Origin of the sequence: uncultured Tenacibaculum sp., from assembly GCF_947499065.1 — a bacterium.
Lineage (GTDB): Bacteria > Bacteroidota > Bacteroidia > Flavobacteriales > Flavobacteriaceae > Polaribacter.
Genome location: NZ_CANMMT010000009.1, coordinates 1 through 57,671 on the forward strand (window position 1 = coordinate 1; position 57,671 = coordinate 57,671).

Annotated in this window: 59 protein-coding genes and 2 tRNA genes (1 of these 61 running past the window's edge); 17 read left to right on the top strand and 44 right to left on the bottom strand. The window is 30.2% G+C overall.

The features are described 5' to 3' along the window. The 3 genes from Q0958_RS15470 to Q0958_RS15480 all read left to right on the top strand — a co-directional run. Positions 1-2,634: gliding motility-associated C-terminal domain-containing protein (locus tag Q0958_RS15470; protein WP_299124639.1), on the top strand; the 2,634-nt coding region annotated here is incomplete at its 5' end. A gap of 10 nt (positions 2,635-2,644) precedes the next feature. Next, a complete protein-coding gene (locus Q0958_RS15475) occupies positions 2,645-3,553 on the top strand; it encodes a type IX secretion system membrane protein PorP/SprF (protein WP_299124640.1) in 909 nt (302 codons plus the stop codon). A gap of 219 nt (positions 3,554-3,772) precedes the next feature. Next, the gene (locus Q0958_RS15480) at positions 3,773-4,309 is read left to right on the top strand and encodes a retropepsin-like aspartic protease (RefSeq protein ID WP_299124642.1); all 537 of its coding nucleotides are present in this window, start codon (positions 3,773-3,775) and stop codon (positions 4,307-4,309) included. A 59-nt stretch (positions 4,310-4,368) separates the two neighbouring features. Here Q0958_RS15480 and Q0958_RS15485 read toward each other — a convergent pair whose 3' ends face one another. The 3 genes from Q0958_RS15485 to Q0958_RS15495 form a co-directional block, all read right to left on the bottom strand. Continuing rightward, a complete protein-coding gene (locus Q0958_RS15485) occupies positions 4,369-5,247 on the bottom strand; it encodes a metalloprotease (RefSeq protein WP_299124643.1) in 879 nt (292 codons plus the stop codon). 290 nt (positions 5,248-5,537) lie between these two features. Next, positions 5,538-5,612 (bottom strand) — tRNA-Pro (locus Q0958_RS15490). A gap of 160 nt (positions 5,613-5,772) precedes the next feature. After that, positions 5,773-6,003, bottom strand: coding sequence for a hypothetical protein (locus Q0958_RS15495; RefSeq protein WP_272150122.1), 231 nt, complete (start codon positions 6,001-6,003; stop codon positions 5,773-5,775). 410 nt (positions 6,004-6,413) lie between these two features. Here Q0958_RS15495 and Q0958_RS15500 point away from each other — a divergent pair, with 410 nt between their 5' ends. Next, positions 6,414-7,022 (top strand): DUF1684 domain-containing protein, encoded by a 609-nt coding sequence (locus tag Q0958_RS15500; RefSeq protein ID WP_299124646.1) that lies wholly within the window; start codon positions 6,414-6,416, stop codon positions 7,020-7,022. A gap of 24 nt (positions 7,023-7,046) precedes the next feature. On the opposite strand, the gene Q0958_RS15505 is transcribed toward Q0958_RS15500, so the two are convergent. The 5 genes from Q0958_RS15505 to Q0958_RS15525 all read right to left on the bottom strand — a co-directional run bounded on the left by Q0958_RS15505 (position 7,047) and on the right by Q0958_RS15525 (position 10,801). After that, a complete protein-coding gene (locus Q0958_RS15505) occupies positions 7,047-7,751 on the bottom strand; it encodes a crotonase/enoyl-CoA hydratase family protein (RefSeq protein ID WP_299124648.1) in 705 nt (234 codons plus the stop codon). 4 nt (positions 7,752-7,755) lie between these two features. Beyond that, a complete protein-coding gene (gene crcB / locus Q0958_RS15510; RefSeq protein ID WP_299124650.1) occupies positions 7,756-8,127 on the bottom strand; it encodes a fluoride efflux transporter CrcB in 372 nt (123 codons plus the stop codon). Positions 8,128-8,191: 64 nt separating this feature from the next. Then, positions 8,192-9,217, bottom strand: coding sequence for a GyrI-like domain-containing protein (locus tag Q0958_RS15515; protein WP_299124651.1), 1,026 nt, complete (start codon positions 9,215-9,217; stop codon positions 8,192-8,194). A 46-nt stretch (positions 9,218-9,263) separates the two neighbouring features. Further along, positions 9,264-10,238 carry a DoxX family protein gene (locus Q0958_RS15520; protein WP_299124653.1) on the bottom strand — a complete coding sequence of 325 codons (975 nt, stop codon included), beginning with the start codon at positions 10,236-10,238 and terminating at the stop codon, positions 9,264-9,266. Positions 10,239-10,255: 17 nt separating this feature from the next. Next, the gene (locus tag Q0958_RS15525; RefSeq protein ID WP_299124655.1) at positions 10,256-10,801 is read right to left on the bottom strand and encodes a DUF1599 domain-containing protein; all 546 of its coding nucleotides are present in this window, start codon (positions 10,799-10,801) and stop codon (positions 10,256-10,258) included. A gap of 80 nt (positions 10,802-10,881) precedes the next feature. Between Q0958_RS15525 and folP the strand changes: the two genes are divergently transcribed. Next, complete coding sequence (gene folP, locus Q0958_RS15530; protein WP_299124908.1) at positions 10,882-11,703, top strand: dihydropteroate synthase; 822 nt, start codon at positions 10,882-10,884, stop codon at positions 11,701-11,703. 34 nt (positions 11,704-11,737) lie between these two features. Further along, entirely contained in the window at positions 11,738-12,520 is a 783-nt protein-coding gene (cdaA, locus tag Q0958_RS15535; protein ID WP_299124657.1) for a diadenylate cyclase CdaA, read from the top strand. A 47-nt stretch (positions 12,521-12,567) separates the two neighbouring features. Here cdaA and Q0958_RS15540 read toward each other — a convergent pair whose 3' ends face one another. The 3 genes from Q0958_RS15540 to truA all read right to left on the bottom strand — a co-directional run bounded on the left by Q0958_RS15540 (position 12,568) and on the right by truA (position 15,594). After that, on the bottom strand, positions 12,568-13,023 hold the full coding sequence (locus Q0958_RS15540) for a hypothetical protein (protein WP_299124659.1): 456 nt from the start codon (positions 13,021-13,023) through the stop codon (positions 12,568-12,570). A gap of 70 nt (positions 13,024-13,093) precedes the next feature. After that, positions 13,094-14,809 carry an ABC transporter ATP-binding protein gene (locus Q0958_RS15545; protein ID WP_299124661.1) on the bottom strand — a complete coding sequence of 572 codons (1,716 nt, stop codon included), beginning with the start codon at positions 14,807-14,809 and terminating at the stop codon, positions 13,094-13,096. A 50-nt stretch (positions 14,810-14,859) separates the two neighbouring features. After that, positions 14,860-15,594 (bottom strand): tRNA pseudouridine(38-40) synthase TruA, encoded by a 735-nt coding sequence (gene truA / locus Q0958_RS15550; protein ID WP_299124663.1) that lies wholly within the window; start codon positions 15,592-15,594, stop codon positions 14,860-14,862. A 154-nt stretch (positions 15,595-15,748) separates the two neighbouring features. Here truA and Q0958_RS15555 point away from each other — a divergent pair, with 154 nt between their 5' ends. Next, positions 15,749-16,246 carry a metallophosphoesterase family protein gene (locus Q0958_RS15555; RefSeq protein ID WP_299124665.1) on the top strand — a complete coding sequence of 166 codons (498 nt, stop codon included), beginning with the start codon at positions 15,749-15,751 and terminating at the stop codon, positions 16,244-16,246. Here the strand turns inward: Q0958_RS15555 and Q0958_RS15560 are convergent. The 4 genes from Q0958_RS15560 to Q0958_RS15575 form a co-directional block, all read right to left on the bottom strand. Further along, positions 16,229-18,037 (bottom strand): ATP-binding protein, encoded by a 1,809-nt coding sequence (locus Q0958_RS15560; RefSeq protein ID WP_299124667.1) that lies wholly within the window; start codon positions 18,035-18,037, stop codon positions 16,229-16,231. The two genes, Q0958_RS15555 and Q0958_RS15560, sit on opposite strands and share 18 nt — an antisense overlap. After that, positions 18,021-18,698 (bottom strand): hypothetical protein, encoded by a 678-nt coding sequence (locus Q0958_RS15565; RefSeq protein WP_299124669.1) that lies wholly within the window; start codon positions 18,696-18,698, stop codon positions 18,021-18,023. The genes Q0958_RS15560 and Q0958_RS15565 overlap by 17 nt, the downstream gene beginning before the upstream one ends. Before the next feature lie 289 nt (positions 18,699-18,987). Beyond that, a complete protein-coding gene (locus Q0958_RS15570; RefSeq protein ID WP_299124671.1) occupies positions 18,988-19,638 on the bottom strand; it encodes a response regulator transcription factor in 651 nt (216 codons plus the stop codon). A gap of 226 nt (positions 19,639-19,864) precedes the next feature. Next, a complete protein-coding gene (locus Q0958_RS15575; protein WP_299124673.1) occupies positions 19,865-20,302 on the bottom strand; it encodes a DUF4293 domain-containing protein in 438 nt (145 codons plus the stop codon). Positions 20,303-20,508: 206 nt separating this feature from the next. Between Q0958_RS15575 and rho the strand changes: the two genes are divergently transcribed. After that, entirely contained in the window at positions 20,509-22,188 is a 1,680-nt protein-coding gene (gene rho, locus Q0958_RS15580) for a transcription termination factor Rho (RefSeq protein WP_299124675.1), read from the top strand. Positions 22,189-22,237: 49 nt separating this feature from the next. On the opposite strand, the gene Q0958_RS15585 is transcribed toward rho, so the two are convergent. From Q0958_RS15585 to Q0958_RS15695, 23 genes are all read right to left on the bottom strand, one after another. Then, positions 22,238-22,786, bottom strand: coding sequence for a 5-formyltetrahydrofolate cyclo-ligase (locus Q0958_RS15585; protein ID WP_299124679.1), 549 nt, complete (start codon positions 22,784-22,786; stop codon positions 22,238-22,240). A 4-nt stretch (positions 22,787-22,790) separates the two neighbouring features. Beyond that, positions 22,791-23,156: an MmcQ/YjbR family DNA-binding protein gene (locus tag Q0958_RS15590; RefSeq protein ID WP_272150138.1), complete on the bottom strand. Its 366-nt coding sequence runs from the start codon at positions 23,154-23,156 to the stop codon at positions 22,791-22,793. A 3-nt stretch (positions 23,157-23,159) separates the two neighbouring features. Next, positions 23,160-23,561, bottom strand: a complete 402-nt coding sequence (locus tag Q0958_RS15595) for a GNAT family N-acetyltransferase (protein WP_299124686.1) — start codon at positions 23,559-23,561, stop codon at positions 23,160-23,162. A 293-nt stretch (positions 23,562-23,854) separates the two neighbouring features. Further along, positions 23,855-24,466, bottom strand: a complete 612-nt coding sequence (locus tag Q0958_RS15600; protein WP_299124689.1) for a DUF4230 domain-containing protein — start codon at positions 24,464-24,466, stop codon at positions 23,855-23,857. 91 nt (positions 24,467-24,557) lie between these two features. Then, positions 24,558-25,016, bottom strand: coding sequence for an Mpo1-like protein (locus tag Q0958_RS15605; RefSeq protein WP_299124692.1), 459 nt, complete (start codon positions 25,014-25,016; stop codon positions 24,558-24,560). 218 nt (positions 25,017-25,234) lie between these two features. Next, on the bottom strand, positions 25,235-25,762 hold the full coding sequence (locus Q0958_RS15610) for a hypothetical protein (protein WP_299124695.1): 528 nt from the start codon (positions 25,760-25,762) through the stop codon (positions 25,235-25,237). Positions 25,763-25,808: 46 nt separating this feature from the next. Further along, complete coding sequence (locus Q0958_RS15615; RefSeq protein ID WP_299124697.1) at positions 25,809-26,486, bottom strand: hypothetical protein; 678 nt, start codon at positions 26,484-26,486, stop codon at positions 25,809-25,811. Between the two features lie 60 nt (positions 26,487-26,546). Further along, positions 26,547-30,014, bottom strand: a complete 3,468-nt coding sequence (locus tag Q0958_RS15620) for an efflux RND transporter permease subunit (RefSeq protein ID WP_299124699.1) — start codon at positions 30,012-30,014, stop codon at positions 26,547-26,549. A gap of 8 nt (positions 30,015-30,022) precedes the next feature. Continuing rightward, entirely contained in the window at positions 30,023-31,177 is a 1,155-nt protein-coding gene (locus tag Q0958_RS15625; protein WP_299124702.1) for an efflux RND transporter periplasmic adaptor subunit, read from the bottom strand. A gap of 4 nt (positions 31,178-31,181) precedes the next feature. Further along, the gene (locus tag Q0958_RS15630; RefSeq protein WP_299124704.1) at positions 31,182-32,516 is read right to left on the bottom strand and encodes a TolC family protein; all 1,335 of its coding nucleotides are present in this window, start codon (positions 32,514-32,516) and stop codon (positions 31,182-31,184) included. Positions 32,517-32,701: 185 nt separating this feature from the next. Continuing rightward, positions 32,702-34,012: a methyltransferase domain-containing protein gene (locus Q0958_RS15635; protein ID WP_299124705.1), complete on the bottom strand. Its 1,311-nt coding sequence runs from the start codon at positions 34,010-34,012 to the stop codon at positions 32,702-32,704. Positions 34,013-34,116: 104 nt separating this feature from the next. After that, positions 34,117-36,444 (bottom strand): TonB-dependent receptor, encoded by a 2,328-nt coding sequence (locus tag Q0958_RS15640; protein ID WP_299124707.1) that lies wholly within the window; start codon positions 36,442-36,444, stop codon positions 34,117-34,119. 42 nt (positions 36,445-36,486) lie between these two features. Next, positions 36,487-37,386 carry a DMT family transporter gene (locus tag Q0958_RS15645; protein ID WP_299124709.1) on the bottom strand — a complete coding sequence of 300 codons (900 nt, stop codon included), beginning with the start codon at positions 37,384-37,386 and terminating at the stop codon, positions 36,487-36,489. 7 nt (positions 37,387-37,393) lie between these two features. Then, positions 37,394-38,686 (bottom strand): amino acid permease, encoded by a 1,293-nt coding sequence (locus Q0958_RS15650; RefSeq protein WP_299124711.1) that lies wholly within the window; start codon positions 38,684-38,686, stop codon positions 37,394-37,396. A gap of 94 nt (positions 38,687-38,780) precedes the next feature. Next, the gene (locus Q0958_RS15655) at positions 38,781-39,668 is read right to left on the bottom strand and encodes an AraC family transcriptional regulator (RefSeq protein ID WP_150900823.1); all 888 of its coding nucleotides are present in this window, start codon (positions 39,666-39,668) and stop codon (positions 38,781-38,783) included. Positions 39,669-39,716: 48 nt separating this feature from the next. Continuing rightward, a complete protein-coding gene (locus Q0958_RS15660) occupies positions 39,717-40,328 on the bottom strand; it encodes a class I SAM-dependent methyltransferase (protein WP_299124714.1) in 612 nt (203 codons plus the stop codon). Between the two features lie 19 nt (positions 40,329-40,347). Next, positions 40,348-41,280, bottom strand: a complete 933-nt coding sequence (locus Q0958_RS15665) for an NAD(P)/FAD-dependent oxidoreductase (protein ID WP_299124716.1) — start codon at positions 41,278-41,280, stop codon at positions 40,348-40,350. Between the two features lie 123 nt (positions 41,281-41,403). Continuing rightward, entirely contained in the window at positions 41,404-42,441 is a 1,038-nt protein-coding gene (locus Q0958_RS15670; RefSeq protein ID WP_299124720.1) for an ArsO family NAD(P)H-dependent flavin-containing monooxygenase, read from the bottom strand. A gap of 30 nt (positions 42,442-42,471) precedes the next feature. Further along, entirely contained in the window at positions 42,472-42,804 is a 333-nt protein-coding gene (locus Q0958_RS15675; protein WP_299124722.1) for a hypothetical protein, read from the bottom strand. Between the two features lie 14 nt (positions 42,805-42,818). Next, positions 42,819-43,181: a hypothetical protein gene (locus Q0958_RS15680; RefSeq protein ID WP_235276024.1), complete on the bottom strand. Its 363-nt coding sequence runs from the start codon at positions 43,179-43,181 to the stop codon at positions 42,819-42,821. 9 nt (positions 43,182-43,190) lie between these two features. Then, a complete protein-coding gene (locus Q0958_RS15685; protein ID WP_299124725.1) occupies positions 43,191-44,165 on the bottom strand; it encodes a permease in 975 nt (324 codons plus the stop codon). A gap of 7 nt (positions 44,166-44,172) precedes the next feature. After that, a complete protein-coding gene (locus Q0958_RS15690; protein WP_299124727.1) occupies positions 44,173-44,412 on the bottom strand; it encodes a thioredoxin family protein in 240 nt (79 codons plus the stop codon). 149 nt (positions 44,413-44,561) lie between these two features. After that, positions 44,562-45,158 carry a sigma-70 family RNA polymerase sigma factor gene (locus Q0958_RS15695; protein WP_299124728.1) on the bottom strand — a complete coding sequence of 199 codons (597 nt, stop codon included), beginning with the start codon at positions 45,156-45,158 and terminating at the stop codon, positions 44,562-44,564. Positions 45,159-45,422: 264 nt separating this feature from the next. Between Q0958_RS15695 and Q0958_RS15700 the strand changes: the two genes are divergently transcribed. The 7 genes from Q0958_RS15700 to Q0958_RS15730 all read left to right on the top strand — a co-directional run bounded on the left by Q0958_RS15700 (position 45,423) and on the right by Q0958_RS15730 (position 50,934). Then, positions 45,423-46,679, top strand: a complete 1,257-nt coding sequence (locus Q0958_RS15700) for an alkaline phosphatase family protein (RefSeq protein WP_299124730.1) — start codon at positions 45,423-45,425, stop codon at positions 46,677-46,679. Between the two features lie 152 nt (positions 46,680-46,831). Beyond that, positions 46,832-47,041 (top strand): hypothetical protein, encoded by a 210-nt coding sequence (locus Q0958_RS15705; protein ID WP_299124731.1) that lies wholly within the window; start codon positions 46,832-46,834, stop codon positions 47,039-47,041. 221 nt (positions 47,042-47,262) lie between these two features. Continuing rightward, positions 47,263-48,684 (top strand): aminotransferase class V-fold PLP-dependent enzyme, encoded by a 1,422-nt coding sequence (locus Q0958_RS15710; RefSeq protein ID WP_299124733.1) that lies wholly within the window; start codon positions 47,263-47,265, stop codon positions 48,682-48,684. 2 nt (positions 48,685-48,686) lie between these two features. After that, the gene (locus Q0958_RS15715; protein ID WP_299124734.1) at positions 48,687-49,532 is read left to right on the top strand and encodes a methylated-DNA--[protein]-cysteine S-methyltransferase; all 846 of its coding nucleotides are present in this window, start codon (positions 48,687-48,689) and stop codon (positions 49,530-49,532) included. Then, positions 49,529-49,774 (top strand): Ada metal-binding domain-containing protein, encoded by a 246-nt coding sequence (locus Q0958_RS15720; protein ID WP_235276017.1) that lies wholly within the window; start codon positions 49,529-49,531, stop codon positions 49,772-49,774. The genes Q0958_RS15715 and Q0958_RS15720 overlap by 4 nt, the downstream gene beginning before the upstream one ends. Further along, entirely contained in the window at positions 49,753-50,322 is a 570-nt protein-coding gene (locus Q0958_RS15725; RefSeq protein WP_235276016.1) for a DNA-3-methyladenine glycosylase I, read from the top strand. Before Q0958_RS15720 ends, Q0958_RS15725 begins: the two co-directional genes overlap by 22 nt. Before the next feature lie 3 nt (positions 50,323-50,325). Next, positions 50,326-50,934: an alpha-ketoglutarate-dependent dioxygenase AlkB gene (locus Q0958_RS15730; protein ID WP_299124753.1), complete on the top strand. Its 609-nt coding sequence runs from the start codon at positions 50,326-50,328 to the stop codon at positions 50,932-50,934. 513 nt (positions 50,935-51,447) lie between these two features. Here Q0958_RS15730 and Q0958_RS15735 read toward each other — a convergent pair. After that, positions 51,448-51,525 (bottom strand) — tRNA-Pro (locus Q0958_RS15735). A gap of 177 nt (positions 51,526-51,702) precedes the next feature. Between Q0958_RS15735 and trxB the strand changes: the two genes are divergently transcribed. Further along, entirely contained in the window at positions 51,703-52,641 is a 939-nt protein-coding gene (gene trxB / locus Q0958_RS15740; protein WP_299124755.1) for a thioredoxin-disulfide reductase, read from the top strand. Between the two features lie 49 nt (positions 52,642-52,690). On the opposite strand, the gene Q0958_RS15745 is transcribed toward trxB, so the two are convergent. Continuing rightward, positions 52,691-54,784, bottom strand: a complete 2,094-nt coding sequence (locus Q0958_RS15745) for a DUF2306 domain-containing protein (RefSeq protein ID WP_299124757.1) — start codon at positions 54,782-54,784, stop codon at positions 52,691-52,693. Positions 54,785-54,930: 146 nt separating this feature from the next. Then, positions 54,931-55,671 (bottom strand): LytTR family DNA-binding domain-containing protein, encoded by a 741-nt coding sequence (locus Q0958_RS15750; protein WP_299124758.1) that lies wholly within the window; start codon positions 55,669-55,671, stop codon positions 54,931-54,933. A 159-nt stretch (positions 55,672-55,830) separates the two neighbouring features. Here Q0958_RS15750 and Q0958_RS15755 point away from each other — a divergent pair, with 159 nt between their 5' ends. Then, a complete protein-coding gene (locus tag Q0958_RS15755) occupies positions 55,831-56,124 on the top strand; it encodes a serine hydrolase domain-containing protein (RefSeq protein ID WP_299124760.1) in 294 nt (97 codons plus the stop codon). Here Q0958_RS15755 and Q0958_RS15760 read toward each other — a convergent pair. From Q0958_RS15760 to Q0958_RS15770, 3 genes are all read right to left on the bottom strand, one after another. Then, positions 56,093-56,455, bottom strand: a complete 363-nt coding sequence (locus tag Q0958_RS15760) for a cupin domain-containing protein (RefSeq protein ID WP_175578748.1) — start codon at positions 56,453-56,455, stop codon at positions 56,093-56,095. The two genes, Q0958_RS15755 and Q0958_RS15760, sit on opposite strands and share 32 nt — an antisense overlap. Before the next feature lie 116 nt (positions 56,456-56,571). Beyond that, positions 56,572-57,420: a type II CAAX endopeptidase family protein gene (locus Q0958_RS15765; RefSeq protein WP_299124764.1), complete on the bottom strand. Its 849-nt coding sequence runs from the start codon at positions 57,418-57,420 to the stop codon at positions 56,572-56,574. Positions 57,421-57,484: 64 nt separating this feature from the next. Then, positions 57,485-57,671, bottom strand: partial view of a helix-turn-helix domain-containing protein gene (locus Q0958_RS15770; RefSeq protein WP_299124767.1) — the final stretch only. Its footprint extends 947 nt past the window's final position; 187 of the gene's 1,134 nt are visible here — the last part of the coding sequence; its start codon lies beyond the right edge, outside the window; the stop codon is at positions 57,485-57,487.

A 57,671-nucleotide genomic window follows, 5' to 3' on the forward strand; every position in this document is an offset into this window, starting at 1 on the left:
GTAGGGACTGGAATATCAGTAACTGCTACCACAGGAAGTTATACCTTAACAGGAACGGATGCAGGAAATTATACAGTTACTCAACCAAGTGGCTTAACAGCAGATATTACAGCCAAAGTATTAACGGTAACAGCTGATGATAAATCTCGAGCAGTGGGAGTTGCTAATCCAGTTTTTACGATTACTTATTCAGGTTTTATAGGAGGAGATAGTGTTGCGGATTTAGGTACAGTTCCGGTAGCAAGTACTACAGCGACAATTGCATCTCCAGTTGGAATGTATCCTATTACGGCGTCAGGAGGAGTAGATAATAATTATTCTTTTAATTATGTTTCAGGTACTTTAAATGTTTTAATAGATACCGATGGCGATGGGGATCCAGATATTACTGATTCAGATGATGATAATGATGGAAACCCAGATGGGACAGATACAAATCCATTAGAAGTAAAAGTAACAGATGATGCTTTAACTGTAGTGGAAGGACAAACTGCTTCGGTAAATGTTTTAATAAATGACGATTTTCAAGCAGGAGCGAATACAAGTATTACTCAAACAGGAGGAACAGCTACAGGAACAGTAAATATAGATTCATTAACAGGAGAAGTAACTTATACACCAGCAGCAGGAGAAGAAGGAGGAACGGTAACTATAGAGCTGCAAGTATGTAATACGGCTGTAACACCACAAGTTTGTGCAACAGAAACAATTACCGTAACAGTACAAACAGATACTGATGGCGATGGAGATCCAGATGTTACTGATCCAGATGATGATAACGATGGCAATCCAGATGGGACAGATACAAATCCATTAGAAGTAAAAGTAACAGATGATACTTTAACTGTAGTGGAAGGACAAACTGCTTCGGTGAATGTTTTAATAAATGATGATTTTCAAGCAGGAGCGAATACAAGTATTACTCAAACAGGAGGAACAGCTACAGGAACAGTAAGTGTAGATCCATTAACAGGAGAAGTAACTTATACACCAGCAGCAGGAGAAGAAGGAGGAACGGTTACTATAGAGTTGCAAGTATGTAATACGGCTGTAACACCACAGGTTTGTGCAACAGAAACAATTACCGTAACAGTACAAACAGATACTGATGGCGATGGAGATCCAGATGTTACCGATCCAGATGACGATAATGATGGAAACCCAGATGGAACAGATACAAATCCATTAGAAGTAAAAGTAACAGATGATGTTTTAGTAGTAGGAGAAGGGCAGACCGCTTCAGTAAATATTTTGACAAATGATGATTTTCAAGCAGGAGCGAATACAAGCATTACTCAAACAGGAGGAACAGCTACAGGAACAGTAAGTATAGATCCATTAACAGGAGAAGTAACTTATACACCAGCTGCTGGAGAGCAAGGAGGAACAGTTACTATAGAATTACAAGTATGTAATACAGCAGTAACACCACAGGTTTGTGCAACAGAAACAATTACCGTAACTGTACAAACAGATACTGATGGCGATGGTGATCCAGATGTTACCGATCCAGATGATGATAACGATGGAAACCCAGATGGAACAGATACAAATCCATTAGAAGTAAAAGTAGAAGATGATGCTCTAACTGTAGTGGAAGGACAAGCTGCTTCGGTGAATGTTTTAACAAATGATGATTTTGAACCAGGAGTAAATACAAGTATTACTCAAACAGGAGGGACAGCTACAGGAACAGTAAGTATAGATCCATTAACAGGAGAAGTAACTTATACACCAGCAGCAGGAGAAGAAGGAGGAACGGTTACTATAGAGTTGCAAGTATGTAATACGGCGGTAACACCACAGGTTTGTGAAACAGAAACAATTACCGTAACTGTACAAACAGATACCGACGGCGATGGTGATCCAGATGTTACTGATCCAGATGATGATGGTGATGGAATTTCAGATGTAGATGAAGGTAATGGAGATAGTGATGGAGATGGAATACCTGATAGTTTAGATACTGATAGTGATGGAGATGGAATACCAGATGCAACAGAAGGGTCAGGAGATACAGATGGAGATGGAACACCTGATTATTTAGATTTAGATTCGGATGGAGATGGAGTTTCTGACAATACTGAAGGTACTGGGGATAGTGACGGTGATGGAGTTTCAGATTATCAAGATTCAGACGATGATGGAGATGGAGTATTAACTGCTGATGAAGATATAAATAACGATGGAGATCCAACAAATGATGATACTGATGGAGATGGAACGCCTGATTACCTAGATACAGATGATGACAACGATGGTATATTAACTATCGATGAGTTTATGAATGACTGTGATAATGATAAAGTGCCAGATCATATTGATTTAACTGACTGTACAATTATACCAGAAGGTTTTTCACCAAACGGAGATGGAGTAAATGATCTTTTTGTAATTCCATTCTTATCAAACTATAGAAACTTTAGTATGGGAGTTTATAATAGATATGGTAGAAAAGTTTACAGATATGATAACAACGGAAGTAGTAATCCGCAATGGTGGAATGGTTATTCAAATGCTAGTTTAACATTTGATAGTAGTAAACCAGTTCCAGTGGGTACATATTACTATGTTATAGAATTGAATGATGGTAGTGGTAAGCAATTTACAGGTTGGGTTTATATTAATAGATAATAGAAAAGAAATGAAAAAAGTTATATTAATAATAATAGTAATATTTAGTGCCTTTTCTGTTAAAGGTCAACAGGATCCACATTATACACAGTATATGTATAATATGAATATTGTAAATCCAGCTTATGCAGGGTCTAAAGATGGTTTGGTTTTGAGTGTTTTGGGTAGATCTCAATGGGCTGGTATCAAAGATGCGCCAAGAACATTTACGTTTAACGCGCAAGCACCTTTAGGTAAAAATGTAGGAATGGGGCTTTCTGTAATTGCAGATAAAATAGGACCTTTGTCTGAGCAGAATGTATATGCGGATTTTTCTTATACAATAAAAGTGAATGAAGCAGCAAAACTAGCTTTTGGTTTAAAAGCTGGAGTTACATTTTTATCAGCGCCATTATCGTTTTTAAATATCGTTAATTCAGGTGATATTGCTTTTCAAAATAATTTAAATGAAACGAATCCTAATTTTGGAGTAGGGCTTTATTATTATACAGATAGATATTATCTAGGATTGTCAGCTCCGAATTTATTAAAAACAATTCATTTTGAAAGAGGAAAAGGTATTGTTTCTAAGGCATTAGAGGAAACACATTATTTCTTTACAGGAGGATATGTTTTTCAAATGAGTGATGATATAAAATTTAAGCCTTCGTTTTTAGCGAAAGCGGCTGTAGGGGCTCCAGTTTCTGTAGAATATTCTGCAAATATATTGTTTTACGATAATATTGAGTTTGGACTGTCATATAGGTATGACGATTCGTTTTCGGCTATTTTTAGTTTAGATATTACTGAGAAATTAAGAATGGGATATGCATACGATCATACTTTTACAAATTTAGGGGATTTTAATTCTGGAAGTCACGAGGTATTAATGACCTTTAGCTTTGGGAAAGAGAAGTCTAAATTTCTAAGATTTTTTTAAAAGTATTTCAGAAAATAGATTGATTTATAAAAGGGTAAGTGATTTTCTATTACTTGCTCTTTTTTTTGTTGAAATAATCGTTTTTTAAGATTATGCTAAAGTCTGGAGCTATATATTTATTCTTATGGAAGAAAATAATAGTTAACCATAATTAACATTAGTTAACTTAATAAGGTTTAAACTAGCTATAAACTTGCATAGAAATTATAATATAACATTATGAAAAAAATAATAAAAATTAATCTACTGTTTGTTGTTGTATTCCTATGTGCTTGTAAGTATAGTACTAAAAAAGAAGAGCCAGTAGAGAATCAGAAGTTTAGTTTAGAGTCTTATTTGATTAAAGATGAATATGTAAAGTTAGAATTAAAAAAAATGTCTTCAGGGCATTTACATATTTATGGACAACTTAATGGGGTTAAAGGAAATTTTATTTTAGATACTGGAGCAGGAGCTACTGTTATTGATAAAAAAAATAAAGAAAAGTTTCATATGCAAGCTGTAAATTCAGGTGATGAAGGTACTGGTGCTGGAGGAACAGGGTTGCAAATGTTAGCTTCAGAAAAAAATAATTTTAGAATAGGAGAATTAGAAATGGATGAATTAGGCTTAACCTTAATGAGTTTGGGTCATGTTAATAAAGCATTTGAAAGTATGGGGTTGGAAGAAATTGATGGTGTAATTGGAGCAGATATTTTGACAAATAAAAAAGCAATAATAGATTATTCTAATCTTATATTGTATTTAAAAAAATAAAAAGAGAGGTTTTAAAACCTCTCTTTATAAAATGGTCAACCCATATTTAATATTATTTTTTAGTTATTTCCTAAGTTAGCGTATTCTTTTTCAGAGATTTTCCCAGTATGAATATCAACTAATTCTTCTATTTTAGTTAACATAAATTTGTGTAATTCTTCATCAATTTTTTCTGGCTTTTCAAGATTGCTAGATTTTAATTTACCAGGAATAACATAAGTATTGTAGTAGTAAAAAAAGTTATAATCTAGGTTTGAATTAGATAAATTACCATTGTTTCCTAATAACCATCCTAATCTTACAGCAGAACGTCTTTGCGAAGCAGAACCGTGAGAAGACCCACTAGCTCCAGCTATAGATTGAGAAAAATTGTATGCAGGAATAACATCAGACCAATTAGAAGTGTAACTTCTTCTTAAGAAATACCCGGCAAAACCATCAGCTTCTAATTCAGTATTAGAAGGTCCGGTTACTGAAGGATATCCTTGTCTAAATTGTATTTGATGAGCTACCTCATGTGCTACAATATATGCTACAGCAGATCTTCCATAATTTAAAGCTCCTCTTAACATTTCTTCACCCCAAATAATATAATTTGCTGGAGGTCCGTAAGATAAAGCATTGAAAGTACCACTTCCTGCTGCAAAATAAAGAGGAACATTAGCTATACCAAAAAGGCTTGATGCTTTATTGTTTTGTTGTTTTAAAAAGTTGGTTTCACTTGTATTGATAAGTGTGTTTGACCAATAAGAGTTTGGTCCAAATTGAGATACTGTTGCACATTTGTGTGCTGTGTTGTGATTATCAAATTCACTTGGTAAAACACCAGCTTCTGGTGAATTAGCGCTTAATGCTATGTCTTTAGCTATTTCTTGATTGTCACAACTTTGCAACGAAACTAAAATAGCCAACGTTGTTAATTTAATGAAATTTTTCATTTATTTTGAAGGGTTTGGGGGTTGACCAAGTTGAAAACGAATGCAATTGTGTATTATTGTATTTTTAATAAAAATATTTAAATAATAAATTTAATTTATTAAAATAGTTAAATTCTTTAATTATCTATGCTTTAATTCTGTTTTGTTGTAGTGAAATATAAAACTCAATATTTGTAAGTGGTTGAGACTATGTCCTTCGTGTTTGTTTTTTTATTCAGTGTATTTTATAGATAATAGTTGGAGGTAAAAGTAAAGAATTTTTCTATTGAATTTTTTAATACACAGTGAAGTCGGGATGAAAGGATTCGAACCTTCGATCTCACGGCCCCCAGCCGTGCACTTTAACCGGACTAAGCTACATCCCGAGTTGTAAGCAAATATATTATTAAAAAAATAAAAAGTTCTAGGGCAGACCTAGAACTTTTATCAAGAATAAATATTATAAAGAATAATAGTTGATTAAAAATTATTATTCTATCTATTTTATAAACGTTATAAATTGTCGTTTATTGTTTCTGTTCAATATTACGCAGTTAAGGGTTTACCTTTTAAACGCTTTTCAATTCGCTGTTTTACAACGGTTAATCTTTTCATTGCATCCATTAAGGCAGTGTCCTTAGTTTCTTTATATACCTCGTTTATCTCTAATATCAAAGCTTTAGCTTCTCTTGAAGCTAATATTCGATCACTAGTAGTGATAAATTTGAACTTTCTGTTTTCAAATTCATCTGCTTTACTTATTAATTCTGAGTTCATAAAATATCTACTAATTTTAATTAAATTATCTTTTTTTAGAATAAGTCTGGTAATTGATTCCGAATAAAAAAGATTTATTTTCTCTATAAATAAATTGGGCGACAAATATATACTAATCTTTCATTTAACCTATAATAAATTCATCAAATTATTTTATTTTTTTATAAATTTTCTTTATAACGTAATTTAGACCAAAATTTCCTAGTTTTTGTTAATCATAGATGTAATCTATTGAGTTAAATATAATAATTTTTATTTGTTATGTCAAGTCTATTTACAGAAAATTAACATAAATACTGGGCTTTTTTGATGATTATTCATTTGTTTATGGTGAATTATTGAGAATAAAGTATTTTTGAAGTCTTAAGATTTTATGTGATAAGTCTTTAATTTTAAACATAACAGATTTAATGAGAAAAGTAATATTAATAATTTTAGTGGTTGTATTTCAGTCATGTAGTAGTAAGAAAAAGAGGAAAATTACAGGGAAGTCTCCTTTTCAAATAGAAATGAATACTGAATTTAAGGATGCTTCTAAATCACCATTGACTAAAAAAGGATTAAGGAACTTTAAAGGGTTGGATTTTTTTCCAATTTCAGAAGCGTATATCGTAAGAGCTAAATTAATTAAGACACCTGATGCTCCAACATTCAACTTTCCTACAACTACTGATAGGGTTGCGGTGTATAAAAAGTATGGTGTAGTTTCTTTTAAAATAAATGGAAAAGATTTTAAATTAGCTATATATCGAGATGAACACCCAGAGCCAAAATATAAGGATAACTTGTTTTTACCATTTTTGGATAATACTAATGGAAAAACTTCTTATGAAGGAGGGCGTTTTATTGATGTTTTAGTCACTGATGAAAATGAGGATGGTACAATAACTATTGATTTTAATAAGGCATATAATCCTTATTGTGCATATAGTGATCGATATTCTTGTCCTATTACACCTAGAGATAATTATTTAGATACTGAGATAAAGGCTGGAGTAATGGCCTATAAAAAACCATAAAAAAAGCCTGCTTAGCAGGCTTTTTTATTTAATTGGAGGATTTAATCCTTCTATGCTATCTTGTTCTATTGCTTGTTGTAATGAATTTAAATAGTTTTTTCTAACCTTTAATTTTGTTTCAGCATGTGCTTTTTTGTTTAAGTTAGAAAACATTTCAGCAATCTTTATAGCTGTAGGCATCAAATGATCTTCAGGTACAATTCTATCCAGAAAACCAGCTGTAACAGCATTTGCAGGAGTGTATATTTCAGAATTACTAATGCTTCTTTCAAAATAGATAGGAGCTAAGCGCGCTTTGGCTATTTCAATACCAGCATGGTGCATTGTCATTCCAATCATAACTTCGTTTAATCCAATTTTAAAATCACCTTCGGTACCTATTCTATAATCAGCAGAAAGAAGTAAAAAAGCTCCTTTTGCAATTGCGTGTCCACTACAAGCGATTATAACTGGAAAAGGAAAAGATAACATTCTAAGTGATAACTTAGAGCCTTTGGTTACTAACTCTAAAGCCGATTCAGGAGAAGCTGTCATGCTTTTTAAGTCATAACCAGCAGAAAAGATACCGGGTTGACCTGTTAAAATAACAACTTTCTTTTCTTGTTCTGCTTGATTGAATGCAATGTTTAAAGCATCAATAACTTCATGTGAAATAGCATTTGCTTTTCCGTTTGTAATAGTAATAATTACATAAGCATCTTTCGATGTATACTGAACAGGGGTACTCATATGTTTATATAAATTTAATTAAATAGATTCCAGCAAAAACAGCTGAAAAACCAAGAATGAAACTTGCAATTGTATAAAAAGCAAAAGAGGTAAAATCTCCCGATTTTAAGAAAATATGATTTTCATAAGCAAAGGTTGAAAAAGTGGTAAAACCACCACAAAAACCAGTGGCTAATAATAAGGTGTGATTTTGAGTTAAGGTTTCATTTTTTGCAGCCAAACCTAGGATGATACCTATAAATAAGCTTCCTAAAACATTTGCAGCAAATGTGCCATAAGGAATACCTGTTGCAGGACTGTTTAAAAGTTTACCTATAAGGTATCTCAAAACACTTCCAGTTCCGCCACCAATAAAAACTAATAATAGTTGTTTCATATATATGCGAAAATAATAAAACCTCACAAATTTTGTGAGGTTTTACGAATATATAGTTTTTGTATTATTCAATTGGATAATAAATATCAGTTTGTATTTCTGTAGGTTTTACAGTACTTGGGTCGTTAACGTACAATTCCCAAATAGGCCATTTTTGAGTAAGATTATTCTCTTTTAAATAATTGTCTATTTTGGTATGTGCATCGTAATCACCTTCTCCGTAATTACCAAATTTAGAAATTACTAGGCTATTACCTGCAGGTAACTTTACAACTTCCATTCCTGTAGCTGGTGCTAATTCTTTGTTTAAAAGTAATCCGATATAAAATTCAGTTTCTCCAGATTTTTCATCGTATTTACTAAATACAGCCCCAGGAGTGTAATCACCAAGTTTTAGTCCATTTTTAGCTGCATACATTCCTGCTTTAGGTAAATCTTGCATGAATAAACGTGTCATTTCTTTATGGTCAATTTTAATCTTATGACGGTACCCGATAAAGATTTTTTCAGGCACCTCTTTTGTAGAAATTTCGCCAATGGTAAACTTTGGAGTTGCTGGAATTGTTTCCAAAAGAACCTTTTCTAAATTATCTAATCCTTTTTCTTCCATTGGTCCAAACATATTGTCCCAACCTCCTGTGAATGCGGCAATCATTTTAAAGAAAAAAGGAGATTTCTCAGCTTTCATACCCCATGTTACCTTTGTGCCATCAGATACTTCTTCAAAATTCCAATAAATATCTCCTGGTTCACTATCCATAAAAGATATTTTTTGGTCAATAGATTTGTTTTCAACTAAAGCAACAGTTTCCATTTTTCCTGGTCCGTCTTTACTTGTCCAGCTATCAGAAGCACCAACACCTACTGTTTTATCACCATAAGTTACTACAATAGTGCTGTCTTCATCATGCCATGGCCCCCATTTTTCCCATGTTTTTAAATCGTTTACGGTATTAAATGCATGTGCAATCGGAGCTTTTATTACTTTGCTTCTACTTACGTCGTAACTTCCAGTATAAGTACTAACGTAAATTAAGCCAATAGCAATTACTGCCACTATAAGTAGCAGTATGTATTTTAAGATTTTCATAATTATTATAGTTTGATTTATTGTAAAGTTACTGATTTTTAAATTGTTATTTTAAAACAACATCGTCAGCATCAGTCCAATTCCACTTTCCTACAATAACTCCATTTTCTACAGTAATAACTCCTGGATTGGCTCTAATTGCAGTTTTTAAAGCAGTTTCATCACAAAAACCAAAAGTATATGGTAAACCAAATTCTTTTTGTGTAGCTGCTAAGTCTTCAATATAAGAAGCTGTTAAAACATAAATTTCATATCCTTTAGCTTTTGCATCAGCTGCTACTTTTGAAATAGCTGGTAATCCTTCTTTTTCAGTTTTCTCGAAGTTGTAAAGCATAATTAACATTGCTTTATCTTTACCAAGCATTTCTTCTAATTTATCACCTTCATCAGTTTCAATCATAAAATCATGAATAGGAGGAACTTCATCGCTTCCATCTTTATATGCCATTCCTTCAGCAATATTAGTTCCTATTGAGTAAGCTCTAAAATCTATAATTGGTAAGTGTTGTAAAACGTGATATACAATCACTAATGAAAAGAAAACTGAAGCGTATGTAGCTAAAGCACCTACTTTTTTAGAAATTAAAGGTGTAATGTATCTTAATCCTATAATTAAAATCACGATAAAAATCATGAATACGACATTTTTATAAAATGTTTCTTTAGGTGTAAGTTTTAAAGCATCTCCAAAACAACCACAGTCAGTTACTTTGTTGTAAGTGTATGAATACCAGGTTAAGAATAAGAATACTAAGTTAAGACTAAACAAACTCCAAACCGTAAATTTAGGTTTAAAACCTACTAAAAGCATTATTCCTAAAACTAATTCAGTTACAATTAAAAGAATAGAAAAAGGTAAAGTATAAGGAATTAAAAACTCCATGTTTAATACTCCTTCACTAAAATATTCCTGAAATTTATATTGAGAACCTATAGGGTCTACTAGTTTTACAAATCCTGAATAAATAAATAAAAGTCCTACAAGTACTCTTGAAATATGTGTTGAAATTTTTAAAATCATTTTTTAAGGGGTTTAGGTTAACTGTCTAATTCTGAATGGTGAATCAAAGCAAAAATAGCATAATTAATCATATCTTGATAATTTGCGTCTATTCCCTCTGAAACTATAGTCTTTCCTTGGTTATCTTCAATTTGTTTTACACGAAGAAGTTTTTGAAGAATTAAATCTGTTAAGGAAGAAATTCTCATATCTCTCCATGCTTCACCATAGTCATGGTTTTTATTTTCCATTAACTCTTTGGTAATTTTTACATGTTTGTCGTACAAATCAGTAGCATCTTCAGTATTCATATCAGGTTGTTCAACAACTCCTTTTTCTAGCTGAATTAAAGCCATTATTGAATAATTAATAATTCCAATAAATTCTGATTTTTCACCTTCATCTACTTTACGTTCAGTGTTTTCTTGTAGTTGTCGGATACGTTGAGCTTTGATAAAAATTTGATCGGTTAATGATGGCAGTCTTAATATTCTCCATGCACTACCGTAGTCACTCATTTTTTTTATAAACAAACTTCTACATTCTTCAACTACTGAATCGTATTGTTGGGATGTGTTTTGCATCTTTTTTATTTAAAAGTAATCGACCAAAAATAGTAAATATTACAAGCTTTTCGTTTATTTTTACTTGGAAATTTATTATGATGACAATTAATTGTAAAGGAAGTTTAATAGATCTTTCTTCTCCTAAAGTAATGGGGATTTTAAATATTACCCCCGATTCTTTTTTTGATGGTGGTAAATATAAAAATGAGAAAGAGATACTTATACAGACAGAAAAAATGTTAAATGATGGAGCTACATTTATTGATGTAGGAGCTTATTCGTCAAGACCAGGAGCTAAACATATTTCTGAAGAAGAAGAGTTACAGAGAATTATACCAGTTATTGAATTATTAGTAAAAAAGTTTCCAGAAATTATAATTTCTGTAGATTCATTTAGGAGTAGGGTAGTAGAGGAAACTATTAATACTGGAGCAGCAATTATTAATGATATCTCTGGGGGAGTAATGGATGTTAAAATGTTTGAAACCGTAGCGAAATTACAAGTGCCTTATATTATGATGCATATGCAAGGAACTCCTAAAAATATGCAGCAAAACCCTACTTATACTGATATAGTGAGAGAAATAACTTCATTTTTTGCAGCTCAAATTTTTAAGCTTCGTGAGCTAAAAGTAAATGATGTTATCATTGATGTTGGTTTTGGTTTTGGAAAAACACTAGAACATAATTACGAGTTGTTACAAAAATTAAGTTTATTTAAACATTTGAATGTTCCTGTTCTAACTGGGGTTTCTAGAAAATCGATGTTGTATAAATTATTAGATATAACTCCTCAAGAAGCTTTGAATGCGACAACAGTAGCTAATACGATTGCTTTGCTAAATGGCACTAATATTTTAAGGGTTCATGATGTAAGAGAAGCGGTAGAAGCTGTTAAAATAGTAGAGCAATTATCATAAAATGATTACATTTACTAAAACTTCTATAAAATAAATGAGTTTAGATTTTATTGATTTTTCGTTTCTGGATGTGCTTGATATTATTTTAGTCGCTGTACTTTTATATTATATATACAAGTTATTAAAAGGAACGGTAGCCATTAATATAGTTATTGGAATCGCTTTAATTTTTTTGATTTGGAAAATTACCCAAGCACTTCATATGGAGATGCTTAGTGGAATATTAGGTTATTTACTTTCTGGAGGAGTTATTGCGCTGATTATAGTATTTCAACAAGAAATTAGAAAGTTTTTATTAATGATAGGTACCACTAATTTTTCTACGAAACGTGGGTTTTTAAATCAATTAAAATTTTTACAATCGGAAATCAATTCAGAAATTGATATTGAAACAATTTTAAAAGCGTGTTTTAATTTATCGAAAACTAAAACAGGAGCTTTAATAGTAATTGAAAAAACGAATAATTTAGATTTTCTAATTAATACTGGGGATAAAATGAATGCGCTAGTAAATGAGGCAATACTAGAAAGTATTTTTTATAAAAATAGCCCTTTACATGATGGCGCTACAGTTATTAGAGACAACTACATTATTGCTACTCGTGTTATTTTACCGGTTTCAGATAGTATGAAAATTCCTTCTAGGTTTGGATTAAGACATAGAGCAGCGATAGGTGTTACTGAAAAAACAGATGCAATTTGTTTATTAGTATCAGAAGAAACAGGTGAAATATCGTATATAAATAATGGAGAGTTTGTATTGTATAAAACTCCAGAAGAATTATTTAAGAAATTACAAAAAGATTTAACTGCATAAAAAAAGCTCGCTAAAGCGAGCTTTTTAGTTTTTATAAAAATCTAAAATTATTTAGCTGGTGCCATTTTAGATTGGATAGCTGTCATTACACTGTTAAATTTCTTAGCAGTTTCAGCATCTAAAGAACTTACTATTTCTTTTCCTTTAGCAGCTAATTCTACACCTTTTTTAGCTAATTCAGTATTCTTAAGAACATCTCCTTTTGCGTCGATATAATCTTTTGCGTAAGCAGCATAACTTTTTACGTATGCGTCTACTTTTTCGTTGTCAAAACTAGGGATAGTTACCCCTTCTAAAGCAGACTCAACAGCTTCAGTAGCTTTTTCTACAGCAGCTTCTGCTTCTTCAACAACTTTAGTTGCAGCCTCAGTAGTAGCTTCAGCAGCTTTTTCAGTTGCTTCAACAGCAGCATCTGTAGCAGCTTTAGTTTCTTCTTTTGCGTTTTTACATGAAGTTGCTAATAAAGCTCCAACAACAAATACAGATAAAATTACTTTTTTCATGATTAATTGATTTTTAGTTTAAATTGATTGAGTAACAAATTTATTGTTTTGAGTCTCTTAAACAAATTATTTATGAAATAATTTCTGTGCTAAATTGTTTGTCGTAAAGATTTTTATAGTAACCATTATCTTTTTTAAGCAGTTCTGTATGGCTTCCTTGCTCTACAATTTCACCTTTATCCATTACAATAATTGTGTCCGATTTTTTAATCGTTGCAAGCCTGTGAGCAATTACAATAGATGTTCTATTTTTAGTTATTTTATCTGTAGCATATTGAATCATTTGTTCAGAATGAGTATCTACAGAAGAAGTTGCTTCATCTAAAATTAAAATACTAGGTTTACTAACATAAGCACGTAAAAAAGCAATTAATTGTCGCTGACCAGAAGAAAGCATTGCACCTCTTTCTTTAACATTGTATTGATAATTGTTAGGTAAGCTCATTATAAATTCATGAATACCTATTTGTTTGGCTGCTTCTTTAACTTCTTCAAGAGAAATATCCTCATTTTTTAAAGTAATATTATTGTAGATGGTATCTGAAAATAGGAAAACATCTTGTAAAACCACTGCTACTTTTTTACGTAAAGAGTTGATCTCGTAATCTTGAACAGGAATAGTATCAATACAAATAGTACCGCTATCAATTTCGTAAAAACGGTTGATAAGATTTATAATTGTGGATTTTCCTGCTCCGGTAGCTCCAACAATGGCAACAGTATCTCCTTTTTTAACATTAAAACTAATACCTTTTAATATTTCTTCTCCTTTAATGTAGCTAAAACGAACATCTTTAAAATTAATATTTCCTTCTAAAGATTCTGCTGTAATATTTCCATCTTTATTAATTGAGCTTTCTGTGTCAATTACTTTAAAAACACGTTCACCTGCTACAATTCCCATTTGTAGTTGGTTAAATTTATCGGCAATTTGACGAAGTGGTCTAAATAACATCTGAGCCATTTTGATAAACCCAATAATAGCTCCCACTGATATGGCGCTATTGTCTATTACTTGTAACCCTCCATACCATACAATTAACCCAATAGCAATTGACGATAAAATTTCAGCAATAGGGAAGAAGATAGAGTAGTACCAAACTGTTTTTATATGTGCTTTTTTGTGTTTGTTGTTAATCTCTACGAAATTTTGGTATTCAATTTTCTCACGATTAAAAAGCTGAACAATTTTCATTCCTGTAACTCTTTCCTGTACAAATCCATTTAGGTTTGCTACTTGATTTCTTACATCTTGGAATGTTGATTTTATCGCTATTTGGAAAAGTTTGGTAGCATAAATTAAAACAGGTAATGTTACCAATGCTATTATAGTTAGTTTCCAGTTGGTAAATGCCATAACGATAATTACCACTATCATTTTAAGAATATCACTAACAATCATAAAAACTCCTTGAGTAAAGAAGTTTGCAATGGTTTCAATATCAGAAACTACTCTTGTAACTAGTTTACCCACAGATGAATTATCAAAATACCCCATTTTAAAATCGAGTATTTTTCTAAATGTTTTTGTTCTAATATCTTTTATAATATGCTGTCCTACCCAATTTGCATAATAAATAAAACTAAACTGAAATAATACTTGAATAAGCAATACAGCAAACATTGCTATTGTATAATATAGTAGGGTTGTTTGATTTTTGTTTGCAACAAAATCATCAATAGCAGTCATTAATATAACTGGACTTAATACAGCAAAACCAGCAAGTAATATTGTAGAAGTTGCTGCTATAATAAATCGGGTGCGGTATTTTTTTGCAAAACTCATTAGTCTTACAAAAATTTTAATGTCAAATGCTTTTCCTGTTGATGTACTCACTATATATAATCGTATGCTACTTTTGTTAAAAATAATCCTTTTGCTGGAACAGATGTTCCTGCATTGCTTCTATTTTTACTTTCTATGATTTTTCTAAAATCGTCAATTGTAATTTTTCCTTGTCCTACATCCATTAAAGTTCCAACAATTGCTCTTACCATATTACGTAAAAACCTGTTAGCACTAATATGAAATGTTAATTCATTTCCGTTTAAAACCCATTCTGCATTGGTTACTTTGCAATTAAAAGTGTAAACTTCTGTTTTTACTTTTGAAAAACACTCAAAATCTTCATACTCATATAAAATAGCAGCTGCTTGATTCATTAAATCAAGATTCAATTTTTGATTGTATAATTGCCATGAACTATCTAATAAAAAAGGATTTCTACCAAGCCAAATTTTATATTCATAACTTCTGCTACTAGCATCAAAACGTGCATGGGCTTCGTTGTGAACTAATTTAGTATTAAATATAACAATATCATCTGGTAAAATAGAATTTAACCTGAAGGCAAAATTGTCGTCTAGTTTTTTATCAGTGTCAAAATGTGCATACATTTGAGAAGCATGTACACCAGCATCCGTTCTACCAGCGCCAACAATACTTATTTCTTCTCTAAGTACTGTGCTAATAGCCTTGTTTATTTTTTCTTGAACTGTTATTGCGTCTGGTTGTACCTGCCAACCATGATAGCTTTTTCCGTTATAAGCTAACTCGATAAAATACCTCAAATAAAATGAAATTTTAAAAAGCTAAATTATGAAATTATAAACTTAGTTTTATGGCTTAAAAAAATAAAATGCTCTGATGTTATTTTATATAATAATCAAGTGTTTTTTTTAAGTTTGTATGTGCTAATATTAGAGATTTGTTAGTTTTGTTGTAATGAAAAAAATCTTATTACTTTCCGATACCCACAGTTTTATTGATAATCAAATTTTAAAGTTTGTAAAACAAGCAGATGAAGTTTGGCATGCTGGTGATATTGGTGATTTAAAAGTTACTGATACTCTAAAAAAATACAAACCTTTAAGAGCGGTTTATGGTAATATTGATGATAAAGATGCAAGAGCTGAGTTTCCTTTGGATAATAAGTTTGTTATTGAAGGTGTTTCTGTGTGGATTACTCATATTGGTGGATATCCTAATAAGTATAACTTAAGAGTTAGAGAAGAGTTAAAAAGAGAACGCCCAAAGCTTTTTATTTGTGGGCATTCTCATATTTTAAAAGTTCAATTTGATGAAAAACTTAAGTTATTACATTTAAACCCAGGAGCTGCTGGGAATCATGGTTTTCATAAAGTAAGAACTATGTTGCGTTTTGAAATAGATAAAGGAGTTATTACGAATATGGAAGTAATTGAATTAGCTCACAGAGGATAAACTACCATATTCTTTTTGTTGTTGTATTGGAACTAGTATAAAAACTTCTGTTCCTTTATCAGGTTCTGAATCAATGGCAAGTTTACCGTTCATCATTTTGATACGAGCTTCTATTTGATTTAGTCCAATACCATCATTAATAGAAGAAGATGAGGTAGCAAAACCTACCCCATCATCTTTGACAAGAATAGTTAGTTGATTATTCTCTGCTTTTAATATGATTTCTGCGTTATTTGCATTACTATGTTTTATAATGTTATTTATTAGTTCTTGAATAACATTAAATATTTTAATCTCAAATTCCTGATTATATCTGCTAATGTTATTTGCTTTAACTTCAAAAGCTAATTCACTATTTGAATATTTTTTGACAACATCTTTTAAAGCATATTCTAAACCAAATTTTAATAGAATTGAAGAGATTAAATTATGTGATAAATCTCTTACCTTTTGAGAGGCTTCTAAAATAATTTGTCTAGTTTTTTCAATTTCTTGAGGAGTATCTCCGTTGAATTGTTTTTTGGTAGCACTTAAATGCATGTTAGCAGATGATAGTAATGCACTCACATTATCGTGTAAAGTTTCTGCTATTTGTTTTCGCTCTGTTTCTTTACCGTCTATGGTTGCATTTAATATTTTTATTTGTGCGTCTGACTTTAACTTTTCTATACTTTGCTGTTGTAATAAGTCCGACTCTGAAAGTTTTAATTGTAAGTTTCTTTGTCTTAGTTTGTAATTATATACAACAACACCAGAAATTACTATAATTAATAAGCTTAGAGCTCCAAAGAGCAAAGTTGTTTTACTGTCTTTAGCTTCAAGTAATTTTCTTTGTTCTTCTGCAAAAGCAGTTTTTTCTTTTTCAATATCTAGTTTACTTCTAGCGTAAATTTGTTCAATTGTTCGTCTAATTTCTTGATCTCTCAAGTCATCTTTAATTAGATAAGATTTTTCTTGATAATCATAAGCTGTATAGTCTTTAAGCATGTACAAGGCAAATGCAAGATTGTAATATAAATCTTCTTTGAATTTTATTGATTTAGAACTATTATCTTTTTCAATTAAATCCAGTCCTTTAAAATAAGTCTCTTTTGCAGCTGAATAGTTTTTCTCTAATAAATAAATATTAGCTAAGTTTCCAAGAGCAGCAGCTTCATCAATTTTTTGATTTTGAGATTTATGTATAGTTATAGATTTTTGAACATAAACTTTTGCAGAGTCAAACATATTTTTTTCAAGAAACAAACCTGAAAGATTATTGAAAACTCTAGCTTTAACTGAATTTACTTCATTGTTAAATGATGGAATTTCAATTACTTTTTTATAATATGTGTTAGCGCTATCTTTCTTCTTGAGTTTATGATATAAACTACCTATTTTTAATAAAACTTCAGCTAATGAATTGTCCTTTCTGTATACTTTGTTTTTTAACTTTATTTCATTAAGAAAAATATTTTCCTCCTTAATAATTTTTAATGCTTCTTTATAATAAATAAGACTTTTCTCATTATTATTTAGCTTGAAAAAAATGTCTCCTAAAGTTAAGTTTATTAAGTATTGATACTCGTCTTTTTCTTTTTTATGCTTATTTAAGAAACTTAGTCCTAACTTAAGAGATTTAACATATTCTTTATCGTTGAATAATGTTTTTATTTTTGTGTAATTTTTATTTTTTATACTATCATTATTAATGCTATTTGAATAATTTTTATTAATAAAAACTAATTGAAATAGAATTAAAAAAAGGAAGTTGTTTTTTTTAAAAATAAATTTATTATACAAAATCTCCATTGTTTATTATGACTCTAGGTTTGTTTTCAGTTGATAAATATTGTTCCTGACTTTTTCCTGAATATTTATGGTTAACAAAATCTAATTTTAATATATTTTCAGATGAGACATTAATCGTTCTTGAAAAGTCTTTTTGTTTAGAGTCTCCCTTAGATAAATGAATTTCATAAGTTTCGATATTTTCATTATAAACAAAGTCAGTAGCTACATTGTCATTAACTTTAAAATTTAACTGAAAAGTACCATCATTATTTTTTGTAATACTATAGGAATTTAAAAATTCAGTGACTCCTTTCTTTGCAAAGGTAATATTTTCATCTTGGACAGATATTTTGGTTCTTTTTCCTTTATTAGATTCTAAAAAACCAATTTTTAGTTGATCGTTTTGGATGGCAAAGTCATTGCTGTGTTTACTTGCTGTGTTATGATTTGCTTCTGATAATATAATTTCATTTGACAAGTCTACATTTTTGACTGTAGTAACCTCTGTATTGTTAGTAGTGTTAAAGTCAATAGAATAAGCGCCATTGGCATCTCTTTTTAGGGTGTACGACTTTAATAAATTTTCTTGAGCGTTGTTGATAAGACCTTCATTTTCATTAGAAGAACAAGATCCAAGAATGATACTTAATGCTAGAATAAATGGAGTGAATTTGTTCATGATGTAATGTTTTAAATTGTTATTTTATTTAAGGGGGGTGAAAAGAAAAAGCGGTGTACTAAATATAGATAGTGTCGGGGGACGCTCTATTTTAGGGGGTATAAAGAAAACAAAATGAAGGGTTTTTCTAATTTGTGCTATTGCAAACACGTACACCGCTATGTTTTAATATTTTATATTGAGTAGATAGTTATTAGCGACGCACACCATAAAGTGTATTGTATAGATTGCGGGGGACATTTTCTTTTATTTGGGGGATTAAAGAAAAATAATTGAAGGGTTTCTATACCTATACTATGTTGTTTTTTACAGCGTACATCGCCAAACCTACTACATTTTTAACTTTTAATTTTTTGTACAGATTTCTACGATACGTTTCTACCGTTTTAATACTTACTTTTAAATGTTCAGCTATTTCACTTGAACTTTTTTCTAAAGCTATTTGCTTCAATACCTCAAGCTCTCTCTCCGTCAAATCATTATGAGGTGCTTCTTGCTCTTCTGCTTTAGATTCAGACATATATAATTCTAGTAATTTACTTTTAACATCATCACTAAAATATTGAACACCATTATAAACAGTCTTAATTGCATCTATAATATGGTCGCTAGCACAGCTCTTGTCTACAAATCCGTTAGCGCCTAGTAGTACCATTTCCTGTACTAATTTCGGATCGCTTAGACTTGAAAGTATTATCGTTTTAATTTTTGTATTACGTTGTTTAAACGTTTTTAAAACTTCAATACCATCCATTTCTGGCATATTAATATCTAAAACCAAAACATCTGCATGGTTATTAGCCGACCAATTGACTACTTGTCTTCCCGTTAAGGAATAGCCTTCAATTTCAATATTGTCTTCGGTATTTAATAAAGCGATAACTCCATCTATTAAGATTTTGTGGTCATCAGCTATGTGAACTTTTATCTTGTAATCCATCGTTGTTACATTTACAAATCTATAGTATATAAGCGGTGCGTACAATACTCAATACCCCTAAACGTATCTCAGGGTTTTCCCTATCTGATTAGGGTTAACCCTATTTTCTTTAACATTTCTTTAACGTTTAAACTTCTAAGGCTCAAGGAGTGAGTATATAACAAAAATAAAAAACCGAGATTAAGAATCTCGGTTTTTTCGCACTAAATATACTAAGATGTTAGGTTTATCGTAATCTATCTACAGATTTTACAAGATCTTCATCCTTCTTAATGGCTTTATTTGCTAAAACTAACAGCAAAATAACAATGACAGGAAAGAACATCCCAATACCTTTCTCAGAAACTAAAGCTTCTCCAGATAATGTTTGTGATAGATATATCAATATTCCTAATAAAAAAAGGTTTATCAATATGTTTAAGCGCCCTAATACAAATTGTAACTGACGATTCTTAAATAAGAATAAGGTTACAATAGCTAATATGGCTGAAGTAAAAAATAATACAGGAGTCACGTTTTCTAATATAGAAGCTCCAGAAAATAAATCCATTATATATATAGGAGTATTATTCTTTGCATTAGTCCATAAACTAAAAACAGAAGTTAAACCGCCAGAAATAATTGCGGCTACTAATAAATATATAGATTGTATTCTTTGTATCATGTTTTTTATTGGGGTAGCAAATGTAATATTTCTTTTTTTAAAAAGAAATATTACAAGTTAAAATATTTGTATATATTTGTCGTATAAGTAACCGCGCATTAAACTATTATATAGCCCCTATATAATATAGCAATCATTAAAAAACTTAATAAAATTCAATTCTTTTCTATAAATAAAAGAATTATATAACTTAATTATTTTTACGAATGTTCGAAATTTCGGAATTAAAAACTAAAAAATTAACAGACTTACAAGCCATAGCTAAAACTATTGGTTTAACTAAAGTAAGCCAGTTAAAAAAATTAGATTTAGTTTATAGGATTTTAGACGCACAAGCTGAGGCCGGTGCTAATGAAGCAAAGCCAAAACCAAAAGCTGAAAAGACTAAGAGAAAAAGAATAGCTAAGACTGAAACTGAAACTGCTGATAAAAAGCAGGTTGAAAAGAAAGTTGTAGAAAAAACAGAAGCTAAAACTAAAAAAGAAAAAGTAGAGGTTCCTGCAAAAGCTGTTGAAAAGAAAACTGAAACTAAAAAAGAAACTGTTGCAAAAAAGAGACCTGCTGAAGCTAAAAAGCCAGTAGCTGCGCAAAAAAAGCAAACTTCTGAAGCTAAACAGCAACCTGTTGAAGACAAAAAACAGCACCAGCATTCAAATAGTAACAGACAGCAGCAAAGAAATAATAGAGGCAATAAACCACATCATAAAAACCAGAACTCTAATAAACAACACCATAAGAGTGGGAATAAATATAGAGACCCTGATTTTGAGTTTGATGGAATTATTGAAAGTGAAGGTGTATTAGAAATGATGCCTGATGGATATGGTTTCTTACGCTCTTCAGATTATAATTACTTATCATCTCCTGATGATATTTATGTATCTCAATCTCAAATAAAATTATTTGGATTAAAAACAGGAGATACAGTTCTTGGAAATGTACGTCCACCAAAAGAAGGAGAGAAGTATTTTCCTTTAATTAGAGTATCAAAAATAAACGGATTAAGTCCAAATATAGTTAGAGATCGTGTTTCGTTTGAACACTTAACACCTTTATTCTCTGAAGATAAATTTAATTTAGCAGAAAAAGGTAGTTCTTTATCTACAAGAATAATCGATTTATTTTCTCCTATAGGAAAAGGGCAACGTGGTATGATTGTAGCACAGCCTAAAACTGGTAAAACAATGTTATTAAAGGATGTTGCTAATGCTATCGCGGCAAATCATCCAGAAGTATATCAAATTGTTTTATTAATTGATGAAAGACCAGAGGAGGTTACAGACATGAAGCGTAATGTTCGTGGAGAAGTAGTGGCTTCTACATTTGATGAACCAGCTGATAAACATGTACGTGTAGCAAATATAGTTTTAGAAAAAGCAAAGCGTTTAGTTGAGTGTGGTCATGATGTTGTTATCTTATTAGATTCGATAACTCGTTTAGCTAGAGCATATAATACTGTTGCTCCTGCATCTGGAAAGATATTATCGGGAGGTATTGATGCTAATGCATTACACAAGCCAAAGCGTTTCTTCGGAGCGGCTCGTAATATTGAAAACGGAGGTTCATTAACTATTATAGCTACTGCACTTACTGAAACTGGTTCTAAAATGGATGAGGTAATCTTTGAAGAATTCAAAGGTACTGGTAATATGGAATTACAGTTAGATCGTAATATTTCTAACCGTAGAATTTACCCAGCTATTGACTTAATTAAGTCTAGTACACGTCGTGATGATTTATTATTAGATGATAAAACAGTACAACGTATGTGGGTATTACGTAAATACTTAGCAGATATGAACCCAGTAGAAGCGATGTCGTTTATTAACGAAAGAATTAAATTCTCTAAAAATAACGAAGAGTTCTTAATTTCTATGAACGGATAATTTTTAGATGAAATAGATATAAAAAAACCTGCTTTTATAGCAGGTTTTTTTATTTTGGATATATGATTTTATTTAATGGAAAGTCGAATTTATTAAGGTCTTCAATTTTATCAATTGGTTTGAAAAAGTTAAGCCCAATAGTAAAAACATCTTTTTTACAATCTGATAAAAAGCGATCATAAAACCCTTTACCATAACCAACTCTGAAATTTTGCTCGTCAGAAATTAATAACGGAACAAATACGAGGTCTATTTTTTTAACATCGAATTCAATAGCGTTGATAGGCTCTGGAATTCCATATTTATTAATTTCTAATGTGGTTGAATTGTCAAAAATATAATGTTGTAAAGTGTTGGTTTTAAAATCACTTTTACTAATAATAATTGTTTTTTTTTGTCTTCTTAAAAAGGCAATAATAGGGTAGGTGTTAATTTCTTTTTGTTTTTCTATAGGAAGAAAAATATGGATGTTTTTATAGGTAGAAAAGTCAATTTCGAAAAGTTGAGTATAAATGTTTTGTTCAAAATTTTCTATTTCTGATTTTGATAAACTTTTCCTTTTTTGTTTGTAAATGTCTCGAAGGTCTTTCTTTTTCATCTCATTATGAATTATGAAGTTCCTCGCGTAATTTTTTTGTCAAACTTTTTACAACTAAATCATAGGAATGATCTATGAGTTCAAAAGCAAGCTTATCAGAAACATCGTTGTTTAAATGAACAGTATTCCAATGTTTTTTGTTCATATGCCAACCAGGATTTACACTATCGTATTCTCCTCTAAGTTCTAACGACCATTCTGGATCGCATTTTAAATTCATTTTAGTGTCTCCTTTTTCCCAACTATCTAAGCCTACTAAAGCAAACATTTTATTCATTACTTTAAATACTAAAGTAACCTCATCAAAAGGAAAATGTTCTGTAACACCTTTTTTATTAATGCAATAATCTCTTAGTTGTTCTATATCCATAATTTATTTCAAAATACGTTCGAGTACTGTTTCGGGATGTTTTAATTCGGTAAAACCATATTGTGTATATAAACCATGAGCATCTTTAGTTTTTAACATCCAAGTACCACACGATTCTAGCTCTTTTGCTTGTGTTATAGTAGCAATTAATTTTTTTGAATACCCATTACCTCGATGTTCTGGTAAAATGAAAACATCCATCAGATAAGCAAAAACAGTATAATCCGTAGCCACTCTTGCAAAACCAATTTGTTCTCCATTTTTATACACTCCAAAGCAGAGACAGTTTTCAATTGTTTTTTCTATTTGAGCCAAAGTTCTTCCTTTTCCCCAATACGAATTGGTTAAAAAAGAATGAATTACATCAATTTGAAGTAGGTTTTTATCTGTAGAAATAGTTATCATTTTTTGTCCTTTTTATATTAGCAATACTATTTAAGTATACTCCTTTTTAGAAGTAAATATTTTGTAAGGTATGAAGATAATTGAAACTAATCCAAATAATAGAGAAAAGTACTTAATAATACTTATAAAAATAAAAAATAGTAAGCCATCACTAACGTCACTATTATCCATCATAATTTGATATTCTTTTATAAAACTGGCATTTCTAATAAAATAGTAAATCCAAAGAGAAAGAGAAGATAGTATTATGAGTTTAAAGTACTTGTATAGTTTGTTTAGTGTCAATGTGATACTTATTCTATAAGTTTTTGATTTTCTGAAGGTAATTCTAAAGAACTGTAATCTAACTTCCATCCAATAGTTTCAACTAGATTTTCCATAAGAGTAATAGCATCTAAAGCCTCTTTGTTAGCAGTTTGCATTAAGTTACTTTCTGGAATTTTTTGAAGTATATGTTCCTTAGCTTCTTTATTAACTTCGGTTAAATCTTCTGAGCTAAACTTATTTAACAAACCATTTTGAATATCATAAAACCGAAGGTTGGGCTCTATAGAAAAAACTTCAGGTTTAGGGAATTCCGATAAAACCAATGTCTTTTTTTTAGTATCTGTTTGCACAACAATTTTTCTAAAGTCAAAACCAATATGAACTTTAGCATTAATTAGTATAATTGCCTTTTTCTTACTAGTAAATAAACCAAGGAATTTCTCTTTAGTGTTTTCATGATGATAAATTTCAGCAAATTCTCCTTCAACAGTAATCAGTTTAGATACTTTCTTAATTTTATCTAATAGTACAACTGATTGTTTTTCTGTTAGGTTTCTTTTACTAACCGAAGAAAATTTTTGAAAAATAAAGTATGAGGCTACAGCACCGCCTATCAAGCCTAAAAAAAGTAATTCCATAGCCACGAATTTACAGAAAATCTCTTAATATTCTATTTTGCTAAAACAAACATTGCTAAGAGGCTTTCTAGGAAAATATAGTTGTTTAATTTTAACTAAACATTTTTTTTATTACCCAAGCTGGACCAATTAATAAAAATTGTAAATCTTTAATAAATGAAGGTTTAGCTCCTTCAACTTTATGTCCGTAAAACTGACCAATCCAAGCTATTACGAATATAGCTATTGAGGTATATAGTAACGGAACGTATTTTCCTAAGTAGAAATTTCCTACAATACATAGAATAGAAAAAACTAACATTTTTAGAAACATTGAAAAAGATAATCTCAAGTAAAAAATTAATACGAGTACCAAAGCTACGGTAGCCCAATTTTCAATAAGAGGATTGTTTAATTGCAATAAATTACTTAAAAATTGAGAAGGAATACTCATGAATATTCCTACAATGCTAAAAAATATTGCAGGAACACAAATAAAATGGATCGTAATGTTTGTTTCGTTTTGATGGCTAACTGCATAATCATCAAACCATTGTTGGAGTGTTTTCATATTGTGTACGTTTAGTTGAAACAATTAGGAAGTCTCATAACTACGAATTTACACAAAAAAATATATTTTCAGTAAAAGCAAAAAACTCATGCGTATCGTTAAATACGACATGAGCTTTAGAACAACTATTACCCTATCATCTAACTAATTATAGTTGTTTACAAACTAAAAATGAGTTTTTCTAATATTTTAATAATGAAATAACCTTAATATAAAGACTACCATTTTTTATGATTGTTTGTATATCTAACTAGTCTTCCTTCTTTTAACTCTTGTAAAAAATCGCAGCTTGTAAGTCTCAACATTAGAGTGTTGTCTTCTAGAGTATAAGTATCATGAATATCTCCTGGTAGATATACATTACATTCTCCAGCTTTTAAAATGTAGTCGTCTTTTTGAACTATATCCATGGTGCCATCGGGGTGAAAAACACGATTAAAAAGTCCCATTTTGGATTGACCAATTACCGTTGAGTAAATTACCCAACCACTTCCATGATCATGCGGAGGGCTAAATTCTCCTTTTTTTTCTACATGTCCCATTAATATAAATCCGTGTTCTTCACTTCTATATATTTCTTTAAAAGGAAGTTGTTCTTTTAGTAGTTGATCTACCCAACTCTCCCCAATACAATTTTGAGTTAGTTCTTCTACTAGTTCTTTACTTTTTTTAGTTAAGTCTGAAGTTAGAGGTCCCCATACTTTTGATAATTCTTTTATAAAATGATTTAAAGATTCTTGCTTCATAATTCGATGTTATTTTTCTTGTTAAGTTTTATTGTTGATGTTGTTTTTAAATCAAAAACTTAGCGAATAAACCGTAGTTTTCTTTTTTGATTTTGTATGGTCCAAAGGCATCTAGGTTTGAACCTATTCCTATAGAAATATTATTAAAACTTAGCCCAAGTCTTAAGTTAAGGTAGCTTCTGTTATGAGTATCTTGTCTTATGTTATGATTATATAAGAATTGAATTCTGGTATATAAGTTGGTTTTTTTCGATAAACGAGGTTTGTATTCATATAAAAAAAGTGCCTCAAGACTTTTGTCGTCTATTAAATCAATAGATGGAGCTAGGATTAGTAACATTTCCTTACTTACATAAGCATAATTTATACCTAAAATTGGATGAATTCCATCAATAGAATTTGTAGCTATTCCTCCTGAAATACTAAGGTTTTTAGCCACTTCATAGTTTAGTGTGGTGGAACCAACAAACACAACATTTTTATCTTCATAAAACTGTGAATATGTAAGCATATTAAAAACGCTAAACTTTTCCATTTTTTTTAATGGTCTCATAAAGACATTTTGAATACTTAAAATTTCTTTAGAAGCAAATACTTCAAAATCTATTGGAGGATTTATAGGTAAAAACTCTTCTTGTGAAGGCGACTGAGCAGAAATACTAATTGAGAATCCTATTAAGATGATACTAAAAGTTAACTTGACTTGCTTTAAGTTAATTTTCATTTAATTATAATTTTTAATTGAGATTATTCTTGTGAATGGCTTGATAAATTTGATGAAGGTTTATAAAGCTCTATTAGCTTTCCATATTTTAACTTTATTCACGTACATAAATAATACAGGAACAATAACAAGTGTTAGGAATGTAGCTACTATTAATCCATAAATAACTGTTTTAGCTAATGGTCCCCAAAAGACAACATTATCTCCACCTATGTAAATATTGGCGTCAAATTCAGAAAATAGTGTAAAGAAATTGATGTTTATACCATAAGCTAATGGCATTAGTCCTAATACTGTGGTAATAGCTGTTAATAGTACAGGACGTAATCTTGATTTTCCTCCTTTGACAATCATTTTAATAGTTTCGGTTAAGTCAAGAGTATTCTTATTAGAAATATTAAGTTGCTCCTTTTTTCGATCTATCAAAAGCTGCGTATAGTCTAAGAGAATTACACCATTATTTACGACAATACCTGCCAATGAAATTATGCCTAGCATGGTCATTAATATTACAAACGAAGCTCCAGAAATTAGAATTCCACCAAAAACCCCTATAAAGCTTAAGAAAACGGCAATCATGATAATTCCTGGCTTTGTTACTGAATTAAATTGATAGATGAGAATTAAGAAGATAAGTGCCAACCCAGTAAAGAAAGCTCCCATTAAAAAGGCCATTTCTTTCGCTTCTTCTTCAATTTGTCCGGTGTAGTCTATAGAAACACCTTTTGGAAGGTTTATAGACTCCATTTCTTCTCTTATTTTTGTTACTACTTGACCAGCATCTGTAAAACCAGGAGCTAATGATGAGTACATAGTAACAACTCGTTTTGAGTTTTTATGTTTAATAGCACTAAAACCTGAGGTATTTATTTGTGATGCAATGGCAGAGACAGGAACTTCTTTTATTGCTCCAGAGTTTTCATCTCTAAATGTTATATTCTGATTAAATAAAGCTGAGGTATTATATCTGTTGTCTTTATTGAAACGAACATATATATCGTAATCATCTCCGTCTTTTTTGTAAATACCTGCTTTAGTACCAAAGATTGAAGACCTTAACTGCATTCCTAAATTATCGGCATTAATCCCTAATTCTCCTGCTTTTTTACGATTGATAATAACCTCTTTTATAGGTTTTCCTTTATTAACATCAATTTTTAATTCAGCTATACCAGGAATGCTTTTGGTGTTAATAAAATCCCTCATAGTTTCAGCAGTTTCAATTAATGTTTCGTAATTTTTACCTGAAAGTTCAAGGTTTATAGGGTAACCCGCTGCAGGACCATCAATGTTTTTTTCAACAGAAATGGCAACACCCGGATAAACACCAACAATGGCTTCTTGAATTTCTTTTCGTAAACTTCTTGAGTCTAACCCATTTCTATATTTAAATTCTCTCATTGTTAAGGTAATTTTTCCTTTATGAGGAAGTTCTGTATCTGAAAAACCGTCTACTTGATGATTTCCTGCACCTCGACCTACCTGAGAAACTACAGATTCAACAAGTTGGTTTCTAGATTTATCATTAGGGTCTAAATATTTATCTTGGTTTATTATTTGATAAATACGGTTTTCAATTTTTTTGGTAATGGTATTTGTTTTTGTAATATCTGTTCCTTGAGGATATTCTATATATGTTATAATCTGAAAAGGAATATTATCTGGAAAGAATTCAATTTTAGTTTTGCCTTCATCTACTGATGCTCCAAACATCATAAAAATTATGATTAATAAAGCGAATGTTCCAGAGAGCGTAATTGCTGGCATTTTTTTACTTAATACTTTAATAAGCATACGTTCATACCAAGTTTCTATCGTAGTTAAAATTTTAGTTTGAAAGTATATAATCATTTTAGAGAATAAGAAACGATATCCCCATAACATTGCTGTAGAAAAAAGTAGTATTACACCTAAACTTCTTACTTCTTTACCTACAATAAGAATTAGAATACCTACAATAACTAATATAATTGAGGTTTTAACCAGTTGTTTTAAAGGAATCTTTTTTTCTGTAGTTTTCATAAACCGAGAAACTAACATTGAATTGATAAAGATGGCAACAAAAAGAGACGAACCTAAAACAATAGATAGGGTTACAGGGAAGTAAATCATAAATTCTCCCATTTCTCCAGGCCACATACCTAATGGAACAAAAGCAGCTACTGTTGTTGCTGTAGATATAATAATTGGAAAAGCTATTTCTCCAATACCTTGTTTTGCAGCTTTAAAGCGAGACATTCCTTCTTCTTCCATTAAACGGTATACGTTTTCTACTACTACAATTCCATTATCTACTAGCATACCAAGTCCCATTACCAGTCCAAACAAAATCATAGTATTTAAGGTATAGCCTAATAAGTCTATAATTATAAAAGATAAGAACATAGACATAGGAATAGCTAACCCAACAAATAGCGCATTTCTAATTCCTAAAAAGAACATTAATACCCCAACAACCAGCATAATACCAAATATGATATTGTTTACTAAATCATCTACTTCAGTCATTGTTTTTTGTGACTGATCATTTGCTAATGTTATTTTAATGTCTTTAGGAAGTACATTTTCTTGAGCATTTTTTACCAGAACTTTGATTTTATCTACAGCAGCAACCATGTTTTGTCCAGAACGCTTTTTTACTTCTAGCATTACTACTTGGCTACCGAATTCTCTGGCAAAAGTTGTTTTGTCTTTATCTTTAAAAGTAACTGTAGCTATATCTTGTAAATAAACGGACCCATTATCTGATTTAACTACAAAATCATTAAGGTCTTTTGGAGATTTTACTTCTCCTATCATTCTAATAGTACGTCTTTGTCCGCTATTAATTAAATTTCCAGCTGAGATTGTTATGTTTCCTCCTTTGATACTATTAATTACATTGTTGAAGCTAATCTTAGCTGCCATCATTTTGTAAATATCTACGGCGACTTCTATTTCTTGGTCTTCAGCACCTCTGATATCTACTTGTTTAATTTCAGGTAAGTTCTCTATTTCATCTTCTAAGTATTCTCCAAAATCTTGTAATTCATTAACCGGATAATCTCCAGCAATATTTATGTTTAAAATAGAAGCTTCTTCTGCAATATTTATATTAAAAATATTAGGTTCTACCTTAGCTCCGTTAAAAGTAGGCCAATCTTCACTAGCTGTTTTTCTATCTACTTCGTCTTTTACTTTTTGTTTAGCTCCTTCTATAGTAAGTTTATCATCAAACTCTACAATGAGCATCCCAAAATCTTCTTGCGCTGTAGATTTTATTTCTATTACATTACTAACGTTTTTAAGTTTTTCTTCTAAAGGGTCAATAATTAACTTTTCAATATCTTCAGCTGTATTTCCTGGGTAAATAGCACTAACGTAAATTTTAGTTTCTTTAATTTCAGGGAAATTTTCACGGGGCATGCTTGAATAGGCAATCAAGCCTAGACCTAATATCAGAGCAATAATAACCCAAACAGTGGTTTTGTTTTCTATAGCCCAAGAGGATAACCCAAATTCTTTATATAGTTTATTGTTTTTTTCCATCTTATGAATTAATTTTTTAAGATTTTCACTTCTTGTCCAGCTTTAAGTTTTCTGGCTCCATCAAGTACTACCTGGTCGTTATTCTCTAAACCTTCTATAACTTCGATTAAGTTTTCTTTACTATTTCCAGTAACAATTTGCCTTTTCTCAACAAACTCTTTTCCTGCTTTGTTTTTTACAATAAATACGTTTGGTATATTATTACGGTCTTCAGAAATAATATTCTTAGGAATTAATAAGGCAGATGAGTTATTGTAATCGTTAATCTTTAATTGTGCAGTTAGATTGGGTTTGATTAATCCTTTTTTATTTGCAATAGGAACTTCAATAGAAAATGTTCTGCTTTCAGGATGGATATAATTACTTACTTGACGAATTTTAGAAGTAATGGTTTTTCCTAATGTTGGAATATTAATTTCAACAGGTTTTCCAATAGTTATTTTTTGAATATAACTTTCTGGGATATCAGCCTCTATATACATGTTTTGAAGATTGACAATTCTGAAAACTTCCGAGCTAGCTCCCGGACTAACAATAGTACCTTGCTCTTTTATAATGTCGTCAATTATACCAGAAAAAGGGGCTTTAATTTGAGTTTTAGAGTACCTCTCTTTTAATTGTTGTAGGGCTTTTTCTTTCGACTCATAATTTGTTTTGGTTTGTAAATATTGAATTTCTGATCCAATCTTTTTTTTCCATAAGTTGGTTTGACGTTCAAATGTAGTTTTTGCTAAATCTCTTTGTACTTCAAACTGACTAATTTGCTGTGAAAATCCCCCATCGTTTATGCTAGCTAATAGCTGCCCTTTCTTTACATATTGCCCTTTTTTTACATAAACGTGTTCAAGTAATCCAGCTACTTCAGGATATATTAATACATTTTTTTTTGTTTCTATATTTCCTTGAATTTCTAAATAATGATTGAAATTTTCAGGAGTTATCTTTTTTACTGAAACCAAATCGATTTTTCTAGAAGTGTCTAACTTATTTATTTGAGACTCTATTAATTTTAGCTGTTTGATAATTTCAGACTTTTGCTTCGAAAGTTCAGCTTTTGACTTTTGAAGTTCAGCTAAGTTTTGTGTATTATGATTGGATTTTTTTTCACCTCCACAGGATATTAAAAATGCTGTTACCAATGTTATATATATGTATCGTTGCATAATTTTATTTGTTTACTAATGATTCTAATTCTATTTTTTTACTAATAAGGGTTTGGATAGCTTGTATGTATGCCTGTTGTGTTGCGTATAATTGTGTTTGAGCTTGTCTTAATTCAAAACTTGAAGCAATTCCATTGTTGAATTTTGTTTGATTTTTATCGGCTATTCGTTCAGATAAGTCTAAATTTTGTTTTGTTGTACTTAACTTTTTAATAGCTAAATCAAAAGCCTTTTTTGCTTGAGTAAGTTTTAGAGATAGTTGTTGTTGTGTTTCTTTTAAAGCTGTTTTAGCCTGAAAGACTTCTATTTTTTTTCTTTTAGTACTAGCGCTACGTTTAAAAGAGCTAAAAATGGGTATATTTAAGTTTACCAAAAATAAATTAGAGGTTAACATATCTGTGGTGCGAAGTGTCGCATTTAAATTATTACCATATCCAGCAATAGCTGTTTGAAAGGATACATCTAAAGAGGGAAGAGCTTTTGATTTTTCAAGTTTCAATTGTAGCTCTTTTGCTTTTACCTTGTTTTGTGCAATACGAAAGTCAATATTGTTGTTTAAACCAATTTCCGAATTATTCAAAGTGTTAGAGGTATACTCAGACAGTAGGTATTCTAAATTGTCAGTTAACTGAATAGAAGTATTAATATCTTTACCTATTAAAACCTTAAGCAAGTCTTTGGCTACTTCTTTTTGATATTCAATACTTATTAAATTATTTTGAAGTTCTCCGAGAGTTATTTCAAGTTGCTCTACATTTTCTTCCTCTACTAAACCATTTAGTAGCATTTCTTTTGTTTCGTATAAGTTTTTTTTCAGATTGTTTATGTTCTGATTAGTAATAGCAGTTGCCTTTTTAGCAACTAAAACATTAACAAAGGCTAGTGTTACTTGTTCTTTAATTTTTGTGAGTGATTTTTCTTTTTGGTTTTTAGAAATTTCTAAGAACACTTTAGCCGATTGAAGTGCTACTAAATAAGAACCATCAAATACTTTTTGTTTAATGGTTATGGTACCATTTGCATTGTGTTTAGTGCCAAAGGCAATAGGAACAAAATCTTTATCTGGTTGTTGTGCTACTACTCCTGGAATTAAACTTAATTGTTGTTTTAACCAATAATTATAAGTAGCATTTGCATTTATTTGAGGAAGTCCTTCAGCTGTTGTTTCCCACTTTCTTTTTAATGCTATTTCTATATCTTTTTGAGAAATAATGATATTTCTATTATGCTCTTTTGCATAGTTTATAGCTTCTTTTAAACTAAATTTATCTTGTGCCTTTATTGTGACAGAAAATAAAATAAGAACTATTAGTACTGTTATTATCTTATAAACCTTCATATTTGCTTTTTTCTAATTGTTGGTACAAAATTAGAGAGCATGGAGAGGTTAATTAGTTCACAAAAGTTGGTTCTTTATGTACTTTTTTACAAATGAGACTTGTTGAAGTTTTGTTAATGAAAAAAGCTCATGGGTATAGTTAAATACCACATGAACTTTCAAAAAGGGGCTATCAATAATTAAACCTATTTTTTTCTACCTACAAATCTTAATACAGAGGCTTTAAATTCACTTTTATTACCTTCTAATAAAATATCTGTTTCAACTTTTAATTCGATGATTTCATAATTTGGAAAATCTCTTAAGATACTTTTCTTATCATACAGATAAGGAATCTCTTGTGGTCCTTCTTTGCTAATTTTTGGGTGGTCTGTACTAAAAGTTTCAATAATTAAAAGACCTCCTTTTTTAAGATGCTTATCCATTTTTTTATTTATGTCAATGCGCTCTTGTCCAGCAAAATGAATAAATAAGAAAGCTATAGCATCAAAAGATTCTTTAGGGTATGAAGCATTTACAATATCTTGTACAGTATAATTAATATTTACATTATTTGCCTTTGCTAATTTTAATGCTTTTTTCTTAGCTTCAGTACTGTAATCGTAAGCCGTAACATCCCATCCTAGTTTGGCAGCAAAAACTGCATTTCTACCTTCTCCTTCACCAGGAAATAATATTTTACCAGGTTTATGTTGAGGTAATATTTTTGCTAAATATTTGTCAGGTTTTTTACCATATAAGTATTCATCTTTGGCGTATTCTTTATTAAAATATGCTTTTAAAAACTCAGCTTCAGATACCTTTTTTTGTGGAATTAAAAATGCCTCTATTATGTATTGTTTAGAAAGTAAATTACTGTTGATTTTAAAATCGACAAAACCAGCTTTTTTTAATTCTTGAATAACATCAGATTCTTTAATTCTCATCTCATATGATGGACCATCGGTAATTGATTTATCTTTTTTATAATCAACTATAATTAGTTTGCCATTTGGTTGCATTCCAAACTTCACCTTTTTAAAATAATCAACCCTATTTTCTATATGATGATAAGTGTCTACAATTAATACGATGTCTACTTCTTCCTTTTTTAAATCAGGTGTGTTAAAAGGAATTTTTCTAATTTCCATTGCTTTAGAAGAAACCTTTTTCTCTTTCCTTTTATGGTTTAATATTTCTATAAAATCATTATCAACATCTGAAGCAATTACATTAGCCCCAGCATCTACCATTTTAAAAGAAAAATAGCCAGTACCAGCACCAATATCTAATACTTTTTTATTTTTTAAGTCACCTATTAGAGCTAAAACGTCTTTAGGCTTTTGCCAGCTATCTCTATCTTTTGCATCTAGATGTTTAGCAAGTTCTTTAGCTGGTAAATGTTTGTGATGTCCATGTTTACCATGTTTTTGAGCATTACAGTTTACACCAGTAAATGTTATTAATACAAGACAAAGAAGATTGGGGATTGTTAATTTACTCTTTGTTTTTTTCATGTTATATTGTTCTTATGTTTTGAGATACAAAGGTTTGTTTTTTGTAAAATCCTCTTTGTTTCAAAAAGTAAGTTTATTATGTACTTTTTTACAATTTTAACCTATTATAGTAAATTCCCGAATTTAATACCTAGGTATATAGTTCTAGGAGCTGAAGGGCCATAGATATATTTTGGCCAGCGATTAAGCCCCTTATCAAAGTCATTTTGATAACTATTAAATATGTTTTTTACACCAGTGTATATTTGTAAAGTTGTTTGTTTTAAAGTAATATTTCGACGTAATTTTATACCTAAATCCAAAAATTGTTTAGAGGTTCTAAGCTCTTGTTTTGGAAAGTGTGGAACTAACATTTTTCCTGTATAGTTACCATTAGTTGAAATGGTCCATTTTTGAGACAAGTTCCAATCAAGCATAAAATATCCATAGTGATTTGGTGTTCTGAAAAAACGTTTTTCATTGAATGCTTGAGGTTGTTCATATTTGCTGTTCTGAATTGTAAAACTAGCTTGAAAACTAATAGCTTCAGAAGGCACTATTTGCATTTCAATATTTATTCCTTTTACTTTTGCTTCTTGATTTGAGTTAAACCTAGTTGCGGTAATAACACCATTGTTGTCAGGAGTAGAGTAACTAGTAGCAAAAGGATTGTTTATTTGGGTGTAAAAACCTTCTAAAAGAAAACTAAGGTAGGTGTTGTTTATCTTTTTATTAAAATCTAAAGAAGCTGTATAACTATTACTCGTTTCTTTGTCTAAGTTTGCTCTTACCTTATTTACAATACTGTTAGAACCTGATATTTCTATGTGTAAATCTTCATCACGTAATTCAGGGGAGCGATAGCCTTTTGAGTAGCTTAGCCTAGCTTGCAAATATTTTTTTAAATCATATTTTAATGTAAATCTAGGACTAAACACATTTCCTGATTTATTAAAACTATTATGTTCTCTATCTTTTACTTTATAAGAGTCAAAACGAGCGCCAAATGATGCCTTAAACTTGTGCCAGTTGAAGTCGTATTGAGAAAATATAGATATTGTATTAGTTCCTTGGTTTGCTACTACTATATTTGTGTTATTTCCTATTAAGTTAGGGTTTGTTTCTGAATGTAATATTTGATTATCTGTAAGTATAGCTCCATTGTTTTCTAGTCCAAATAAGACGCTATTTTTTTCAAAATTTAATTTATACTGTGTACCAAATACATAAGATTGCTCTCTTATATTTTCATAAATTCCATAAGCTGTTCTTAAACCTCTAAAAGCATCAGCTTTTAAAGATTGTCCTAAAAGATAAACTGATAATAAGTTTTTCTCTTTAACATATTGTTCATAATTTATTGAAGCGGTAGAAATATTATGAGTTACAGCCGCAGCCATATTAGCTTTATTTACAGGGATGTTAAAATCTCCACCTCCTCGACGGTCTTCTTTTAAGTTAAAAAAATCAATAGTTAATTTTCCTTGTTCGTTTAATTTGTGAAATAGACGAGCTCCTAGAGTAGTACTGTTTAGCATAGGGATTTCTGAAAAGCCATCATTGTTAGCATCAAAAGCTTTTCGGTCTCTATGAAACCCAAATAAAGTAATTCCGGTTTTGTAATCATCGGTAACTAAAGAACCGTTAAAATTGGTAGAGTATTCTTCTGAAACTCCACCGGTATTTTTTAAACCAGCTCCTATAAAAGAAGTATTTACACCAATTTCAAAAGAATTAAAATGAGGGTCTTTTAGTATAAGGTTAACGGTTCCTGCTACAGCACCAGTTCCATATATTGTAGAGCCTCCACGTCTTATGTCTACTCGGTCTAAAATACTAGTAGGAATCATTTCTAAGCCAAAAACACTAGCAAAACCTTTAAAAATAGGGCGGTTGTTTACTAATATTTGTGAATATTCACCTCCTAAGCCATTCATTCTTAATTGAGGCCAACCACTGTTAGCACAATTAGTTTCCATTCTAAGTCCTGGCGAACAGTTTAAGCTTTCACTTATAGTAACCGATTGGATTGCAGTAAAAAGCTTTGAATCTAAGGTATTCACAATAGTTGAAGTTTTTATCCTTTTAGAAATTTTATTGTTTCCTTCAATGATTACTTCGTCTAATTCTTGTTTACTTTCCTCAAATTCGAAGTTTAAAATATAGGTTTCTCCCGATTTTATTTCTATTGTTTTTTCTTGGGTTTTATAACCCATAGATTGAGCAACTATAGTTTGTTTTCCACTTGGAACATTTATAAGTTGATAATGTCCTGAATTATTTGTGATATCTCCTACAGAGGTGTTTTTTACGCTTACTGTTACATACGGTAAGTGTTTTCCTTTGTTAATTATATGTCCAGAAATTATTGTTTCTGATTGATTAATTTGACCATAGTTTATCTGATAAAATGCGAGTAAAATAAATAAAAAGATTAATGAAAGTTTATTCATTTGTTCTAGAATTAAAAATTGTTTGTTGAATAAAGAGAAGTATTACTTTTTGTGAGTTTTTGATTCTCTTATTAAGCTAATGGTATATAAAGTGATAGTTGCCAAAATGATTATACCACCAATTAAACTATCTCGATTAGGAATTTCATTAAAGAATATAAAAGCTAAAACTGGGGCTAAGACATTTTGAAGTTTTAATGTTAAGGATGCTTCTGAAGCTTTGATAAATCTTACAGATTTCATTCCTAATGCTCTTCCTAAAGGAGCTGTTAATAAACCCATAGCGGCCATAACTAACCAAGTGTTTGTAGAGAAATTAGATGGTTCGGAAAAAAAGAACATTACTAAGGCCATAAAGAATCCACCTAGACCAACGAGAGCTAATCTATTTACACTTGGATATTTACGTAGAATAGTAAAGATAAGCCCCACGCAGAATACAGAAACCAATGCAAGTAAGTCTCCTTTCCAGTTTCCTGTACCAAAAGAACCATTAACAACAATGATAACTCCTAAAACAACCAAAAATATTGCTAACCATGTTTTACGATTGGTTTTTTCTTTTAAGATAATCCAACTTAATAAAGAAACTACAGCAGGAGTTGCTCCTTGAATTATGAAAGTATTAGCTATGGAAGTGTTTTTTATACTTAAAACAAATGAAGAGGCACTTCCTAACATTAATAAACTTGAAATTATAAGTGGCCAGCCATCAGATTTGATAACTTGAATAATACTACGTTTTTCTGAAGTTTGGACAACAATAGACATTGAAATAGCTGTAAATAACCCAAATAAGAATATGGTGTTAAAACCACTCACGCCAGAAAATCGAATATAAATAGGGTCGAAGCTCATTAAAATAGCTCCTAAAATAGCAAGTGTAACCCCTTTTGTTTTTGAATTTAATTTTTGAATGTTTGTAGTAGGTATATTTTTCATTTTATTTTTAAGTTTTTATTTTTTTAGATTTTATTGCTTTATTGAAAAGAAAGCTCAATGCTCCTAGAAGTAAAATTCCAATACCTATAAGAGATTCTATAGGTTGTTCTACTAGTAGGTAGATTAAAATCCATAAGCTGATTAGTAGGAATATAATTTGAGGTAAAGGGAATAAAGGACTTTTATATCCTGATAAATCATTGTTTTTTCTAATAAAGAAGAGACTTAGAACTGTTAATGAAACGAATAATTGCAAAATGAAAGCACTGTAGGTTAGAATTTGATCAAAAGACCCTGTAAAAACCATTGTAAGAGAAATAATAGCTTGAAGTATTATTGCTTTATTTGGAATTCCATTTTTATTTGTCTTACTTAAAAATTTCCATAATTGATAATCTTCAGCCATTGCTTTGGTTACTCTAGGCCCAACCCATACCATAGCGCTAATACTAGATACAAGCATAAAAGCAATGAGACCACTTATAACTTTTCCTCCAATACTACCAAAAATATTATCCGCAACAATTTGCCCAATCTCTACCTGTCCAACAAGTAGAGACATAGGAGCTTGTTTTAGAAAAACAATTTGAAGAAGTATATAAAAAACACTTACCAAAAGTGTTCCTCCAATAAGTGCTATGGGGAGATTACGGTTTACATTTTTTATTTCATCTACAATGTAAGCAGCAGCGTTCCATCCAGAAAACGAATAGGAAACGTATACTAAAGAAACAGCAAAAGAAGGAAGTAGGATTTCATTTTGCCATTGATTACTCCAGTCAAATGAAGTAGTCTCTGAGGGAGTGAAAAGCCCAATAGCAATAAATATAAAAATTACCAGAATTTTTATAAAGGTAGTAGTGTTTTGAAATTGACTACTTCTTTTTAAATTGAACATATGAAATAAAGAGACAACTACTATTAGAATAGAAGCAATTAGCTTGTCGTTTATACCAAAGTATTTTTCTGTATATGCACCAGCTGCCATAGCAGCGAGTGCAATAGGGGCAGCAAAACCAACAGTTAATGAAGCCCATCCAGAGAGGTAGCCAGCAAACTTATTATATACAACTGATAAAAAATGGTATTCACCGCCTGAGCGAGTTAATTTTGTGCCTAATTCAGCATAAGAGAGCGCTCCACTTATAGCCATAATTGCTCCCAATGACCAAAGAAGTATAATACTCCATGTATTTTTTGTTGAAACTAATTGGAATCCTAAGCTTGTAAAAACACCTGTTCCAATCATATTAGCTATCACAACTGCCATAGCAGCTCGACTTGATATTTTACTTTTCACAAATTTTGTTTTTAGTGATAAGCAAAATTATTACTAGCTATAAGTGCAGACGATGGACTTTTAGGAGGTAATTAAGTACAAAAGGGTTAAAAAACTATACTATGTTGTTTTGGTTGCGATAAGTATCGGCAGTTAAAGATGTGTGTTTTTTAAAAAATCGCATAAAGTAAGAGGTGTCTGTAAACCCAAGTTCATATGCAATTTCCGAAATAGAATTGTTTGTAAATAATAAGAGCCTTTTAGCTTCTGTTAAAGTACGCTCATGTATAAGGTTCATTACTGTTTTATTTAACCCTTTTTTACATAAATTATTAAGATGTCTTGGAGAAATATGCATTAAATCGGCATAATCATTTAATAATCGAAGTTCTTTAAAATGCCTGTCTATTAATGTTTCTAACTTTCTTAATTGATAGGTTAAATAAGCTGGTTTTTCAGACTCTGTAGGAGAATCGTATATTCTAGAAGATCTAATAAGTAATATTTCAAAAAGAGCTCTTAAAATATTGTTTTTATCGTTTGTGCTAGCATTGTATTCTTCATATAGTTCATCCCAAGCAGCTTGAATTTTGGTGTTTTCTTTATCTATATTTATAATAGGAGAGTTACTTATAGAATGAAAGAAAGGAAAGTCTAAAAGTTTTTGAAAGCTGTCTCCTAAATGATAAAAACCAGAATCAAATGAAATTACATAACCTTCTGTGTCTATACTTGTTTCTATAGAATGTACTTGACCAGGAGAAACAAAAAACATCATATTGGGTTTTATATCATAAGTTTTGAAATCGATAGAATGTTTGCCTATCCCTTTTTTTATAAACATGATATGATAATAATCGTGTCGATGAGGTTCAACAATGATTTGGTTACCATTATTCTCTCCAGTCATTCTATCAATTTCAAATTTAGAAACCTGCTTCGGTGTAAAAGCATTGTCTTCAAAACTTCTAATAGGTAAATCTGTAAATTCCTTTTTTCTCACGGTTACAATGTTTAAACTTCTATAAAATACAATTATTTAATTGAACACTTATTTCTTTTTGCCTATAAATCGAATAACAGCACTATTTCCTATGTGATATAGTCCTTCTTGAAGATAGGTGTTTATCTTTTTTAATTCAATGATTTCATAATTGGAAAAATCACGTTTAATTTCTTCAAGAGAATACATTTCCTCTTCACTTGATGGTCCTCCAACTTTTGGGTTCTTTTTATTAATTTCTCGATGTTCTTTACTAAATGCTTCTAGTATAATATAGCCTCCTTTTTTCAAGTAACTATCGAGTCTTTTATGCATTTCAGCTTTAATTTTAGGTTCAAAATGAACAGAAGTGAGACAAATCATATCAAATTCATCTTGCTTATATTTTTCATCAAGAAATGTTTGAACTTTATAATCGATGGAAACATTATTAAGTTGTGCCAGCTTGTCTGCTTTCTCTTTGCCTTTTAAACTGTAGTCAAAAGCAGAAACGTTCCATCCTAGTTTAGCTGCATACACTGCATTTCTACCTTCTCCTTCTGCAGGAAATAACACTTTTCCTGCATTAAATAATGGTAGTTTTTCTTTGATATAGGCATTGGGTTCTTTACCATATGCCCATTCATTATCATTGTATCTTTCGTTCCAAAAATCTTTCATACGATATTATAATAGATGATTATTTGTTATTCCAATTTTCTTGTGAAATTTGAACAGTTATTGAAGCTCCTAGTTCGTAACCTTCAGCAACAGAAGGTGCTATTCCGCTCCAACCTGTTCTTGCATCTCCAATAATATAAAGTCCTTTTACGTTAGATTCTCTATTTTCATCAACAATATAATTTGTTAATCCAAAATGTCCAGGTTCACTAGGAATATTGAATTGTTGAGCGAAATTGGTGTTTTCTACAACTTTCATATCTCTATAAAAGCCACCTTCTCTATCTATAAGTTTTCCATTTTCTAGTTCAACTTTTTGAAGTTTACCTTCGGTTGAATGCAATGTTTTTATTTTGTCTTGAAACACTTGTATTCCTTTTCGTTCTAATTCAGAAACAAATTCTTTATCAGGAATCATATCTCCATTAGTAAAAAGTATTACATCATTAGACCAATGTGTAACTACTGTTGAAAAGAAAGGAGCAATTTCAGCACCTCCAAATACTGCTAATTTCTTATCTGCTAATTCATATCCGTCGCAGAAAGGGCAGGGGTATACCGATTTTCCATAAACATCAGAAAGACCTTTTATTCCAGAGCCTTCTACATTATCTCTGTAACCTGAAGCAATAACTACTCTTTTGGAATTATAAGTGCTATTTTCTGTTTCTACAATAAAACCATTTGATGAACTTTTAACATCAATAGCCTTTTCTTTTTTGTATGTTAAAGAAGGGTATTTGTCTATGTCTTTTTTGGCAGCTTTAAAAATTTCTGTTGGATGTTTGCCGTCTTGTGTTAAAAAAGTATGAGAAAGCGTAGTTGCAAAGTTTCTAGGTTTTTCGGTATTTAAAATAAGTGTATTTACTCTACTTCTTCCTAGTACTAATGCTGCACTGAGTCCAGCAGGTCCGCCACCAATTATGATAACTTCAAATTTAATATTTTCCATAAGTCTTGTGTTTATATTGCAAAACTACAAGCGCTGGATATTTTTATAGGTGTACAAAAAGAGGGTATTTATGGACATTTTACCATTTAGTGTAAAAAAATAAGTTTTATAATAAGTTTGAGTTTATGTTGTTTCTTGAATTTCTTTTACAGTTTGTCTGGCGGTTTTTCCTACTCCATAAATGGTAGCAGAAGCAAATCCTGTCCAGTTACCATAACCTATTAACCAGAGGTTGGGTTCTTTTATAGACCTAGTATGTGTGGTTTTAATACGATTGTTTTCAATAATATTAAGAGAGGTTAAATGATTTAGGTTAGCTTTAAATCCAGTACACCATATAATGATATCAAATTTTTCTTTGCTTCCATCTTTCCAAATGACTCCTGCCTCATAAAAAGATTCAAATGGAGCTACAGCATTTAACACATTTCTAGTTCTGGCTTCTTTTACACTTTGAACCATTACAATACTAGACAGTGATGCCTTTTTCTTTTTAGTACTGTCTGATTTATTCAAAAAGGTTTGGGTTGCTTCATTAAACAAATAACGTCCATCTATATCGTCTGGTAAAAAATGTGGCGGGTGTAAAGTAACCCATTTTGTGTTTGCTACTTTTGAAACCTCGGCTAAAATTTGAGCGCCCGAATTACCACCACCAACAATTAAAACATTTTTATTATTGAAGTTTGAAGTGTTTCTATATTCCAAAGAATGAAGTTGAATTCCTGTATACTTTTCTTGATTTGGATAAGAAGGTGTGAAAGGAAATTGAGCAGTACCAGTAGCACTAACTAATTTTTTTGAATAGAAGATTCCTTGGTTCGTTTCTATTTGAAATAGATTATTTTCTTTTGTAACGTTATGAACTATTGTGTTTCTTTCAATAGGGAAATTATAACGTAATTCGTATTTTTTTAAATAGCTTATGAATTCTTCTTTAGTAGGGTATTCATTTTCGCTTTTTGGCATTGCCCAACCAGAAAGTGAGCTGTATTCTGTAGGAGAGAATAACTTTAAGTTATCCCATGTTTGAAGCCATGAACCTCCTGATTTATCATTCTTATCCAGAATTAGATATTCTAAATTGGTACGTCTTAAAAAATATGCAACAGACAATCCAGCTTGTCCACCACCAATTATTATTACATCATATATTTTCATGTCTATTGCATATTTTAAATATTCATTACTCTATAGTGAGTTTACTATTTTGTAAGGGGTTTTATTAATTGCTTTTTTGATAGCTTGTTCATCACATTTTTTGTTGTCAAACCAAACAGTTAACTGTTGATTTTTAACATTGGCTTCTGATTTTATGTATCCGTTCACTTCTTTTAAAGAATAGTTTACAATACCTGTACAACATGATTGTTTAAAACCTTCTAAAGTATAGGTTTTAGTAATAATTCCAGACTTTGCAATTTCTTTAACTTTAGCATCTTTATTTGTTTTATTTTGTGATTGACAAGAAGCTAAAAATATTAAAGATACTGCGATTATTAATAATAGGTTTTGAATTTTCATAATAGTTTATTTAGTTAATTAGATAAATAAGGTAGAATTAGAATAATAATTGTGATGATGGCTACAGCCCATAAAAACTTTTTAGATTGAAAGAAGGACACTGCTTTTTTCTCGTTTTCATTTAATTTAGATAAGGCTTCGTATTGATTCATGTCACAACACTCTTGCTGTGCTTTTGGGTAATAGGCTCTGTAAAGATTATAGCTAATAGCTATTAAACTAAAAGTAATTAGATAGTTTTTTATACTAGATAGCCAAATTAATTGCGATGCACTCACACCCAATACTCCAGCCAAAGCCATTAAAGGCCCAACACAGCATGTACAAGCAGCTATGGCAACAAAAATTGCGCTTATTGATGATACAATTGATTTCATAAGTTGATTTTAAAAAATGAGGTTAAAGAAAAATCCAGAGATAATCATTCCAATTCCAATGGTGGAAAAAAACGCAATGATTAGTTTTTTTTGCATTACTTTCTTTAGTAGTAAAGCTTCTGGAAATGAAAGTCCTATAGATGCCATCATAAAAGCTATGGCTGTACCTAATGGCACCCCTTTTTCTATTAACGATTCTATGATAGGCAAAACACCAACAGCATCTATATATAGAGGAATTGCTAGTAAAACTGCAATAGGAACTGCAAAAGGGTTTGTTTTTGAAATATAAGTTTCAAAAAAGGATTGAGGAACATATCCATGAATAAAAGAACCAATGGCTAAACCTAGAAAAATATAAGGAACTAACTTTTTTAATGTAGTCAATGCTTCATTATTAATTTCAGGTAATCGTTGCATAAAAGTTCTAGTGTCTTTTGTAGCTTCAGCCTTACTTTCACCTAATTCTTTCACCCAATTGGCTACATATTTTGCCATTCCGAGTTTTTCTAATAAAATTCCACCAACTACACCTAATACAATACCTGTAAGTACATATATAACGGTAACTTTCCATCCATAAGTAACCCAAAATATTGCAATCGCAATTTCATTTACTAATGGAGAAGTTATTAAAAAAGACAGTGCAATGCCTAAAGGAATTCTTGCTTGCATCATTCCTACAAATAGTGGAATAGATGAGCAAGAACAAAATGGAGTAATAGCACCAAGTAATGAAGCCATTATGTTTCCTAAGCCAGATTTCTTATTCTTTTCTAGGTATACACGAATTTTATCCATTGGTAAATAGCTCGTTATAATTCCCATTAAATAGGTAACAAGAATTACAAGAATTACTATTTCTGTAAAACCAATTAAAAAATAGTGAAGAGCATTGCCAAATACACTATTTTGAGTAATACCAAACAAATCGTAAACAAGATAATCAGCAATTGTAGAAAGAAACTGTGTTAGTTTTTCCATGCTCAAATTAATTTAATAGAGATAATAGTTTATCGTTAGTATTGTATTTTTTGTAATCATATACTTTTCCGTTGATTACTAATGAAGGAAAGATCATTGTACCATATACCATTGTGTCTTCTAATTTTGAAAGTTCTTCAATAGAAATGTTTAGGTTGTTTTCTTTAGCGATTTCTTCAAGTTGCTCTTTTATAGGAGATCCCTTAGCGCAACATGACGAGTGTAAAATTTTGATTTCAGTATTCATAAATTATTGTTTTAAATATTAAACTTTATTATGAAGTCTGAAGTAGCGTGTGAAAAGACACAAGTTTTTGAAAAATATTTCAATAAAAAATAAAAAAACCTTGTAATCATTGAGTTACAAGGCTTTTTTATATGGTGTAGATTTATACTTTATGAAGAAGATTTACTCTCTAAATTCTTTGTTACTTGATGTAAAGGGTCACAATGTTTTTTAATAACACAACCTGCAAAAGCTCCATTTTTATCGTATTCAATATCGCAGCATTCTACAAAAAGTTCCTTCAATTTAATTCGTGCTCTTTGAATACGCATTTTAGTAGCAGAAAGTCCTAAACCTAATTTTGTAGCGATATCTTTTTGAGGAATGTTATCAATATCACTCATTTTCAAAGCGACTGCATATGTTGATGGTAACATCTCAATCATAGGAATAATATAATCAGCAACAATAACTTTTGAGTTTTCATTTGAGTCGTTGCTCTCTATTTTCCAATCATTATCAAAATTAGCTTCTATGTTGTGTTTTTTGAAATAATCAAATATTGTATTTCTACTAACTTGAAATAGCCAAGCTTTAATATTGTCTACTTGTGGCGATTTTTGATGTGTCTCAACTAATTTGATCATTACCTCCTGTACAATGTCTTCTGCAACTTGCTTATTTTTGACCTTACCTAAAACATAAGCTTTCAGAAAATTGTAAAATTCCTGAATAACCTCATTTAAATTGCAGCACTCTTTTTTCATTGATAAAGTATAATGATTGAATGCAAATTTACTAAAAAGACTTTCATGAGTGTTAGTTTAATAATCTCTTAGCTGTTTTGTTTTTGATTTTATAAGGTTAAGAATTCTCAAAAATAAATTTATATATTGTGCCGTAAAGTAATAGATAAAAACTTCCCTTAAGCTATTACTAAATTTATTAATCTTAGCAAGTATTCTAGCTAAATCTCCACTCAAAAAAGTATTTGTTTAATACAAATTAGAAAAACAGTTAAATTTTTAATTATGAGAAGAGATGTTTTGTTAATAGTGTTTTTTCTATTTCATTCAATAGTTAATGCGAATAGAATATATAAAGACTCTATTGTTAAAAAAGTGGTGTTTGTTATTGTTGATGGGATTTCAACAGATCAACTTAAATCATCAAAAACCCCATATTTAGATAGTATTAGTTTACAAGGGAGTTATACCGATGCTTATGTTGGAGGAGGTAAAGGAACTTATTCAGAAACACCTACTATTTCAGCTGTTGGTTATAATAGTCTTCTTACAGGAACTTGGGCTAATAAACATAATGTATGGGGAAACAGCATTAAATTACCTAATTATAATTACCCAACTATTTTTAAACTCTTTAAAGATAAAAGGCCAAAAGGAACAATAGGAGTGTTTTCTTCTTGGTTGGATAATAGAACTAAGTTGGTAGGGGATGGTTTAAAAGCTACAAATTTTATAAAAGTAGATTACGCTTTTGATGGCTTGGAAAATGACACTATAAATTTTCCACATGATAAGCGAAGGAACTTTATGAAACTCATCGACTATACTGTGGCCGATTATGCTGCAAAGACAATTGTAGAAAAAGGACCAGATATTTCATGGGTATACCTGGAGTTTTCTGATGATATAGGACATCGTTATGGCGATAGTAAACGATTTGAAGCTGCTGTGAGTTTTGAAGATAAGTTAGTTGGAAAAATATGGAACGCTATAAAAAAACGAGAGCAATTGAATAATGAAGAGTGGTTGTTAATTGTAACAACCGATCATGGAAGAAATAAAAAAGAAGGTAAAGATCATGGAGGACAAAGCCATAGAGAAAGAAGCACATGGATTGTAACGAATACTAAAAAGACAAATTCTTATTTTAAGAATTATACACCAGCTATAGTGGATATTTTTCCTACGGTAGCAGATTTTTTAAACTTAGAAATTCCCATTAATACTAAAAGAGAGCTTGATGGAGTATCGTTGACAAACCCAGTAGATGTAATTAATTTAGAAGCTAAAAAAGAAAAAGATAGTTTTCTTATAACATGGAAAAGTCTAGTTAAAAAAGGAAAAGCTAAATTATATTTTAGTAAATATAACAAAGCAAAATATGGGGGAATAGATAAATATGAATATATAACATCAGTTTCTTTGGAAGAAGAACAAGTTAGAATTCCTATAGAAAGAATTCCAAATGGTTTTAGTAAAATAATTTTAGAAACCTCTAATACGATTTTAAATACTTGGTTAGTAAAACTAAAAAAACCTTGAAAATCATAAGATTAACAAGGTTTTTGATAGAGGAGGTAGGATTACTACCTATATATTTATAGCTTATTAGTTTTTCAAGGTAACCGAATAGGTAACTATTCTTTTGCTCATTACGGAAAACTTAATGGTGACTTAATGGCTGACTCCGAAATATGTTTTTACTCATTGAAAATAAATCGGATAATGTAATTTTTCCTTATAGTTATAAAAATGATTATATGGGGTTTAAGATAGTAGTATCATCCTTTGAAAATGGAAGCATTAAAGAGTGTAATAAAAGAATGTTGCACAGTCATATATCGTTTGCTAACATGTGGCTTAGAAATATAAAAGAACAAAAAAGAATTCCTTTTGTAAGCTAAAATTCTTTAAATAACTATATTATTAATTAAGAGTAATTAGGCAAAATGATTTACTCATATCTTAAAATTGATGAGTTAAAATAAGTATAAAAATTAAGCTCTATATTAATCTAAAAAGTTAATGTCTCTTTATAAATTATGTTTCCGTAAAACCGCAAGAAACGGGTTTTTCAATGATTAAAGATTTCAGAATTTTGTTAAAATAATAAACGATACAGAAAATGAATTTTGATTTTGACTATAAACAGCGAAAAGAAATATTAAATACTGTTTTAGATAAAGTAGAGCATTTTTACGCTAACACCAAAGATTACAATACTACGCCTGAATTAAATGTAAAAGAAATACGGGATTTAGTAGAAACTCCAAATTTAGTTTCAGGGAATAATCCAAAAAATGCTATAGAACACATCATTAATGGTCTTGAAAACTATTCGGTTCATACACCACATCCAAACTATTTAGGTTTATTCAATCCTCGTGCGAATTTTGCTGGAATTATCGCAGACTTTATAACTGCTTCATATAATCCTCAATTAGCAGCTTGGAGTCATGCTCCTTTTGCTGTTGAAGTTGAAGCACACGTAATAAGAGAATTTATTGAAAAATTCGGGTTCGATAAAAATAATGCTGATGGTGTTTTTACTACAGGTGGAGCCGAAGCAAATTTAACTGCTGTTTTATGTGCGTTAAACAATAAGTATCCAGATTTTGCTAAAAATGGTATGTTTGGTTTAGATAAAAAACCAATTATTTTTTGTTCTCAAGAAGCACACCATTCTGTACAAAAAGCAGCAAAAATTGTAGGATTAGGATATGATTTTGTGAAAACTATTCCTACTAATAAAGATTTAAAAATCGACACTCAATTATTAGAGAAAGAAATCATAAATCTTAATACGTCAACACATAGTCCATTAATGGTTATTGGTACAGCAGGAACAACTGGGACGGGAACAATTGATGATTTAGAAAGTATATCTAAAATTTGCAAAACACATAACATATGGTTTCACGTTGATGCAGCCTATGGTGGAGCTGCGGTTTTAAGTTCAAAACTAAAACACAACTTAAATGGTATTTCTGTTTCAGATTCTATAACTTTTGATGCACATAAATGGATGTCTGTACCTATGGGGACAAGTATATTTTTGACTTCTACCTCAGAAATCCTTAATAAAACATTTAGAATAACAACAGAATATATGCCTAAAGAAGCTAGTGAATTGGAAATTATTGAACCTTTCTCACATTCTATTCAATGGTCAAGACGGTTTATTGGGTTAAAAGTGTATTTATCTTTATTATTTTATGGTTGGAATGGTTATGAAAAAACAATCGATCATCAAGCTAATATAGGTGAATATCTAAGGAGAAAACTGATAGAAAACAACTGGATTATTAAGAATAATACCGAATTACCAGTAGTATGTTTTACAGATGAACAATTGGAATCGGATTTGAATTTCACCAAAACCATTTTAGCTAATATCTTAGCTAGAGGAAAATCTTGGTTATCGGTTTATCCCATAAAAAACATTCCAACATTTAGAGCTTGTATTACGAATTACAATACAACTAAAACTGAAATTGATGAGTTAATTGAAGAATTAAATAAAGAACGAGAAGCATATCAACAGTAACTATGTCAGATAATAAAAACACATATCATTATAATAAAATAGCAGAAGCTATTGAATATTTAGATGAGCATTTTAAAAAACAACCTTCTTTAGATGATATTGCCGAACATATACATTTAAGTCCTCATCATTTTCAACGGTTATTTAAAGATTGGGTAGGTGTTTCACCCAAAAAGTATATTCAATATTTAAGTTTAAATTATGCCAAAAAGAAGCTTAAAAAAGATGGAAATACATTGTTTGATACTGCATTAGAAACAGGGCTTTCAGGTACCAGTCGTTTACACGATTTATTTATAAACATAGAAGGAATGACACCAGGAGAATATAAAAACGGAGGGAAAACTTTAAATATAAACTATAGTTATGCAGAAACTCAGTTTGGTGATATTTTGGTTGCCACTACTAAAAAAGGCATATGTCATATTGCTTTTGTGGATAATAAAGAAGAAGCTCTACAAATTTTAATAAACAACTTTCCAAATGCAAATTACGAACAAAAGGTAGACAAAATTCAACAGGAAATATTGAAGGTTTTCTTAAATAATTGGGATGAACTTAATGAAATAAAATTACATCTAAAAGGTACAGATTTTCAATTAAAAGTTTGGGAAGCTCTATTAACTATTCCGAAAGGGAAATTAGCAACCTATGGAGAAATTGCAAAAAAAATTGCCAAACCAAATGCACAACGAGCGGTAGGCACAGCAATTGGAAGTAATCCTATTGCTTATTTAATTCCTTGTCATAGAGTTATTCAATCTTCTGGTAAAACAGGCGGTTATCGTTGGAATCCAATCAGAAAGAAAGCTATTTTAGGTTGGGAAGCTGCAAAAACATCTGTATGATTAAACACTCAGACATCAATAAAAAAGAGCTGTTTCTCAAAATTAAAAATAAAGAAATTACTCTTGGAGGAAATAGACGATTGAAAATATACGGTACACTTCAATGTAAATCAGGGAAACGTATGAAAATTCAAAACCGAATGTTTTTTAAAACCGAAAAAGAAGCTAAAGAAAATGATTTTAGACCCTGTGGTCATTGTATGACTGATAAATATAAATTATGGAAAGCACAACAGAATTAAAAAGGTGCAAATGGTGTAGTAACGATCTTGTTTATCAAGATTATCACGATAACGAATGGGGAGTTCCAAAATATGATGATAGAACCTTATTCGAAATGTTAATTTTGGAAGGTGCTCAAGCAGGTTTATCGTGGATTACTATTTTAAAAAGAAGAGAAAATTACAGGAAAGCATTCGATAATTTTGATGTTCAAAAAGTAGCCAAATATTCTGAAAAAGATATTGACAGACTAGTAAATGATAAAGGAATTATACGCAATAAATTAAAAATAAACTCTGCTATTAAAAATGCAAAAGTGTTTATTGAAATTCAAAAAGAATTTGGTTCTTTTAGTAAATATATTTGGAGCAAAATAAATAATACTCCCATAATTAATCATTACAAAGATGCAACAGTATTGCCGGTTACGTCTTCTTTAGCAGAACAGATTTCTAAAGAATTAAAAAAGAAAGGAATGAGTTTCGTTGGACCAATAATTGTATATTCCTATATGCAATCTATTGGAATGATTAACGACCACACTTTAGATTGTTTTTTAAGAAAATAAAAGATGGAATTATTTCAAGAACAAATAGATTCAACAAAAAACTGGTTACCTTATGATGGCACTGTACATTACTGGGCTAAAATATTTAATCAAAAACAAAGTGATACGTATTATAAAATCTTAATGGAACAAGTAGCTTGGAAAAATGACGAAGCCATTATTTTTGGCAAACACATAATTACTAAACGTAAAGTAGCGTGGTACGCTGATAAACCATATGAATACACCTATTCAAAAATTAGTAGAACTGCACTATTATGGACTCCCTTATTGCTTGAAATAAAAAAAACTGTACAAGAAAAAACACAACAAGAATATAATTCTGTTTTATTAAACCTGTATCATTCAGGAGCAGAAGGAATGGCTTGGCATAGTGATGACGAAAGAGATTTAAGAACTAATGGTTCTATAGCCTCTTTATCTTTTGGAGCTAAAAGAAAATTTGCCATAAAACACAAACAAACCAAATACAAACAAATATTTGAGCTTGATAGTGGAGATTTATTAGAAATGAAAGATCAAACACAATCGCATTGGATTCACAATATTCCAACTACAAAAAGAATCCACAGCCCAAGAGTAAATCTAACATTTAGACAAATGATAAAATAATATAGGTGATTTTTACTGAAATAATAAATCACGAAATAAGAAAACGCCTTACAACAAATAGTTTTTTTTTCTATTCTCACATTTTACTATAACAAACATTTCATTTTCATATAACCATAATTCAAATTCAGTTAAATATGGTGTAGGTGATTCCTGTTATAAGTGGGGGCAAATTATTGTTATGTGAGTATAAAAAGGATATAAATTGTTTTTTACTTTGGTTTTATTTAATCAAAATAGAATACTAAAGGAGTTTAAGATTATCATAACTTTCTCATTATTAGTTAATACTTATATAGGGAAGTCAAATCGAAAAGAAAGTCTGATTATCGAACTACCAATGTAATTATTTTTAGGTAATCGAAAAGGTAACCGAATAGGTTACTTTTGTTATGATATTATATAGTTTCATTAAAAAAAATACTTAATTGTTTTAGAAACCTCTAATACGATTTTAAATACTTGGTTAGTAAAACTAAAAAAACCTTGAAAATCATAAGATTAACAAGGTTTTGGTCGGGGCGGCAGGATTCGAACCTGCGACCTCCGCGTCCCAAACGCGGCGCGATAACCGGGCTACGCTACGCCCCGAATGATTATCGGGTTGCAAATGTATAAAAAATTCTTTGTTCGCAAACAAAAAAAGTGAAAAAAAATAAAACTTTGTAAGATAGGCGTAATCTATCGTCTAATAGCGAAAATATATTTTAAAAAAACTTGATATATTTTAAAAAAAATTACATTTGTAATCATAAAATTTTTTAGAAGATGGCAGAAAAAATAAAATGTTTAATCATTGGATCTGGACCAGCAGGATATACTGCAGCAATATATGCAGCAAGAGCTGATATGAAACCAGTTATGTACACAGGAATGCAGATGGGAGGACAGTTAACTACAACTACTGAAGTTGATAACTTTCCTGGATATCCAAATGGAACTGATGGTACTGCAATGATGAATGATTTAAAAAATCAAGCAGAGCGTTTTGGAACTGACGTACGTTTTGGATTAGCTACTAAAGTGGAATTTTCTAAAGAAGAAGGAGGAGTTCATAAGGTAACAGTTGATGAGTCTACTGATTTAGAAGCAGAAACAGTTATTATCTCTACTGGAGCTACAGCAAAATATTTAGGACTAGAAAGCGAACAACGTTTAATTGGTGGGGGAGTTTCTGCTTGTGCTACTTGTGACGGTTTCTTTTATAAAGGACAAGATGTTGTAGTTGTTGGAGCTGGAGACACAGCAGCTGAAGAAGCTACATATTTAGCTAATATTTGTAGTAAAGTAACAATGTTAGTGCGTAAAGATTATATGCGTGCTTCCAAAGCAATGCAGCACCGTGTAAATAAAACGGAAAATATTACTGTAATGTATAATACTGAAATTGATGAGGTATTAGGAGATAATGTTGTTGAAGGTGTACGTGCAGTAAACAACCAAACTGGTGATAAAGTTGATATTCCAGTAACAGGAGTATTCATTGCAATTGGACATAAACCTAATACAGAATTATTTAAAGATGTATTAGACATGGATGAGACTGGATACTTAATTACTAAAGGTAAATCAACTAAAACAAATTTACCAGGAGTATTTGCAGCAGGAGATGTACAAGATAAAGAATACCGTCAAGCGGTTACAGCAGCAGGTACAGGATGTATGGCGGCTTTAGATGCTGAGCGTTATTTAGGAGCTTTAGAATAAAGTTCGGTTTTATATAAAATAAAAAGCTTCCCAATTTGGGAAGCTTTTTTTATGGTTTTAATTGTTCAATCATTTTTTTTGCTTCTGGATTATCTGAATTTAATTTCAATGATTCTTCAAAAGCTTTCAGAGCTTCTTCATTCCTCTTTAACTTTACCAAACTATTACCATAGTAATTATAAATTCGATGCGTATAATATCCATGGTTTGGATATAATTTTAAATTGAGTTCAAAAAACTTTATAGCATCTATATAGTTTCCTTTGTCAGCTAATGACTGTCCATATTCATTTATTAAACGTTCAGAAATAGCATATTCAGAGTCTGTGTTGTATTCACTTTTAATAAATTCGATAATTTCATCAGCAGATTTTTCTGGAGAGAGCTCAGCAATCAATTTTCTATTTAACATGAGTTTTCTTATAATCCACCAATAACGCCAAGAAGGGGTTTTAGTTCTCTCTGAAAGTTTAGTGTGTGTTAGGTAATCTAGTTTCGTTTTATGTGCTATCACTACGTTCCTTTTAGGTATAACCGTAATAAATTGACCTGATTCATCCCAAGAAGTATAAGCATTTTCAAAATCTGGATTATCATAAAAGCGCTCAAAAAGCCACCAAGAATATCCATAAGATTGTTGCATTGGACTTGAAATATCTCTCCCAACCCTATTAGTTACTGAATCTCTTGAAATAAATGTTGACGTAATTTTATTAACCCAATTTTTAGGAACTATCTGTTTCTCATTCCATTTCCCTTCTTGAAGTAAAAGCTGTCCAATTTTGGCCATATCACGTGTAGAAATATGAATTTGATAAGACGTAAACATCGATTTTTTTAAATCTCTTGTTTGGTATTGATTTTCAATATTCCAATCTTCAAAACCTAAAGGAATTGCTAATTGGTTTTCAACTTCTCTGTGAAAGTGGTTTTTAGATTTATTTTCAAGAATATAGCTAGTAACGTTGTAGTCCCAATTGTTTACCATAAAATAATCACCAGGTTTTACCATACCTCTTTTTCTAACTCTAGGAAAAGTATAAAAGTATCTTTGATTTTTAGGATATATAACTCCCGATGAAGAGGTAAGTAAGTTTTCAATACTTGCTTGCTTTTCCATAGGTAATAATCCGTTATATTCAGAAACATTATTAGCTTCAATGGTTTCTTGTAAATTGATTGTGTTATTCTCTACATATTTTCCAAAAAGTAAGCTTACAATACCGTTTCTAGAGTCTTTAATATCACTAATTTCAGAAACATCTCCGTATTCATATACTACCTTACCGTTTTCGAGCACCATCATACTCGTTGTTTCAGATTCTTCTTTTAAATAGTTATCTATTTCATTGAATTTTTCTGTAGTAAAATACGAGTCTTGATTAATAGTTTTCTTTTCTAAAGCAATTCCTTTAAAAGAAGGTTTTTTATAAAACCAAGTTTGGATACTAGTGTATGATAGTATTACCATAACAACAGCAATTGCAGCGCTTCCTTTTAAAATGGTTTTAATTTTATATTTTTTGTAGTAATAAAGCACAGTATCTTTTTTATGGACAATCAAATAAGCAACAAAAATATTAGGTATCCAACTTAACCATACAGAAATTCCATAAGAAAGGTCAAAGTTTCTAGTAGTTGAAATTAACAATGGTAACCAGAATCGTAAAGTAACAGCAGCAAATGTTCCTGCATAGCTATAGGTCATATATTCTTTATGAGCTTCAATATTTCCTTTTCTTATAGTTTTATACCCCATGTAGGTAGCAACTATCCATATAAGAGCACCAAATGTGAATCCTATTTCTGTAGGTAATCCACCTCTGGCAAAAAAGCCAATATAAAATCCAACAGGTCCAGCAATGAAAATTGAGCCCACATAAATTTTACCAATTATTCTATGAAGCTTTATATATTTTTTTCTAATTTTTTCAGAAAATTGTATCCATCCAATCAGTAAAGCAATTCCTCCAAAAGTAATATGAACAAAAAATGAAATTTTATAAATTATACTATCTAGTACTTCTTGAGGTTTCATTGCTAGTAAGTCTATAGGACCATCAGCTAAAAAATATTTTAAGGGTCTTGTAATACCAATAAATAAACAAAGGCATATAAAAATAAGCCACAATAATCTCTTCATTTTGATTGAATTTTAAGTTTTGATATTCCCAAAATAGAATCAAAAAATGTGTATTTAGATATAAAAATTAGATAAGGTATAAAACCTGTTTTTTTTGGTTAAAATAAAGGCGTGTGGTACGAAAATGTACTTTTTAGGTACGAATTTTATAGACTCAAAAGATTGTTTTTATAGCTTTTTGAAACAGGTAGTTCTATTTGTGTTACAAAAATAGCATTGGCGTCTTTCCAAGATTTAAAGTGTGTTGGATTGATTAAATGAGAACGATGAATTTGAATTAAGAAGTCAAAATCTGTTTGAATTTTTTTCAATGTACTTCTAATTAATTTCGTTTTTAATTCTTCATTTTCTAGATAAAAAATTTCTACATAATTCTGAGAGTTTGAAACACAAACTAATTCTGATTCTTTAATTTTTAGAAAATCTAACTTATTAGTTCCTTTAATAATGATTTCTTTTGTTCCCTCTTTAGGAATTAGTTTTAATACATACTTTCTTGCGATAATAATAATCGGCGTAATAATTAGAAAAATATTGATGCTTATTTTGAAAAAAAAGTCGGGAAAGTAGTAAATCCCTTTAATTATGGGGCTTCTATAAAATGTGTATGTAATTATAGTATACAAAGTATACATGATAAGGTACATGTAAACTTCATAAGATAATGACCACTTTTGTTCTTTACTAAATAGTTTTTTTTGAAGAATGCTTATTATAAAATAACTTATAAATAGGGCTAGACTAAATCCTGTACTTACTTTTAACCATATTTTTAAATCCATATAACCATGCTCAAAAGGTCTAGCAAAAATGCTAAACAGAAAGCCCCAAATAGTTAAAACTATGGCTATAATAGTATGATGTTCTACAGATGGATTTAATTTCATCAGATTGTTTTGGTAAAATTCAAAAATACATTTTCTCAGGAATTTAAAAACTGTAATGAGCTATTTTGTTGTAACGTTTTTATGAAAGGAAAGTATATCTGTTTAATCAATTAAAAATCTTACTATGATTAAATTACGATTTCAAAGAATAAAACAAGTATGATATTTAGCTTTTGCTTATTGGTAATATTCACAGTTTATAGTCAAAGCAATCATCTAGCCCAAAAAAGAGAAATAGCCTTAGATAATTATATAAATGAGGTTACTAAAAAATATGGAATTTCAGGAAGAGCAATTGCAATACTCAAAGATGGAAAAGTTATTTATAAAAAATACCAAGGAAAGTCTAATTTAGAATATAACATTCCTATTTCTGAACAATCGTTGTGTAGAATACATTCACTCTCTAAAATTTTTATTTTTAGTATTTCTGATCATCAAGAGACTTTGTAATTGAAGATTTCACTGTACCTGTGTGTAGTGTTGTTTTACTTTCAATAAGCATAATAAAACATTCTTTTTCTGAAGAAACACGATGATTAACACCTTTAGGAACTACATATAAATCCCCTTTATTCATCGTAAAACTTGGTTCGTTTTCAATTTCCATTAATAAAGAACCTTCTATAATGTAAAATAACTCATCTTCATTTTCATGATTGTGCCAAGGAATATCTTCTCCTTTAATTTTAGCAAGTTTAACAAATTGATCGTTTACTTCAGAAATTATTTTGGGAGAAAAGTAATTTTGGATGCTTTCAAAAGCATTATTTATGTTTATCATCAGAGTTTTATTTAGGTTTCAAAGGGTGTTTAAAGTTATTTTATATTAAAAAGACCACCAAATTTTATTTGATGATCTTTTCTATTAGCCTTCTTTTTTCCATAGTTATTTTCCCACTAAACTTTTTCCATAGCTTGTTGTTTTGCCTTTTTGAGTTTTTTCCAATATAAGTACCCAAATATTAATATTAAGTCAACACATATAAAGTTGCTAAGCATTGCAAAAGAAAATTCATCTTTTAATTCAGTAACAGAAATAGCAATAGCATTAAAATGATTGTTAGCTCCGTGTGCTAAAATTGCAATAAAGATTGAATATCTATTATAGCCTAAGTAAGCTATAATTAAAGAGAAAGCAATACATACTAAAGGATAGGTGACAAAAGCCTCTAAATAAGGATGATTTGGGAAATTGTATCCTTTTAAAGCAACTGGTAAATGCCAAAAAGCCCAAATAAGTCCTAGAATAACAACCCCTTTTATTTCGCCAAAAGCGTTAAATAACTTTTCTTGTAGGTAACCTCTCCATCCAATCTCTTCACCCATTACTAAAATACTGGTGGCTAAATAACCTAATCCAATTAATAAAATTATTTCTGTTGTACCTCCAAGAATAGACCAATCAGGAGTTAATCGATATCCTAACTCTAATTGACAATAAAATCCTATAGTTACATAGGTTAAGGGGATTAGTATAGCTAATAAGCTTCCTTTTAATGAAGGCTTAAAAAATTGTAGAGATTTCCAATTACCGCCATCTTTTTTATTAATTATGATGGCAACTATTGCCGGTAAAAAACCATATACCAATGAAAATAATGTTCTAAAAATAAGATTAGAAAAATCAAGGATATTTAAAAATAAGAATCCGATTCCCCAAGAAATTCCTAACAACCAAAGAGTATATTTTTTGGCTTTTTTAAGGTTCGTTTTTCGATACGTGTTAGTGTCAATTGTTGTGTTCATAATAATTGTTTACTCATTTAAATTTTGAGCAAAACAACTGATAAACAATACACAAATCGACTCATTAGATGCTATGAGACTTTTTTTCTAAACTTTTTTTGAATTGTAAAGGAGTTATTCCTTCTTGCTGTTTAAAAACTCTATTAAAAGTAGCTTTAGAGTTAAAGCCAGAATCAAATGCAATAGCCAATAAGGTTAAGTTTTTTGAAGTACCATTGCTAATACTTTTCTTGAAATGCTGAATTCGATAA

Bases quoted from the DNA above. Each gene is read 5' to 3' on its own strand.
- Q0958_RS15630 (WP_299124704.1), bottom strand. From the start codon at position 32,516: ATGAAGGTTTATAAGATAATAACAGTACTAATAGTTCTTATTTTATTT.
- Q0958_RS15670 (WP_299124720.1), bottom strand. From the start codon at position 42,441: ATGAAAATATATGATGTAATAATAATTGGTGGTGGACAAGCTGGATTG.
- Q0958_RS15705 (WP_299124731.1), top strand. From the start codon at position 46,832: ATGTTTTTACTCATTGAAAATAAATCGGATAATGTAATTTTTCCTTAT.
- Q0958_RS15560 (WP_299124667.1), bottom strand. From the start codon at position 18,037: ATGGAGATTTTGTATAATAAATTTATTTTTAAAAAAAACAACTTCCTT.
- trxB (WP_299124755.1), top strand. From the start codon at position 51,703: ATGGCAGAAAAAATAAAATGTTTAATCATTGGATCTGGACCAGCAGGA.
- Q0958_RS15545 (WP_299124661.1), bottom strand. From the start codon at position 14,809: ATGAGTTTTGCAAAAAAATACCGCACCCGATTTATTATAGCAGCAACT.
- Q0958_RS15665 (WP_299124716.1), bottom strand. From the start codon at position 41,280: ATGGAAAATATTAAATTTGAAGTTATCATAATTGGTGGCGGACCTGCT.
- Q0958_RS15540 (WP_299124659.1), bottom strand. From the start codon at position 13,023: ATGAAAAAAGTAATTTTATCTGTATTTGTTGTTGGAGCTTTATTAGCA.
- Q0958_RS15700 (WP_299124730.1), top strand. From the start codon at position 45,423: ATGAGAAGAGATGTTTTGTTAATAGTGTTTTTTCTATTTCATTCAATA.
- Q0958_RS15515 (WP_299124651.1), bottom strand. From the start codon at position 9,217: ATGAAAATCTTAAAATACATACTGCTACTTATAGTGGCAGTAATTGCT.
- Q0958_RS15585 (WP_299124679.1), bottom strand. From the start codon at position 22,786: ATGAAAAAGAAAGACCTTCGAGACATTTACAAACAAAAAAGGAAAAGT.
- Q0958_RS15505 (WP_299124648.1), bottom strand. From the start codon at position 7,751: ATGAGTACCCCTGTTCAGTATACATCGAAAGATGCTTATGTAATTATT.
- Q0958_RS15635 (WP_299124705.1), bottom strand. From the start codon at position 34,012: ATGAAAAAAACAAAGAGTAAATTAACAATCCCCAATCTTCTTTGTCTT.
- Q0958_RS15745 (WP_299124757.1), bottom strand. From the start codon at position 54,784: ATGAAGAGATTATTGTGGCTTATTTTTATATGCCTTTGTTTATTTATT.
- Q0958_RS15715 (WP_299124734.1), top strand. From the start codon at position 48,687: ATGTCAGATAATAAAAACACATATCATTATAATAAAATAGCAGAAGCT.
- Q0958_RS15660 (WP_299124714.1), bottom strand. From the start codon at position 40,328: ATGAAAGATTTTTGGAACGAAAGATACAATGATAATGAATGGGCATAT.
- Q0958_RS15685 (WP_299124725.1), bottom strand. From the start codon at position 44,165: ATGGAAAAACTAACACAGTTTCTTTCTACAATTGCTGATTATCTTGTT.
- Q0958_RS15610 (WP_299124695.1), bottom strand. From the start codon at position 25,762: ATGAAGCAAGAATCTTTAAATCATTTTATAAAAGAATTATCAAAAGTA.
- Q0958_RS15495 (WP_272150122.1), bottom strand. From the start codon at position 6,003: ATGAACTCAGAATTAATAAGTAAAGCAGATGAATTTGAAAACAGAAAG.
- rho (WP_299124675.1), top strand. From the start codon at position 20,509: ATGTTCGAAATTTCGGAATTAAAAACTAAAAAATTAACAGACTTACAA.
- cdaA (WP_299124657.1), top strand. From the start codon at position 11,738: ATGAGTTTAGATTTTATTGATTTTTCGTTTCTGGATGTGCTTGATATT.
- Q0958_RS15720 (WP_235276017.1), top strand. From the start codon at position 49,529: ATGATTAAACACTCAGACATCAATAAAAAAGAGCTGTTTCTCAAAATT.
- Q0958_RS15475 (WP_299124640.1), top strand. From the start codon at position 2,645: ATGAAAAAAGTTATATTAATAATAATAGTAATATTTAGTGCCTTTTCT.
- folP (WP_299124908.1), top strand. From the start codon at position 10,882: ATGACAATTAATTGTAAAGGAAGTTTAATAGATCTTTCTTCTCCTAAA.
- Q0958_RS15500 (WP_299124646.1), top strand. From the start codon at position 6,414: ATGAGAAAAGTAATATTAATAATTTTAGTGGTTGTATTTCAGTCATGT.
- Q0958_RS15730 (WP_299124753.1), top strand. From the start codon at position 50,326: ATGGAATTATTTCAAGAACAAATAGATTCAACAAAAAACTGGTTACCT.
- Q0958_RS15680 (WP_235276024.1), bottom strand. From the start codon at position 43,181: ATGAAATCAATTGTATCATCAATAAGCGCAATTTTTGTTGCCATAGCT.
- Q0958_RS15525 (WP_299124655.1), bottom strand. From the start codon at position 10,801: ATGCAAAACACATCCCAACAATACGATTCAGTAGTTGAAGAATGTAGA.
- Q0958_RS15710 (WP_299124733.1), top strand. From the start codon at position 47,263: ATGAATTTTGATTTTGACTATAAACAGCGAAAAGAAATATTAAATACT.
- Q0958_RS15625 (WP_299124702.1), bottom strand. From the start codon at position 31,177: ATGCAACGATACATATATATAACATTGGTAACAGCATTTTTAATATCC.
- Q0958_RS15765 (WP_299124764.1), bottom strand. From the start codon at position 57,420: ATGAACACAACAATTGACACTAACACGTATCGAAAAACGAACCTTAAA.
- Q0958_RS15570 (WP_299124671.1), bottom strand. From the start codon at position 19,638: ATGGATTACAAGATAAAAGTTCACATAGCTGATGACCACAAAATCTTA.
- crcB (WP_299124650.1), bottom strand. From the start codon at position 8,127: ATGAAACAACTATTATTAGTTTTTATTGGTGGCGGAACTGGAAGTGTT.
- Q0958_RS15480 (WP_299124642.1), top strand. From the start codon at position 3,773: ATGAAAAAAATAATAAAAATTAATCTACTGTTTGTTGTTGTATTCCTA.
- Q0958_RS15600 (WP_299124689.1), bottom strand. From the start codon at position 24,466: ATGGAATTACTTTTTTTAGGCTTGATAGGCGGTGCTGTAGCCTCATAC.
- Q0958_RS15565 (WP_299124669.1), bottom strand. From the start codon at position 18,698: ATGAACAAATTCACTCCATTTATTCTAGCATTAAGTATCATTCTTGGA.
- Q0958_RS15555 (WP_299124665.1), top strand. From the start codon at position 15,749: ATGAAAAAAATCTTATTACTTTCCGATACCCACAGTTTTATTGATAAT.
- Q0958_RS15520 (WP_299124653.1), bottom strand. From the start codon at position 10,238: ATGATTTTAAAAATTTCAACACATATTTCAAGAGTACTTGTAGGACTT.
- Q0958_RS15695 (WP_299124728.1), bottom strand. From the start codon at position 45,158: ATGAAAAAAGAGTGCTGCAATTTAAATGAGGTTATTCAGGAATTTTAC.
- Q0958_RS15725 (WP_235276016.1), top strand. From the start codon at position 49,753: ATGGAAAGCACAACAGAATTAAAAAGGTGCAAATGGTGTAGTAACGAT.
- Q0958_RS15640 (WP_299124707.1), bottom strand. From the start codon at position 36,444: ATGAATAAACTTTCATTAATCTTTTTATTTATTTTACTCGCATTTTAT.
- Q0958_RS15755 (WP_299124760.1), top strand. From the start codon at position 55,831: ATGATATTTAGCTTTTGCTTATTGGTAATATTCACAGTTTATAGTCAA.
- Q0958_RS15590 (WP_272150138.1), bottom strand. From the start codon at position 23,156: ATGGATATAGAACAACTAAGAGATTATTGCATTAATAAAAAAGGTGTT.
- Q0958_RS15595 (WP_299124686.1), bottom strand. From the start codon at position 23,561: ATGATAACTATTTCTACAGATAAAAACCTACTTCAAATTGATGTAATT.
- Q0958_RS15615 (WP_299124697.1), bottom strand. From the start codon at position 26,486: ATGAAAATTAACTTAAAGCAAGTCAAGTTAACTTTTAGTATCATCTTA.
- Q0958_RS15760 (WP_175578748.1), bottom strand. From the start codon at position 56,455: ATGATAAACATAAATAATGCTTTTGAAAGCATCCAAAATTACTTTTCT.
- Q0958_RS15620 (WP_299124699.1), bottom strand. From the start codon at position 30,014: ATGGAAAAAAACAATAAACTATATAAAGAATTTGGGTTATCCTCTTGG.
- Q0958_RS15485 (WP_299124643.1), bottom strand. From the start codon at position 5,247: ATGAAAAATTTCATTAAATTAACAACGTTGGCTATTTTAGTTTCGTTG.
- Q0958_RS15675 (WP_299124722.1), bottom strand. From the start codon at position 42,804: ATGAAAATTCAAAACCTATTATTAATAATCGCAGTATCTTTAATATTT.
- Q0958_RS15690 (WP_299124727.1), bottom strand. From the start codon at position 44,412: ATGAATACTGAAATCAAAATTTTACACTCGTCATGTTGCGCTAAGGGA.
- Q0958_RS15575 (WP_299124673.1), bottom strand. From the start codon at position 20,302: ATGATACAAAGAATACAATCTATATATTTATTAGTAGCCGCAATTATT.
- Q0958_RS15750 (WP_299124758.1), bottom strand. From the start codon at position 55,671: ATGAAATTAAATCCATCTGTAGAACATCATACTATTATAGCCATAGTT.
- Q0958_RS15605 (WP_299124692.1), bottom strand. From the start codon at position 25,016: ATGAAAACACTCCAACAATGGTTTGATGATTATGCAGTTAGCCATCAA.
- Q0958_RS15645 (WP_299124709.1), bottom strand. From the start codon at position 37,386: ATGAAAAATATACCTACTACAAACATTCAAAAATTAAATTCAAAAACA.